This is a genomic window from Micromonospora sp. NPDC048871 (assembly GCF_043198155.1).
Classification (GTDB): Bacteria; Actinomycetota; Actinomycetes; order Mycobacteriales; family Micromonosporaceae; genus Micromonospora.
Map to the genome: position 1 here is coordinate 282,459 of NZ_JBICUM010000006.1, position 57,671 is coordinate 340,129.

Sequence of the window (57,671 nt, forward strand, 5' to 3'; positions counted from 1 at the left end):
CTCAACCTCTACCGCTCACTGAGGTAAGGAAGGGCACCCTGTTAACGCCTCGGGTAGAGGAGGGGCCCCCTTTTAACGCTCGCCCAGAGTTCTGTCGGTACGCCGGCTGTGGCGGCGCTGCGCCGGTACGGGGTGCGCGGCACGGGTTGCCGCATGTCGCCATCTCTGGGTCCCGTGAGCTGTCGCCGGCATGCGGCGTCTCGGGGCATTCGGGCTGGTCGGGGGGTTGCGGCTACTCGGGTTTCCAGGCTCGGGGAGGGGCGGGTGGCGACCACCCTGCCCCTCCTGTCCCTATCGAGCTGAACCGTTCACGCCGTCACCTCGGCGGGACCGTCACCGTTCCCCGGCTCGTCCGCCGTGAGCCGTTTCCGCCTCCAGCTCGATAGGCACACTTCCCACTACCTCCACCCCCAGGCCGCGAAGAGACGCGCGCGCAGAACCGGATCGACATCGGCAAGCCGCCGGCCCGGTCCCATAAACGCTCGCCGTCACGGGGCGGATCGGTGTGCGACCGCGGGCGGCCACTCGCCACGCAGCAATTCCATGAGTTCATCGGTAGACATGTGCTCGGTCTGCTTGGCACGGATACGTCTTGAGGCGAGGTGTCCGGCCCCAGCCGGTCCACCCTCGAGAGCCGCTCTGGGTCATCGGGCGACGTGGAGGGTGGCCGCGAGGCGGGTCAGGGCAGCGGGTGCGGCGGTGGACCGGGCCACGGCGGCCACCAGCTCCCGGGCAGCCGGGCGGTCGCGCACCTCACTGCGCGCGGTGCGTTCCGCCTCCAGCAGCGCCCGGCCGGCCCGGGACATCTCGCCGGCCGAGGCGGACGCGCGGGCCACGTCGAGCAGGTACGCGGCCCGGTGCTCGGGCGGTAGCCACCGCCAGCCTGGGCTGGCAAGCAGTCGTTCGTGGCGTACCGTCGCCACTGGCAGGTCTCCCCGCGCGGCCGCGACGAGCACGCGGGCCGCCTGCACCGCCGCCGGGCCGAAACCCTCACCGCCGAAGCTCCCCTGATCCGCGAGCGCCACGGCCTGGTCGACCAGCCCTCGGGCACTGCGATCGTCGGCCCGATCGGCGGCGGCCAGCGCGGCCTGAAGCAGCAGCGTCCCGCGCAGCGACCCGAAGCGGGCAGCCGGGTCGAGGGGGCCGAGGCGGTGGGCGGCCACGACGGCGGCCCGCAACGCGGCCCCGTTACGGTCACAGCAGCGCAGTGCCTGACACAGCGGTACGGTGGCGACGGCGCTCACCTGCGGATCCTCAGTGGCTGGCATGCTCGACGCGCTGACGAGAGGCCGTTGCCATGCCCAGACAACCCGTGTACGAACAGATCATCGCCGACGTGATCGCATCGATTCAGTCCGGCGCACTGAAGCCTGGCGAGAAGTTGCCCTCCATCGTGCAACTCTGCGAGCAGTACCAGGCCAGCCCGACGCCGATCAGGTTCGCGTTACGGATCCTCGACGAGCGGGGCTGGATCGAGGTGCACCAGGGCAAGGGTTCGTTCGTGGCTAACGAGCCGCCCGCCTGACAAGGACAGTCCAGCCGCCGACGGCATGCCTCAGCCCACGGCCGATTATTGGCGCACCGCGCCAAAAAGTGTTTCACTTGCCGCATGGCCTCGGAGAACCCGCCCACCCCGCGCCGACGTGGCCGACCCACCGTGCTCGATCCCGAGGCGGTCGGCACCGCGGCCCTGCGGCTCTGGGCGGAGCGCGGCTACGGCGCCACCGGCTGGGAGGACATCTCGGCGGCCACCGGGATCAGCGCCCGCACCCTGATGCGGTACTTCCCCTCCAAGGCCGCCCTCGCCTGGGTGGGGGTGCCCGCCGCAACCCGGCGGCTGACCGAGACGTTCCGCACGCTGCCCCTTGACGTCCCGCTGTCGGACGCCCTGCGCGCCGCCGTGGTCGCCTCCGTCTCCGACGACGCGCTCGTGCTCAGCGCGGGCGGGTACTGGATGCGGGTCGTCGCTGAGGAACCCGAGCTGGCGGGAGCCTCCGCGCGCGCCTACGCGCCCTGGACCGAGGCCCTGGCCCGGGAGATCGCCCGGCGTCGACCGGGAGCGCCGAGGGCGATCTACCACGCCGTCGCCACCGCGTACCGCGAGGCGGCCCAGGCCGCGCTGTACGACTGGGCCCGCAGCCCCGACGGCTCGCCCGCCCACGCCGTCGACGCCCTGCTGCGTCGGCTGGACATCCGCATCACCACACCCGAGGAAGCCCCGTGACCACCACCCGCCCGATCCCCGACCCGCTCGCCCCCGCCGTCCTCGGTCCGGTGCGCCTGCGCAACCGGGTCATCAAGTCCGCCACCTTCGAGGGGGCGACCCCGGACGCCCTGGTCACCGACCGCCTGATCGAGTACCACACCGCCGTGGGTCGCGGCGGCGTCGGCATGACGACTGTCGCCTACCTCGCCGTCGCGCCCGAGGGGCGCACCGAACGGGGCCAGGTCTACTGGCGGCCCGAGGCGTTGCCCGGGCTGCGGCGGCTGACCGAGGCGGTGCACGCCACCGGCGCCAAGGTCAGCGCCCAGATCGGGCACGCCGGTCCGGTGGCCAACCCCCGCTCGAACGGGCTGCCCTCGCTCGCGGCGTCGGCGCGGTTCAACCCCCTGGGGATGGGCTTCGACCGCGCCGCGAGCCACGACGACATCCACCGCATCGTGGCCGCCCACGGCAGCGCCGCCGCGGCGGCGCGCGAGGTGGGCTTCGACGCCGTCGAGGTGCACCTGGGCCACACCTACCTCGCCGGATCGTTCCTTTCGCCGAAGCTCAACCGACGCCGGGACGAGTTCGGCGGTGCGCTGGCCAACCGCGCCGAGTTCCCGCGCCGGATCCTGGCCGCCGTCAAGGAGGCCGTCGGCGACGACATGGCCGTCATCGCCAAGATGAACATGCGCGACGGCGTGCCCGGCGGTTTCGACCTCGACGAGTCGATCCCGTTCGCCCGAATGTTGCAGGCCGACGGACACCTGGACGCCCTGGAGCTCACCGGTGGGTCCTCGCTGCTCAACCCGATGTACCTGTTCCGGGGCGACATCCCGCTCGCGGCGATGGCCGCGCCCCAGCCGCCGCTGCTGCGGCTCGGGATGAAGATGTTCGGCCGGTTCCTGTTCCGCGACTACCCCTACCAGCCGCTCTACTTCCGCGACCTCGCGCTCCAGTTCCGCCGCGAGCTGTCCATGCCGCTGATTCTGCTCGGCGGCGTCACCGACCTCGACGGGATGCGTACGGCCATGAGCGACGGCTTCGAGTACGTCGCGATGGCCCGCGCCCTGCTCAGGGAGCCGGACCTGATCAACAAGATCCGCCGCGACGCCGCCACCCGGTCGCGCTGCACCCACTGCAACCTCTGCGCCGCCAGCATCTTCACCGGCACCCACTGCCCCCTGGACGCCGAGGGGACGACGGCGCTCGTCGCCGCCGGTACCCGGCCCGTCGTCGCCCCGTAGTAAGGAGTTCCCCGATGTCCGTACCCCGGCAGCCCCGGCCCACCTCGGTCGACCTCGTCGTGATCGGCTCCGGCACCGGCCTCGCCGCCGCGCTCAGCGCCCACGAGGCCGGCCTCTCCGTGGTCGTCGTGGAGAAGTCGCGCTGGGTCGGCGGCTCCACGGCGCGCTCCGGCGGCGCCTTCTGGATCCCGGCCAATCCCGTGCTGGCCGCCGAGGGCTCCGGGGACACGCCCGAGCGCGGCGCGGCGTACCTGGAGGCCGTCGTGGACGGCTCCGCGCCCGAACAGCGCTGGCGCAGCTTCCTCGAGCACGGCACCGCCACGGTCGAGATGCTCACCCGGACCACCCCGATGCGCTTCCTCTGGGCGCGCGGCTACTCCGACTACCACCCGGAGCTGCCCGGCGGCACCGCCGTCGGCCGTAGCTGCGAGTGCCGTCCGCTCGACCTGAAGCTCCTCGGTGCCGACCGGGCGCGGCTGCGTCCCGCCGTCCTCTCCGCGCCCGTGCCCATGCCGGTCACCGGCGCGGACTACAAGTGGCTCAACCTGATGGCGAAGACCCCGGTTCGCGCGCTGCCCCGCATCGTGACCCGCCTCGCCCAGGGCCTCGGCGGCCTCGCGGTCGGGCGGGAATACGCCGCCGGCGGCCAGGCCATCGCCGCCGGCCTCTTCGCCGGCGTCCGCCGCGCCGGCATCCCGGTCTGGACCGAGACGGCGCTGGAGCGGCTCCTGGTCGAGGGGGACCGGGTCGTCGGCGCCGAGCTGCGCCACGGGGAGACGACCTTCGCCGTACGGGCCGAGCGGGGTGTCGTGCTCGCCACCGGCGGCTTCGACCACGACCTGCCGCTGCGGCACGCCCACCACCACCGCGACCTGGGCGGCTGGAGCCTCGGCGCGGACAGCAACACCGGCGACGGGATCCGCGCCGCCCAGGAGGCGGGCGCCGGCACCGACCTGATGGAGCAGGCGTGGTGGTTCCCCGCCGTCGCCCCGGTCGGCGACGCCGCGCCGTCGGTGCTCCTCGCCGAGCGTTCCCTGCCCGGGTCGCTCATGGTGGACGGCACGGGCCGCCGGTTCGTCAACGAGTCCTGCGACTACATGACGTTCGGGCAGCGGGTGCTCGGCCTCGCCCGCGAAGGCGGGGCACTGCCGACCATGTGGCTGGTCTTCGACAAGCGGTACCGCAACAGCTACGTCTTCGCCGGCACGCAGTTCCCCCGCGCCCCGCTGCCGAAGTCCTGGTACGCGGCGGGCATCGCGCACCGCGCGGGCACCCCGGGTGACCTCGCCCGGTCGATGGGCGTGGACGCCGACGCGCTGAACGCCACCCTGGCGCGGTTCAACCGGTTCGCCGCCGCCGGGGTCGACGACGACTTCGCGCGCGGCGCCAGCGCGTACGACCGCTACTACGGCGACCCCACGGTGACGCCGAACCCGAACCTGCGGCCCCTGGCCGGCACCCTGTACGCCGTCCGGGTCGTCCTGTCCGATCTCGGCACCTGCGGCGGGATCCGGGCCGACGGCCTCGGCCGGGCGCTGTCCGACGCGGGGACCCCGGTCCCCGGGCTGTACGCCATCGGCAACGCCGCCGCCAACGCCTTCGGCCGCACCTACCCGGGGGCCGGGGCGACCATCGGCCAGGGCCTGGTCTACGGCTACATCGTCGGGCGGCACGCGGCGGGCAAGCTCCCCGCCGCCGACCAGGCCCGGGCCGCCTGATGGCGGAATAGGCACGGCTTTTGTCGGGATCGTCGCACCCGGGGTCGCCCGGCGTGCCAGCATCCGGCAAGGGGCCGGCCGTCGGCGTAGCGGAGAGGAACCGACATGGGTACGTACGTGGTGACCGGCGCGGCCTCGGGCATGGGCCGGGCGTCCGCCGAGCGGCTGCGGCGCGACGGGCACACCGTCGTCGGCGTGGACCTGCGGGACGTGGAGGTGATCGCCGACCTCTCCACGCCGACCGGGCGCGCGAACGCGGCCACCGAGGTGCTGGAGCGCGCCGGAGGGCGGCTCGACGGGGCGGTCTGCGCTGCCGGGCTCGGCGGCATCCCCGGCCGGGACCGGATCGTGCAGCAGGTCAACTTCTTCGGCGTGGTGGAGCTGCTCGAGGCGTGGCGACCGACCCTGGCCGCCGCCGGCAACAGCAAGGTCGTGGTGTTCGGCTCGAACTCCGTCACGCTCACCCCGATGGTGCCGGAGCGCGCCGTGCGGGCCCTGCTCGACCGCGACGCCGCCCGGGCGCTGCGCGTGGTGGGACGCTTCGGCAAGCGCTCGGCGCCGTTCGCGTACGCGAGTTCGAAGCTGGCGGTGACCCGGTGGGCGCGCCGCGCCGCGATCTCGCCGGAGTGGGCCGGTGCCGGCATCCGGGTGAACGTCCTGGCCCCCGGCATCATCTCCACTCCGCTGTTGGAGGAGCAGATGGCCCGGGGCGAGAAGGAGGCGGTCGAAGGGCTGCCGGTGCCGATCGGCGGGCGCGGCAACCCGGCGGACGTCGGCGAGTGGGTGGCGTTCATGCTCTCGCCGGCCGCCGACTTTCTCTGCGGTTCGGTGATCTTCTTGGACGGCGGCTCGGACGCCTACTTCCGCACCGACGACTGGCCGGTCTCGACCGGCCCGGTCGGGGTGCTGCGCTACCTGCGGCGCGCCAAGGCGTGGCGGGCGCGGCGCTGACCGGCGCGGCGGAAGCAGTGCGCAACCGAGCGCGAAAGGATCTCGCGCAGTAGGTTGACAGGGTGACTGGACGGTTCCCGATCGAAGACGTCTCCCCCGTCGTCTCCTGCGGGCGTTATCCGGCCCGCGCCGTGGTCGGTGAACTCGTGCCGGTGTCGGCGACCGCGTACCGGGAGGGGCATGATGCCCTCGGCTGCAACGTGGTCTGGCTGGGCCCGGACGGGCAGGCGCAGCCGTTCACCCGGATGCGGCCCGGTGCGCCCGGTCAGGACCGTTGGCACGCCACCATCACCCCGGACGCGGTCGGGGAGTGGGTCTTCACCGTGGAGGCGTTCAGCGACCCGTACCTGACCTGGCACAACGCGGTGACCAAGAAGATCGCCGCCGGTCAGGGCGCGGAAGACCTGGCCAACGACCTGGCCGAGGGGGTACGCGTGCTGGGTGCCGCAGCGGTGCCCAAGGCCGAGCAGGCCCGACTCGAACGGGCCGTGGCCGCGCTGCGCGACACCGATCTGCCGCTGAAGGACCGGGTCGGCCCGGCCCTCGACCTGGCCGAACTGCTCTGGGCGCACCCGGTGCGGGAGCTGGTCACCACCGGCGAGGCGTACCGCATCTGGGTGGACCGGGAGCGGGCCCTGTACTCCGCCTGGTACGAGTTCTTCCCCCGCTCGGAGGGGGCGGTCCTGGCCACGGCCGAGACGCCGGCCCGTTCCGGGACCTTCGCCACCGCCACCGAGCGGCTGCCCGGGGTGGCCGCGATGGGCTTCGACGTGCTGTACCTGCCGCCGATCCACCCGATCGGCCGGGTCAACCGCAAGGGCCCGAACAACAGCCTGGTCGCCGGGCCGGAGGATGTGGGTTCGCCGTGGGCCATCGGGGCCGCCGAGGGCGGCCACGACGCCATCCACCCCGACCTGGGTACCCCGCAGGACTTCCGCGACTTCGTGGCCGCCGCCGCCGAACACGGCCTGGAGGTGGCGATGGACCTGGCGTTGCAGTGCGCGCCGGACCACCCCTGGGTGACCGAGCACCCGGAATGGTTCACCACCCGCGCCGACGGCAGCATCGCGTACGCGGAGAACCCGCCGAAGAAGTACCAGGACATCTACCCGCTGAACTTCGACAACGATCCCGAGGGCATCCGGGCGGAGATCCTGCGGGTGGTGCGGCACTGGGTCGGCGAGGGGGTGAAGATCTTCCGGGTGGACAACCCGCACACCAAGCCGGTCGACTTCTGGCACTGGCTGATCTGGGAGGTCAAGCGGACCGACCCGGAGGTGCTCTTCCTGGCCGAGGCGTTCACCCGACCGGCGATGATGCACGGGCTGGCCAAGGTCGGCTTCACCCAGTCGTACACGTACTTCACCTGGCGGACCTCGCCCGCCGACATGCGGGAGTACTGCGCGGAGCTGGTGGCGGCGGCCGATTACATGCGGCCGAACTTCTGGCCGAACACCCCGGACATCCTGCCCGAGAGCCTCCAGCACGGCGGGCCCCCGATGTTCAAGATCCGGGCGGTGCTGGCCGCCCTGCTCTCCCCCTCCTGGGGCATGTACGCCGGCTTCGAGCTGTTCGAGCATGTCGCCCGCCCCGGCGCCGAGGAGTACCTGGACAACGAGAAGTACGAGCTGCGCCCCCGGGACTGGGCGCAGGCCCAGGCGCAGGGACGCTCCCTGGCCCCGTTCATCGCCACCCTGAACCGGGTCCGCCGGGAGAACCCGGCCCTGCACCGACTGCGCAACCTGGTCTTCCACGACATCGACAACCCGGCGTTGCTGTGCTGGTCCAAACGCGACCCGAGCACCGGCAACACCGTGCTGGTGGTCTGCTCCTTCGACTCGCACACCGTGCAGTGGGGCAACACCACCCTGGACATGCCGGCCCTGGGCCTGGACTGGCACGACCGGTTCATGGTGCACGACGAGCTGACCGGGGCCCACTACGACTGGGGGCAGCGCAACGCGGTCCGGCTGGATCCGTACCTGCAACCCGCCCATGTGTTCACCCTGCGCCCTACCGACGCCGCCGCGCCCTCCCCGGCTCCGGCGGCCACCGCCACCCCCGCGCCGATCACCACCACCGTGCCCGCCACTGCCGCCGGTCTGAGTGGCGGCACCGCCTCCGCGACGAAGGACGACGCCCGATGGACCAGCTGATCTCCGGGGAGACCCACGACCCGCACGCCGTGCTCGGGGCACACCCGGGCGACGGTCGTACGGTGATCCGCACCCTGCGGCGGGGCGCAACCGAGCTGTGCCTGCTGGTGGGTGAGCAGCGGTACCCGATGACCCGGGTACACGAGGCCGGGGTCTTCGAGGCGACCATGCCCGGCGAGGTGCTCGACTACCGCATCGAGTGGGACGGGCAGCCGCACGACGACCCGTACCGCCACCTGCCGACCCTGGGTGAGCTGGACCTGCACCTGATCGGCGAGGGGCGACACGAGCGGCTCTGGGAGGCCCTCGGCGCCCGCGTCCTCGACGGCGGGGTGGCCTTCGCGGTCTGGGCCCCCAACGCCCGGGGGGTGCGGGTGGTCGGCGACTTCACCGGCTGGGCACCCGACGACGGATGGCCGATGCGGTCCCTGGGCTCCGCCGGGGTATGGGAGATCTTCGTACCCGGGGTGCAGGTGGGGGCCCGGTACAAGTACCGGATCCTCGGCGCCGACGGTCACTGGCGGGACAAGGCCGACCCCCTGGCCGGGTACGCCGAGGTGCCGCCGGCCACCGCCTCGGTGGTGCACCGTTCGACGTACGAGTGGGGCGACGCGGACTGGCTGGCGCGGCGGGCGACCCGCCAGCCCCACCAGGAACCGATGAGCGTGTACGAGGTGCACCTCGGCTCCTGGCGTCCCGGCCTCGGCTACCGGGAACTGGCCGAGCAGTTGGCCGGGTACGTGACGGAGTTGGGCTTCACCCATGTGGAGTTCCTGCCGGTGATGGAGCATCCCTTCGGCGGCTCCTGGGGCTACCAGGTCACCGGATACTTCGCCCCGACCTCCCGCTTCGGTGACCCGGACGACTTCCGTCACCTGGTGGACCGGCTGCACGCCGCCGGCATCGGGGTGATCCTGGACTGGGTGCCGGCCCACTTCCCCAAGGACGAGTGGGCCCTGGCCCGCTTCGACGGCACCCCCCTGTACGAGCACCCCGACCCGCGCCGGGGGGAGCACCCGGACTGGGGCACCTACGTCTTCGACTTCGGCCGCCGGGAGGTGCGCAACTTCCTGGTCGCCAACGCCCTCTACTGGCTGGAGGAGTTCCACATCGACGGGCTGCGGGTGGACGCGGTCGCCTCGATGCTCTACCTGGACTACTCCCGCCCCGACGGACAGTGGGTGCCCAACCAGTACGGCGGCCGGGAGAACCTGGAGGCCATCGCCTTCATGCAGGAGACCAACGCGACCGTCTACAAGCACCACCCCGGGGTGGTGATGATCGCCGAGGAGTCCACCGCCTGGCCCGGGGTGACCCGACCGACCAGTGAGGGCGGGCTGGGTTTCGGGTTCAAATGGAACATGGGCTGGATGCACGACACCCTGCTCTACACCTCCAAGGACCCGATCTACCGGCAGCATCACCACCATCAGCTCACCTTCTCCCTGGCGTACGCCTGGAGCGAGAACTACGTGCTGCCGATCAGCCACGACGAGGTGGTGCACGGCAAGGGTTCCCTGCTGAGCAAGATGCCCGGCGACCAGTGGCAACGACTGGCCAACGTCCGGGTGCTGCTGGCCTACATGTGGGCGCACCCGGGCAAGCAACTGCTGTTCATGGGCTGCGAGCTGGCCGACGACCGGGAGTGGAGCGAGGAACGCGGCCTCGACTGGTACCTGCTGCACGACCCGGCCCGGGCCGGGGTGCAACGCCTGGTCGGCGACCTCAACCGGGTCTACCGGGACACCCCCGCCCTGTGGGCGCAGGACACCTCCCCCGCCGGTTTCCGCTGGCTGGCCGGGGACGACGTCGCCAACAACACCATCTCGTTCGTCCGGATCGCCCCCGACGGCGTCACCCTGGTCTGTGTGGCCAACTTCTCCGCCCTGCCCCTGGAGGACTACCGCATCGGCCTGCCGGCCGCCGGGGCCTGGGCCGAGGTGCTCAACACGGATGCCCACCACTACGGCGGCTCCGGGGTGGGCAACCTCGGCACCGTGCACGCCGAGCCGGTCCCCTGGCACGGCCAACCCGCCTCGGTGGCGCTGCGCGTCCCCCCGCTCGGCGCCCTCTGGCTCCGCCCCGCCTGAACCACCGCTGCCCTTTGCTCTGCGTCAACTGACGCACTGGTTTTCGTTCACCGGGCGTAGGGCTGACTCAGACCAGGCCGGCGCCGCGGAGCAGGGTCCACAGGCCGGCGCCGTCGGGGGCGGAGAGCCACTTCTGTCCCACCGGTCCCTCGGTCGGGCGGTCGTGCGGGACGGGCAGGCTACCGGCGAGCACCGCCTGGGCGGGTGAGAGGCGGCGGATCGCGACGCCGGCCACGTTGTCCGGGTGGGCGGCGGCGAACTCCCGGTAGATCTCCTGGTCGTGCTGGCCGTCGTCGCCGACGAGCAGCCAGCGTACGTCCGGGAACTCCTTGGCCAGCCGGGCCAGGGTGGCCCGCTTGTGCTCCCGCCCGCTGCGGAACCAGCGGTCCTGGGTGGGTCCCCAGTCGGTGAGCAGCAGCGGACCCGCCGGGTAGAGGTGCCGGGACAGGAAGCGGGTCAGGGTCGGTGCGACATTCCAGGCACCGGTGGACAGGTAGAAGACCGGGGCTCCGGGGTGGGCGGTGACCAGCCGCTCGTACAGCACGGCCATGCCGGGCACGGCGGCCCGGGCGTGCTCGTCGAGGACGAAGGTGTTCCAGGCGGCGAGCAGCGGGCGGGGTAGCGCGGTCACCATCACGGTGTCGTCGATGTCGGAGAGGACGCCGAAGCGCACCTCCGGATCCAGGATCCGCACCGGCGCCTCGACCGGTTCGGCGTCCGGCATGCTGATCCGCACCGAGCCCCAACCGGGAGGCAGATCCGCCTCGACCGTGGTGTCGATGAACCCGCTGCGATCGGCCCGGGCCTCGTGCACCACCCCACCGGTCTCGATGGTCACCGTGACGTGCTTGGCCGGCAGGGTGGTGAAGCTGCGCCAGCCGCGGACCTTCTCCAGCCGCCCCCGTTGGCGGGTGTCCGGCCGTCCCAGCAGCACCCGGCACATCACCCGCGCCCAACCGGGGGCCCCGTACCCGGTGTAGGCGATGATGTTGGTCCGCCAGCCGGTCCGCCGCAGTCGGCGTTCGACCAGTGCGTGCACGGCGTCCTCGATCCGCGCGGCCCGGTGCAGGCTGGGTATGGCCAACTGGCCAGCGGGTGTGGGTGGCACGTCTGCAACCCTGCCACACCCCGCCGACCTCGGCCACGCGAGACCGGGGCTTCTTGATCGTCTGCAGGGTGCATTCCCCCAAGCCGCGACGGCAGGTGACACATCAGCAGATCCCCGGCAAATACCCGCGAATGCGCCGTTACCGTGAAACACTCCCGTCGGAACGGCGACGGGGGCGAGGTCGTGCCACGACCAGGGTCGGAAGCACAGCGAGGACGGAGCCGGTGGCTGCCACGGCTGGATCGTCCGGCCCTGGTCGCACTGATCCTCGGCGTGCTCGGGGTCGGCTACCGGTTGTACCTGGTGCTGAACACCGTGCCGGTGTCCAACAGCGACGAGGCCACCTTCGGGTTGGCCGCCCTGCACATCGCGCAGGGCCGGGAACATCCGGTCTTCCTGTACGGCCAGCGGTACATGGGCATGTTGCAGTCCTACCTGGCCGCTCCCCTGCTCGCGGTGACCGGGCCGAGTTGGCCGGCGCTGCGGCTGCCGGTGCTCGCGCTCTACGCCCTGTTCCTCTGGCTGATCCACCGGCTGACCCGAAGGATCGGCTCACCCTGGTTCGCCACCACCGTCGTCGGGCTGCTGGCGCTGGGCTCCGAGCGGGTCATCCGCGACCAGGTGACGACGGTCGGCGGCCGTCCGGAGGTCAAGGTCGCCGTGCTGGCGATGCTGCTGATCGTGATGGGGTTGGCCCGGGGCACGGTACGGCACCGCTGGTGGGCCGTCGGCGGCTTCGGGTTGCTCGCCGGGCTGGCCCTCTGGTCGGACTGGCTGATCGTGCCGTACCTGGCGGTGGCCGGGTTGGCGCTGCTCTGGGTGCTGCGCCGGGAACTTTTCGGGTGGGCCGGTCTGCTGCTGGTCCTAGGGTTCGGTGTGGGGATCGCCCCGATGATCCGCGACAACCTGGTGGCCCCACCCGGGCAGGACTCCCTGTCCGTGCTGGGTCGGATCAGCGGCACCCAGGGGCCTGCCCCGTCGTGGGGGCAGCGGCTCGACGGCGGGCTGCTGGAGGGGGTTCCGCAGGCCACCGGGCTGTGTCCGCTGACCGGCTGCGCCCGCTGGCAGGAGTGGTTCGGCCTGCTCTACCCGGTGTTGCTGGTCGTCGGGGTGGTGCTGGCCGGGTTCGCGTACCGGCGGATGACCGGACCGGGTGAGCGGGTGGTCGCGGTGGTGCGTCTGGCACTGCTCGTCGGCGCCGCGCTGACCCTGCTGGCGTACGTGCGAAGTTCCCTCGCCGCCACCGAACCCCTGGGCAACGCCCGCTACCTGTCGGTGCTGCAACTGTCCCTGCCGGCGGTGCTCTGGCCGCTGTGGGTGGCGGCGGTGGCCTGCTGGCGGGGCACGGTCGGCGCGGCGGGGCGGCTGGTCGGCGCGGCGGCCACCGCCGCCCTGGCCGCCCTGACGGCGACCGCCCTGGTGGTCACGGTGTTGTTCGCCACTGCCGGTGCGGAGCCGGGCCGGGTGCAGGAACGGCAGTCCCGCCAACTCGCGGAACTGGTCCGGGCCGCCGGGCTGCGCGAGGTGTACGGCGAGTACTGGACCTGCAACCGGCTGGTGTTCAACACCGGTGAGCAGGTGGTCTGCGGGGTGCTCGACAGCGACCTGCGGCCCGGGCAGAACCGCTACCCGGCGTACTGGTGGCGGCTGGCCCGGGCGGCACGGCCCGGATACGTGTTCGAGGCCGGTGGACCGGCGGACCTCCGACTGCGGGAACTGCTCGGCGACCGGGCGGACACCGACCTGCTGGCCGAGGTCGGCGGCTTCCGGGTCTACCACCCGCCCACGCCGCTGCGACCGTGGCGGTGAGGGGGGTCGTACGCTGGCCGGACCCCGGCGCGGATGGCCCGGTCCGGGAGGTCGAGGAGTCTGTCGATGCTCATCCTGCTGCCGCCCTCGGAGGGCAAGGCCGAGGTCGGCGCCGGTCGCCGTCTGGACCTGGCCCGGCTCTCGCTGCCGGAGCTGAACCCCGTCCGTGAGCAGGTGCTGGCCGCGCTACTGAGGCTCAGCGAGGGGCCCGCCGAGGCGGCGCTGACCGCCCTGGGACTCGGTGCCGGCCAGCACGGTGAGCTGGGCCGCAACGCCCGTCTGGAGCGGGCGGCGACCGCACCGGCGGGTCGGATCTACACCGGGGTGCTCTACGAGGCACTGGACCTGGCCACCCTGCCACCGGCGGCGCACCGGGCAGCGGCCCGGCAGGTGCTGATCAGCTCCGGCCTGTGGGGGGCGGTACGGATCGGCGACCGGATTCCGCCGTACCGCTGCCCGATCGGGGCCCGGCTGCCCGGGGTCGGTGCCCTGCCGGCGCTCTGGCGACCGGTGCTGGGGCCGGCGTTGACCTCGGCCGCGGGTACCGGGCCGGTGCTGGACCTGCGTTCGGGTGCCTACGCCGCCGCCTGGACCCCCCGGGGCGCGCTGGCCGAGCGGACCCTCACCGTACGGGTGCTGCACGAGCGGGAGGTCGACGGCGTACCGGTGCGCTCGGTGGTGAGTCACTTCAACAAGGCCACCAAGGGTCGGTTGGTGCGGGACCTGCTGCTGCACGGGGTCCGTCCACGGAGCATCGATGCCCTGGTGGGGGCGCTGCGGGAGCTGAAGTACACCGTCTGCGAGCAGCCCTCGGCAGCGGGACGGCCACGTCAGGTGGACGTGGTGGTTTCCGAGCTGTGAACAGCCGCAAGATTTCCTCAAGGCTCGACCTGATCGGTACCACCACGCGGCGTCTCGGGTCACTGTAACTACACCCGACACCACGAGGAGGCCCTCCGGGTGGTTGCCGAACCGATTCTGCTCGACCGACACCGCACCCCGTCGACCCTGCCGCCCCTGGACTGGACGACCCTGGCCGACGCCTTCGAGGCGGCCTGTCTGCTGCGCTGTATGCCGCCCCCGGCCACATCCGGTCACCGTTACCCCGGACAACAGCCCAGCCTGCCCACGGCCATCGAGTTCAACCGGGAAGAGGCGGCCCGCCGCACCCGCCAACTGCTGGACCGGTTGGGAATACCGGTACGGCACGAGTTGGCCGTGGGTGGCCTGCGCCGCCGCTACGAACTGCACCGGCTGCACGTGTCCCACGAAGACCGGCCGGAGTACGCGGCACTGATGGAGAACGGCTGGCGTCGGGGCCGACGGGAACTGCTCGGGGGTCCGGTGCCCGGTGCCTCGACGGCTCGCCGGCAGTGGCGCACCCGGTTGGCCTCCGCTGCCTGGCGGGCCGCTCTGCTGGCCGGTGGACGGCACGTACGGCGACACATCCTCGGGGTACGGATCACCGACCGGGAACTCGCCGCCGTCCTGGTCCGCGGCGCCGCCCTGCTCGACGTACCGGCGCTGCTGCGCGCGGGCACCGGCTGTTACCTCGTCAGTGTCGCCCACGGCCCGGACCGGGATCGCATCCTGCACCATGCCGGCGAGGAGGTGGCCCACCGACCGGTCGCCTGAGTGAACCACCCCGGTCAGGACAAAACTGCACCGCGGTCGGGACAGACTCCGCCATCCTGGGGTTGCGCCGCAGGGGTCCGGCGGCGCACAGTGCTGCCCGTGACCAGTTCCCGGTATGCTGCCCGAGACCGGCGGCCCGTCGCCAGTGCGGCCATCCTGGTGGCCGTGCTGCTGGTCCTGCCTGGTCTCAGTGCCTGCCGGGACGAGCCCGAGGACCCGGTACGCATTCGGATCGCCACCGGCAGCCCGACGGCCGTCTACCACGCCATCGGCACCTCCCTGGCCGCCATCCTCAACCGGGAACTGCCCAACGTACGCGCTGAGGTACTGATCACAGCCGCCTCGGTGGAGAACGTCCGGCTACTCAAGGCAGGCGAGGCCGAACTCGGGTTCACCCAGGCCGACGTGCTGCCGGCCTATCCGGGACCGGATCCACCCGTGGTGGCGGTGGCCCGGGTCTACGACGACCTGTTGCACCTGGTCACCACCGCGGACAGCCCAGTCCGAAAGCTGACCGACCTGGCGGGTCGGCGGGTGTCCATCGGCGCGGCCGGTTCCGGAACGGAGATCACGGTCAACCGGCTGCTCACCGTGGCCGGGCTGGACGACGTCGAGCTGCACCGGGTGCAGCTCGGTCTGGACGACTCCGTCACCGCGCTGCGCAGGGGTGAGATCGACGCCTTCTTCTTCTCCGGCGGTCTGCCGGTGCGGGCGGTGGCCCAACTGGTCCAGGACACCCCCACCCGCATCGTCGATCTGGGCGAGTGGACCGTGCCGCTGCGCCGGGGCAACCGGGAGGTGTACGTGCCCCGGGACATTCCCCGGTCGGTGTACGGCATCGACCCGGTCACCGCCGTGGCCAACCCCAACTATCTGCTGGTCCGAGCCGACCTGCCGGAAGACCTGGTGCGCCAGGTGACCCGGCTGCTGATGGAACGACGGGCCGAGTTGGCCGCCGCCCATCCGGCGGCCGGACGGATCAGCCCCCGTTCGGCGATCGCCACCCCGCCGCTGCCGCTGCATCCGGGGGCGGCCGCGTACTACCGCGACAGCAAGCCCTGACCCGGGCGGCTCAGCCGGGGCTGGCGGCCGGTTCCAGCGCGACGGGTGGCTCGTCCAGGGCGGGCGGCTCCTCCGGGGCGGGGAACCACAGGGCGGCGACCAGTCCACGGGGCGAGTTCGGCTGCATGGTGAGGCGGCCGTCGGAGGCGTCCACCAGCACGGCCGCGATGGTCAGCCCCAGCCCGGCGCCGTCGACGTTCTGCACCTCCGGGGCCCGCCAGAAGCGTTCCGTGGCCTGGCCCAGCTGACTGCGGGTCATGCCGGGGCCGGTGTCGCGTACCTCCAGGGCACAGCCGCCGTCGCGGGCCGTGACGGTCACGGTCACCTCGCCGCCCGCGCCGCTGAACTTGACCGCGTTGTCGATCAGAGCGTCCAGCGCCTGGTCGATCGCGGTCGGTACGGTCCGGGCGTGAACCGGGTCGGGGTTGGCGGTCAGTCGCAGGGTGACCGACCGGTACCGGGCCAGGGGCTCCCACGCCGCCACCCGGGACTCCGCCACCGCGACCGCGTCGACGGTCACCCGCTGGTTCTCCTGGCGCTCGGCCCGGGCCAGGGTGAGCAGGCCGTCCAGCAGCAGGGCCAGCCGGTCGGTCTCCTCCAGGGCCAGCTGGTGTTCGGCGCGGCCCTGCTCGTCGACCAGGCTGGGCCCGAGTTCCTCCACCCGCAGCCGCAGGGCGGTCAACGGGTTGCGCAGTTGGTGGCTGGCGTGGGCGACGAAGGCCCGCTGCCGGTCCATCACGTCGGAGACCACGTCGGCCATGTGGTTGAAGCTCGCCGCCAGGCGGCGCAGTTCCGGCGGACCGAGCCGGTGCTGCACCCGGGCTCCCCGGTCCCCCTCGGCGATCTCGTGGGTGACCGCGTCCAGTTCGGTGATCGGGCGCAGCACCCAACCGGCCAGCCCGAAGGCGGTCAGCACGCAGGCCAGCACGGCGATCAGCCCGGTGCCGGCCAGCAACAACCACCAGGTCGTCACCGTACGACGGACCCCGTCGGCCGGACTGGCGGTGACCACCGCTCCGAGGACCTCACCCCCGTCGTTGATCGGCACCGCCACCACGATCGGCTCGTCCACCCAGGGCCACACCGAGTCCGGTCTGCTGGTCTGCTGGCCGGACAGGGCGACATCCAGGGCCTGGCGGGTGCCCAGGGTCCACTGCCAACCGGGCGACGGGATCACCGCGGCCCCGTCCCGGTCGACCACGGCCGCGTTGATGGTGTACAGCTCCTCGTAGCTGGCCAGTTCGCTGGCGAGCGGGCCGGTCGTGCCGTCGCGCAGGGCCGGGCCGGCCAGCGAGGCGAACCGGGTGGCGTCGGCCAGCCGGTCGGCCCGCAGCCGGTCGGTCTCCCGGGTGGCCAGGGTCGCCGCCAGTGGCGTACCCAAAGCCACCAGCACCAGCACCATCAGCAGCAGATAGCTGATCACCAGGCGGCGTCGCACACCCGGCCCCTCACTCGGCCCGCAGCCGGTATCCGACGCCGCGCACGGTCTCCACCAGGCGGGGGTCGCCGAGCTTGTTGCGCAGCGACCCGACATGCACCTCGACGGTGTGCCGATCGGCGAAGGTGGTCCCCCAGGCGTCGAGCAGGATCCGGTCCCGGGGTACCGCCACCCCGGGCTGGCGGGCCAACGAGAGCAGGACGTCGAACTCCTTGCGGGTCAGCGACACCGGCCGGTCGGCCACCGTGACCGTGCGGGCCGCCGCGTCGACCCGGACCGTGCCGACCTCGATCAGGGTGCGCTGCGGTGGGGTGTGCGAGGCCCGGCGCAGCACCGCCTCGATCCGGGCCTGCAGCTCCACCATGGAGAAGGGCTTGACGACATAGTCGTCGGCACCGATGCGCAGGCCGAGCACCCGGTCGCGTTCCTCGCCCCGGGCGGTCACCGCGATGATGCCCAGTTGGCTGCTGCGTCGGCGCAGCTCCCGGCACAGGTCGGTGCCGTCCCCGTCGGGCAGGGTCAGGTCGAGCAGCACCAGGTCGCACGGGGCGGCGCAGAGGGCGGCGGCCACGGTGGCGGCGTGCTCCACCTCGTAGCCGCGCCGGTTCAGCGCCGATGACAGCGCACCGGCCACCCGGCGGTCGTCCTCGACCAGCAGGATCCGCACACCCGGCCTCCCATCAGGTCTGTTGCGCTGCCGCACTGGTTGGGTTGATGGTGGCAGAAGACCGGCCGGGGTGACAGGCCCGGGGGAAGGTTTTGACCTTGCTCAGAGGCCGAAGACCTCATCGGAGGTGGAGTCCCGCACCCCGTCCACGAAACCCTTGAAGGCGGGGTCGTCGTGGCTGGCCGGTACGGTGCTGACGACCTCGCCGGTGGCCTCGGTGACCGCGTCGATCAACGGCGGAAAGTCGATCTCGGCGTCGGCCAGGGTGTCGTCGTCGGCCTCACCGAGATTGATCACCTGCTGGACGTCCTCGGCCGGGGTGGCCGGGTCCTCGGCCCAGTCGGCTCCACGGCGGTAGCACTCGTCGTAGAGCGCGCGTTGGCTGTCCGTCCAGTCCTCGTGGTAGCTGTCCATGCCCACCTCCCGTGTACTACGGCCCTGCCCTGTGAGCATGCCCGCCCCGGCGGCGGACCGGGCCGGTACCGCTCAAGCCGCCGGCCCCGGCCGCGCGAATTCCGACCGGGCCGTCGCCGTCGAGGGCCCGGTCGACCCGGTCACCCTCGGACCATGCAGGTGACCGCGTTGGGGTGTACGGGGGGTTCGGCGGGCCGCTCGGCGGCCAGGGTGTAGCCGGCCCGCTCGGCCGTACGCAGGGCGAACCGGTTCTGGCTGTAGAAGCAGATCGTGCCCACCTCCAGCCGATCCAGCGCGGCGATCACCTCGTCCCGCTCCGGCCGCTCCGCCCTGGGACCCCCGTTGGCGAACTGGGTCAGCAGCAGCCGGTCCTGGGAGAACTGTGAGTTGAGGTCGTACTCGACCAGGAAGAAGTCGCGGGGCAGCACCACCCGGGGCCGGGCGGACATCACCGGGATGGTCCGCATGATGCTCGCCGGGGCGAGCACCAGACCCGGCGGGCGGTCCAGGTCGATGATGAACTGCGCGATGGCCTGCCGCTGCGGCCGGATCTTCCAGGTCGGCTCGGCGTGCACCAGCACCCCGCTGCGCTCGTCCCACATCGGCACGGCGTAGACGGCGAAGGAGGTGATCATCGCGGCGGCCAGCACCACCCCGACCAGGGCCCGCACCACCCGCAGCCGGGTGGGCAGCCAGACGGTGCAGAGCAACCCGATCAGCGCCGGCACGGCCAGCAGCCAGGGGACCCGCCAGAGCACCACCGAGATGCCGGTGACCGCGCTGAGCCACTCCAACACCCCCGGAACCAGCAGTACGCTCAGCGTCAGGGCGCCCCCGGCCGCGAGCAGGGCCGGGGTACGGCGGCGGGCCAGCAAGGCACCACACCACAACGCCAGTCCGCCGATCACCCCCACGATGCCGATCTCGAAGGTCCGCCGGTAAGTGTGCGCGGCGTCGTAGAAGTTGACGTCAGCTGCCGCCTCGTTGGCCGAGGTGCCGAGGACCAGCTGGGTGATCACCACCGCCCCGACCGGGTACGCCAGCGCGGCCACCCCGGCCACCAGGGCGGACTTCCAGCGCCCGACCAGCAGCATCATCAGGGCCGCCCCGCCGACCAGCATCGGCAGGATGATCGCCGCCGTGGTGGTGAGTCCGATCGCGGTGATCGACAAGGCGACGATGAGCAGCAGCCCACGCTTGGACCGGTCGTCGAACCAGCGGGTCAGGTACAGCCACATCAACGGCACGACCGCGGAGACGAACATCCCCTTGCCCTGGTAGAGGCGGGGCAGGTGGAAGGTGCCCAGCGCCGCGTCCGGGCCGCAGACCAGGGCCAGGAAGGCCACGGCCACGGTGAAGGCGAGCACCGGACGGCGCGGGGCCCACCGCTGCACCAGCCGCCACAGGGCCAGCACCGCGAGCACGGCCAGGACGGGCAGCAGCAGATACCAGGTGGCCGAGGCGGCCGGGATGCCGAAGAACCGGGCGAGGGCCCCGGCGAAGACCTCGATGCTCGCGACCGGGGGCTGGGAGGCCATCGCCGGGAGGACGTTCTCGCTGAACAGGAAGTCGTTGAGGGGGACGTTGTCGCGCTCGGCCACCCACACCGAGCGGCCCACGTAGTAGATGTCGTCCGGGGTGCTGCGGGCCAGGTAGAGCGAGGCCACCGCGGCCACCCCGGCGATCAGCAGGGCGTACGCCGACTGCCAGGCCGTCGTGGCGGGGGCCTCCGACCGGCTGGGCGGGGTGGCTCGCCAGGTCCGCCAGGTCAGCAGCACCGCACCGATCGCGGCCACCAGCCCGGCGGAGCCCGGCACCCACCAGGAGATGCCCGCACCGGCCGGCGTACCGGCCAGCCCGGCCGTGATCGCCGCGCCGGTGCCGACCAACAGGGTCAGCGCCGTCCACCACCGCTGGGCCACGCTCATCGACCCGGCCCGGTCGGCGACCGGCTCGGTCTGGTCGGCGGGCTCTGCCGGTTCCTCCGGGGCTGCCTGGTCCGCTGGATCGGCGGGCTCTACCGGTTCCTCCGGGGCTGCCTGGTCCGGCGGGTCGGCGGGGGCCTGGGGGGCGGCCGAGTTTTGGGCCGTGCGGCGGCGTCGCCACCGGAGGGCCAGCCGGAGGAGTACGGCGAGCACCGCCAGCGCCGATCCGGCGATCAGCCAGATCCGCAGCGTCAGCGAGGGGGCCAGCCCCAACGGCAGGGCGGCGTGGTAGAGCAGGGTCCAGAGCGCGAACGCCAGCACGGCGCAGTCGGTGAGCAGTGCGGGGATCGCGGCGATGCCGTCCCGGACCCCACCCAGCACGGCCCGGATCGGGCTGCGCCGGACCTCGGCGGGTGCGGCCGACTCGTCGGCCGCTGCCGGTCGGGATGCGGCGACGGTGTGGGCGGTCAGCGACACGAGGGTCCTTGTCGTCGTACGGGCAGGTGCGGCTGCGCCGGAGGTTCGCCGGGCGGCGGCGCGGGCGAACCCCACCGAGAGTAGTACCGGTGCGGAGAAACCCGGTCATGCCGGGCCGTGGGGGTGGACGCAGCCAGCCTTACCCCGGACCCGGCCGGCTCAACCCGAGGTCGGCGCCGGGCGCTGGCGGGGCAGAAGGTCCCCGGCGCCCAGGGCCCGCGCCACCGAATCCACGAGGGTCTCCAGGTAGCTGTCGGTGAAGGGGGTACGGGCGATGGCCAGCCGCCAGTACAGCGGCCCCACGATCAGGTCGACCGCCGCGTCGGGGTCGGTCGTGGCCGGCAACTCTCCCCGGTCCACCGCACGAGTGATCAGCCCGCCGACGATCTCCTGCTGCCGGGACCGCAGCATCTGCTGGAAGGTCTCGTCGATGGTGGGGTTCCGCGCGGCCTCGGCGAGCAGGTCCGGGATGATCTGCGCGGCCAGCGGGTGGGCCAGGGCGTGCGCCACCACCTGGAACAGCAGAGCCAGATCGCTGCGGAGCGCGCCGGTGTCCAGGGCGGGCAACCGGGCGCCGGCGGCGGCGGTGACCACCTCCAGGACCAGATCGAGCTTGGAGTTCCACCGGCGATAGATCGCCGTCTTGCTGACTCCGGCCCGGCGGGCCACCGCCTCGATGGAGAGCCGGCCGTAGCCGACCGCGGCGAGTTCCTGCATCAGGGCCCGGCGGATGGCCGTGGTGATCTCCCCACGGAGCACCGCCGCACCGGCCGGCGCACGCCTCTTCCCGGTCGTCACCTGGGACTCTTCTCGGCTGTCACGCAGGACAATGTACCGCAACGACGGTACGGTTGCGTCCCGACGGTTCTCGGACTACTGTCCACGCAGCGGCGAGGCGACGCTCCGAGCACGAACACGCTAGATTCCATCGTCGCGAACGCACCCGCCGGCTCGACAAGATCGGAGCGCCCATCCCCATGGCCAACAGCACGCTGGCCGACCCCGACTCCGGCCTGCCTCCGGCCCAGCTGGCCGCCCGGTACGGGCTGCGCATGGCCGGTCAACGCCCCTCCCTGGGCAGCTACACCCGGCAGCTCTGGCGCTACCGGCACTTCATCACCGCGTACGCCAACGCGAAGCTGACGGCCTCGTTCAGCAACGCCCGCCTGGGGCAGCTCTGGCAGGTACTCACCCCGCTGACCAACGCGGCGGTCTACTACCTGATCTTCGGTCTGATCCTCCAGCAGAGCCGGGGGATGGACAACTTCATCGCCTACCTGACCGCCGGGCTGTTCATCTTCAACTTCACCCAGACCAGCGTGCAGCAGGGCACCCAGGCGATCAGCGGCAACCTGGGGTTGATCCGGGCCCTGCACTTCCCCCGGGCCAGCCTGCCGCTGGCCATCACCATCACCCAGTTCCAGCAGCTGCTCGGCTCGATGGTGGTGCTGATCGCCATCGTGCTGATCACCGGCGAGCCGATCACCCTGATGTGGCTGATGCTGGTGCCGGCGGTGCTGCTCCAGACGGTGTTCAACGCCGGGCTGACCATGACGGTGGCCCGACTGGGCGCCAAGGCCACCGACCTCAAGCAGGTGATGCCCTTCATCCTGCGGACCTGGATGTACGGCTCCGGGGTGCTCTACAGCGTCCAACTGTTCGCCGAGAACCTGCCGGGCTGGGCCACCGCCATCGTGCAGTTCAACCCGATGCTGGTCTACATCGAGCTGGCCCGGGTGGCGCTGCTGGAGAACACTCCCCTGCTCAACGACTCCCTGCCGCTGACCTGGCTGGTCGCGATCGGCTGGTCGGTGCTGGTCGGCCTGGGGGGCTACCTTTACTTCTGGCGCGGCGAACAGGAGTACGGCCGTGGTTGATCACCTGGCGATGTCCAACGACGTGACGGTCACCCTGCCCCGGATCCAGGAACGGATCCCGACCGTGGTGGTCGACGACGCGCATGTCGTCTACCGGGTGCACAAGGGCGCCGCCGGCAGCCACAGCCCGGTGGCCGCGCTGCGGCGGCTGGTCACCCGTACGACGACACCGAACGTGCGCCAGGTGCACGCGGTGCGGGGGGTCACCTTCACCGCGTACCGGGGCGAGGCCATCGGGTTGATCGGCACCAACGGCTCCGGCAAGTCGACCCTGTTGCGGGCCATCGCCGGGTTGCTGCCGGTGGAGCGTGGGGCGGTCTACACCGAGGGCCAGCCCTCCCTGCTCGGGGTGAACGCCGCCCTGCTCAACGACCTGTCCGGAGAGCGCAACGTCACACTGGGCTGCCTGGCCATGGGCATGTCCCCGGCCGACGTGCAGCGCCAACTGCCGGAGATCATCGAGTTCTCCGGGATCAACCAGCGGGGGGACTTCGCCTCCCTGCCGATGCGTACCTACTCCTCCGGCATGTCGGCCCGGCTGCGGTTCTCCATCGCCGCGGCCAAGCAGCACGACGTGCTGTTGATCGACGAGGCCCTGGCCACCGGTGACAAGCGGTTCCGCAAGCGCAGCGAGGCCCGGGTACGCCAGTTGCGGGAGAACGCCGGTACGGTCTTCCTGGTCAGCCACCAGCTCTCCTCGGTACGCGACACGTGTGAACGGACAATCTGGCTGGAGTCCGGATTAATCCGGATGGATGGCCCCACCGCCGAGGTATTGAAGGCGTACGAGGCATTCACCAACGGGAAGTAGAGTTTTCGGCGGATGTCCGGCATCGTCCGGGCGACAACGCCACACCCAGGGTGATCCGCACCCGCGTTATCGTTCATCCGTCGCCGTGTCGACGAGACATTCCAGCCATGCACGACATCGCAGCCATGCACCGAGAGCGAGGACCGGCAATGACGCAGGACCAGACCACCGATTCGGGCACCACGCCGCAGCACGCGGCACCGTGGCGACCCTCACGGACGGTGGCCGTGGTGCTGGCCGGCGGTACCGGTACCCGGCTCGGCCTCGGCATCCCCAAGCAGCTGCTCAAGATCGCCGGTAAGCCGATCATCGAGCACACCCTGGCCGTCTTCGAGGCCGCACCGGAGATCGACGAGATCATCGTGCTGATGGCCAGCGGTCACGTCGCCGAGGCCCAGCAGATCGTGAACAAGGCCGGCTTCCGCAAGGTCACCAAGGTCATCGAGGGTGGGGACACCCGCAACGCCACCACCCGCATCGCCCTGGACGCGGTGGGCGAGCAGGACTGCAACATCCTCTTCCACGACGCGGTACGGCCCCTGCTCAGCGGCCGGATCGTGCGGGAGTGCGTGAACGCCCTCTGGACCTACTCGGCGGTCGACGTGGCCATCCCCTCGGCCGACACGATCATCCAGGTCGACGAGAACGAGTGCATCACCGACATCCCGGTGCGATCCACCCTGCGCCGGGGGCAGACCCCGCAGGCCTTCCGCTCCAGCACCATCCGGGAGGCGTACCGGCTGGCCGCCGGGGACCCGAACTTCGCCGCCACGGACGACTGCGGTGTGGTGCTGCGTTACCTGCCCGAGGTGCCGATCAAGGTGATCGACGGCTCGGACGAGAACATCAAGGTCACCCACCCGGTCGACGTGCACCTGGCGGACAAGCTCTTCCAGCTGGCCGCCGCCAAGGTGCCCCGCCTGGCCGACCAGCGCGCCTACGGCGACGAGGTCTCCGGCCGGACGATCGTCGTCTTCGGCGGCAGCTACGGCATCGGCCACGACCTGACCGAGCTGGCCCGGCGCTACGGCGCTCAGGTCTTCCCGTTCAGCCGTTCCAGCACCGGCACCCATGTCGAGCGCCCGGCCGACGTCGAGGCCGCACTGCGGACCGCCTTCGAGGCCACCGGCCGCATCGACCACGTCGTGGTCACCGCCGGCATCCTGGAGAAGGGCGCCCTGGCCGAGATGGACCAAGAGACCATCGACCGGGTGCTCCAGGTCAACTTCGTCGGCCCGGTCACGGTGGCCCGCCAGGCGCTGCCCTACCTTCAGCACACCAAGGGCCAGCTGCTGCTGTACACCTCCAGCTCCTACACCCGTGGCCGGGCGGACTACGCCCTCTACTCGGCGACCAAGGCGGCCCTGGTCAACCTCACCCAGGCCCTGTCGGACGAGTGGGCCGAGCTGGGCGTACGGGTCAACGTGATCAACCCGGAGCGGACGGCCACCCCGATGCGGACCAAGGCCTTCGGCGCCGAGCCCGAGCACACCCTGCTCGCGGCCGAGACCGTCGCCCAGGCCTCCCTGGACGTGTTGATCTCGGATCTGACCGGCCAGGTGATCGATGTGCGCCGCCCGCCGGGCGAGGCCTCGGGTGCCGTGGTGCCGGCCCAGGGCAGCCGCCAGAACAGCAGCGCCCCGGTCTCCTGACCGACCCACGACGACCCGGAAGGCAACACCGAGATGCGTGGTGACCTGGTCAGGAAGCTGGCCGCCCGGGGGCTGGCCACCGGGACGGCAGTCCTGGCGTTCATCGTGGTCGCGCTCACCGGCGCGACCACCTGGGGGCTCGGGCTCTCGCTGCTCGCCCTCGCCGCCACGGTCTGGGAACGTCGGGTCCGCCCCGGAGCCGACGGGGTGGCGGAGACCACTCTGATCGCGGCCGGGGTGCTGGTCGGCTACTCCCGGCAGCTCGACTCCGGTTTCGATGTGGCCCTGACCGGCACGGCCGTGATCCTGCTGGGGCTGATGGTGCTAGCCGGCCCGCTGCGCGAGGCGGGCAACCTGGAGCTGCTCGCGGCCAACCTTCCGGTACGCACCTGGGTACCCCGGATCACCGCCCGCCTGGGTGACATCGTGGCAGGCCTGCTGGCGGTGTTGGCCCTGGCCGCGATGGCGGGACTGCCCGCCACGGTGGCCCTGGCGGCCAGCCTGCTGGCCGGTGCCGCCGTGGGGGCGGTCGCCGGCAAGCTGGTCATGCGGCGACTGCGGCCCGGTGCCGGTGGCTCCCCGGTCACCCGGGAGCTGCGCCGGCGCCAGCCGGAGTTCCTGCTGTACTTCTCCGCTCCCCCCGGCTCGGAGTACCAGGTCACCATGTGGCTGCCGTACCTGGAGCGGATCGGTCGGCCCTTCGTGGTGATGTTGCGGGAGCCGGAGGCGTTGCCGGTCATCGCGGCGAAGACCACCGCCCCGGTGCTCTACTGCCCGACCCTGCGCAGCATGGACGAGGTGCTGGTGCCGAGCCTGCGGGTGGCCTTCTACGTCAACCACGGCGCCAAGAACAGCCACTGCCTGCGCTTCACCCAGCTGACCCATGTGCAGTTGCACCACGGCGACAGCGACAAGGCCTCCAGCGCCAACCCGGTGTCGGCGATCTTCGACCGGATCTTCGTAGCGGGCGAGGCCGCCATCGACCGGTACGCCCGGGCCGGGGTGGACATTCCGGCCGAAAAGTTCGTGGTTGTCGGCCGCCCCCAGGTCGAGGCCATCGAGGTGCGTACCGGCCCGGTCCGCCGCTTGCCGAACCCCACCGTGCTCTACACCCCCACCTGGACCGGGCACCACGCCGACGCCGACTACTGTTCGCTGCCGTTCGCCGAGACCCTGCTGACCCGGCTGCTCGACCGGGGGGCCACGGTGATCGTGCGACCCCACCCGTACACCGCCCACAACCCGGCCTCGGCCCGCCAGTTGGGGCGGCTGCACGACCTGCTGGCCGCCGACCGGACCCGCACCGGCCGCCCGCACCTGTTCGGTGCCGCCGCCGGGGCGTTGACCCTGGCCGAGTCGGTGAACCGCGCGGACGCCCTGATCTCCGACGTCTCTGGGGTGGTGTCCGACTGGCTGCACTCCGGCAAGCCGTACGCGGTCACCGACACCGGGGTCGACGGCGACCGGTTCCTCGAACGGTTCCCACTGGCCGCCGCCGGCTACGTACTGCGTCGGGACCTGACCGAGGTGGACGAGGTGCTGACCCGGCTGCTGGACACCGACCCCCTGGCCGAGGCCCGGTGGGCCACCCGCCGCCGATACCTCGGGGACTTCCCGACCGAGACGTACGCCGAGGGGTTCCTGACCGCCGCCCGGCGCGAGCTGGACCCGCACTGGGCCGCCCCGGCGCCCCGGTCCGCCAGCGACGCCCCGCTCTCCCCCGCCACCTGAGCGACCCCGCCACCTGAGCGACCCCGCCGCCGGGCATCGGCCCGACGGCGGTCGACTCATGGACACAGTGGACTCTGCCCGAGGGTCGCTCGCGGCCCTGTGCTCCAATCAGGGTCATGATTCTCCAGCGCGTCGTCGCCGTCGTTCTGCTGTTCTACTGCTTCGTGGGGATGGTCCTCTCGCGTGTCTACCCGTTCATGGACGACTGGTCCGAACTGGCGGAGACGGCGATCGCGATCAGCAGCGCAGTGGCAGGAGTGCTCGGGGTGGTCCTGTGGTTACGCAAGTCCCCTGAGCAGGCTTCCCCTGAGCAGGCCGGCGACGGCGAACGCCCCTGACCGCGACCGGTCAGCGTACGGCGTCGAGCAGCGCCAGTACGGCCGCCGGATCCTCGACATGGGCGTTGTGGCCGAGGCCGGGCAGGGTCACCACCGGAACCCCGTACTGCTTGAGCTGTGCCTCGGAAACCATCGGATCGTGCTCGCCCCGGGCCAGCAGCACCGGCGCCTCGATCCCGGCCAGCAGGGTGGTCAGGTCGGGCTCACCGACGCCGAAGGCGGCCGGATCCATCGCCAGCCGCCACCGGCCGTCCACCTGCCGCAGCCCGGCCGCCACCGCGGGATCATCCGGGCTCAGCAGGTCGGCCAGGCCGGCGACCCGCAGGTATCGTCGGGCCGCCTCGTCGCGGCTGTCGAACCAGGTGACCGGGCGGGCCGCGAGATCACCGGCGTGGGCCAGTTCCGCCGGGGACCAGACCGCCTTGATGCCGAGCCCGACCACCGCCTCGACCGTGAACGCCCGATTCGCGGCGGCCAACGCCAGACCGACCACCCCGCCGAGGGAGTGGCCCAGCACGATCACCCGATCGCCGGGGTGCAGGCCGGCGGCGACCTGGTCGGCCAGCCCGGCGAAGGAGTACCCCGCCAGCGGCGGCGACCCGCCGTGACCGGCCAGATCCGGCGCCATCCACCGGCCGGGCCAGCGCTCGCTCAGCAGCGGGGCCGAGGGTAGCCACACAGCACCGCTGGCACCCATTCCGTGCAGCAGCAACAGCATCGGCGAACCGTCCCGCCCGCCCGACTCGATGATCATGTCGGGCAGTCTGCCACCGCCCGCACCGGCTCGGCGAGAGCCACGACCGGGATACGACACCGGGCGCCGACCCCACAGGGGTCGGCGCCCGGTACGAAACAGGTCGATCAGGAGGAGTAGCCGCGGGTGGCGGCCCAGTTGGCCAGATCGATCGTGCTCAGCCAGTACGAGTAGTACGAGGGGTCGGCCGAGTCGGCGATCTTGACCATCCGGCCCTCGTCCTCGTAGCCGACCACGGCGACGTAGTGGCCACCCGGGAAGGAGTGCCAGCCCCCGGCGGTGTCCGTGACGCTGCCGGCGACGTTCACCACGACCCCCCGGCCGTCGGAGATGGCCGTGACGACATCGGCCTGAAGCTGATCCATCTGGGCCGGGGTGGCCGCGCCACCGGGAATCATCGTGGTCCGGTACGGGCTGCCCTTGACCATGGCGTTGAGGACCCGGGTGGTGTCCCGGGCCGAGTTGGTGCCCGAGTAGGTGGTGCCGAGCGCAGCGCCCAGGGTCTCCTGGTCCCGGTCGATGCCGGCGGCGCTGAGCGCGTTACGCACCGCTGCCGGGCCGCAGTACCACCCGTTGATCTGGGCCTGGTAGTCGTACGACAGCACCTTCTTCGCCGGGGCCTTCGGCGCGGCCTCCTCGCCGGCCAGGTCCGGGTCCGCCGAGGCGGCCTCCGGCGAGGCGGCGGCGCTGGACGGCGCGCTGCCGGGCTCCGCGCTCGGCGCGGCACTGCTCGGGGCGGCGCTGCTGGGGGCGGTGGCTACCCGGGCCAGGCCACGGGAGGCGGCCGGCTCCTCGCGCAACTCGGCCACCACGGCGGTGGTCTGCGTCTCGGCCGGGTCGTCGATCTGGGTGACCACGGCGCCGGCACCGGCGGCCAGGGCCAACGCCAGCGCCGAGGTGGCCACAAGCTGGTAGGGGCGTTCGGTGGCCAGCCGACGCAGCTGACGCTTGAGGGTGTGCTTCACGAATCCTCCACGGGCTCAGGGGTGGTGTGGCACAGCGGCTCCGGCCATCCGGTGGACACCCGGAGGCGGAGTACGGGGCGGTGCCGTTTCACGGGATGCGCCCGGGGATCGGGCGACTGCGGTGGGCCTGGGTCAGCGCGCGGACAGCGGACCGGCGAGCGCAGGCACCACGGGGCCGTGGAGGCGCAGGAATATCGGGGGGCGCTGATTGTGCTGCACGAGGAAAGGAGCTCCTTCCGACACCGCCGACCGGGTTAGCTGACGGATTCGGGCGGGAAGATCGCCCTACCGCGGGCCGTGGCTCGCGGATTCACCCCAGTGGTGCAGTGGGTCCCCGGTTCGTGAGATCACGATTGAGCGGGTCGGCGCGGCGTCGCCACTTGCGAACGGTGACCGCACCGGACGGGCCGACATTACTGTGCGTTACAGCTCCTGCCAAGGCCGCCCTGAGCTGCCTAAACCTTCTCGCAGCCTAAATTTTTCGGGTACCGGGGAACTGTCGTCGCTCAATGGGACTCCGGGTCAGGAGGGCACCGCCGGTCGACAACAGGACCCGAGGTTGGCAAAGCCCCGGAAATTACGCCCGGCATTCGATGTCTGCCCTCCGATGACCGATTCGGCGATGACTGTGACCGGGGTCACCGAATAAATGGGAAAAAGAGCCTCCGACTCAACCGGCCCGGGCCACCCGCCAGCGCGCCACGGCTCCCTGAGGGCCGAGGACGACCCGGGGTGAGGTCGGCAGCGGGTACGCCCGCGTCCGCTGCGCTGCGGCGTACGCCTCGGTCGACAGCGCCCGAGCCGCGTCGACGGCCAGTTCCGCGGCCCGCCAGGCCTCGCGCTCCTGCTGCCGAGCCGCCTGATAAGCCGCCTGACGCCCGTCGCGTACCACCCGGGCCAGGAAGATCTCCTGCTCGGCGGGGTGACGTCGGGGATCCCAACCGGCCCGGTGCGCCAGGGCGTCGGTGAGCTGCCGGGCCGACAGATCACCCCGCCAGTACGCCGTCATCGCGGCGTGGCGCAGCCAGCGTTCCCTGGCGGCGTACTCGGTGGGGGTGTGGGGCGTACCGGGGGTGGGCAGCGCGCCGGCGGCGGCCAGTCGTCGGGCGGCGGTCTCCGCCTCGTCGTACGCGGCCCAGGCCCGGTCGAGTTCCGTCTGGGCACGCTGCCACGCCTCCCGGCGGCGGGCGGCGTTCTGGGCGGCCCCCGCCGCGGCCACGGCCACCTCGCCGGCATAGCGCCGCAGGTCCACGGCGGCGGGATCCTCCTCGGAGGGGGCCGGGTCCCGGTCGGTCGAGGGGGCCGGTTCGGGTCGGGCCACCAGCACGGTGAGCACACCCAACGCGAGCACCAGCAGCACCGACCAGATGGCGGCGGCTCGGGGGACGTCGATCAGGAACTGGTAGAGAAGGGTCTGCTCCATGTCGGCACCTCGGGGAAGCTGATGTGGCGGTCTCGGCGGCGGGACCGGATCAGGCCAGCGGGTACACCCCGCGAACCCGTCCGCGAAAGGTCCTTGATCACTGCGACCCGTCGCGGACCTCCGGCCGGTACGGTCGGCGGCAGGGCCGACCCGGAGGCCCGGGCCGTCAAGGTCACTCCGGAGCCCCGGGCGATCTCCGGAGCACTACCGGCCCAGGCGGGCCAGGTCCGGGTGACCAGGGCGGTAAGGGCGCACGATCAGCGACGAGGTGGTGCGCGAGCGCAGCCCGGACCCGGGGTGACCACCGCTGGCGGCTGACCGTGGGCGGCCCTGATGATCGGGGCGGCTTCCGGCGGCAGCGGCAACGGCGACACCGGCGTCGTCGCGGGGCCCGCCTCCGGGCGGTCGTCGCCCCCGGGCCCCCACATCTCGACCGGCAGGGCGACAGCGGCGCACCCACCGGCGACCGAGGAGGCCGGGGCACCCTCGAAGGACCAGGTGGGGCCGGCCATGGTGGGCTGCCCGGCCGGACCGAGGTCCTCGATCGCCCCGGGGTGGGCGGGCATGGCCCAGACCCCGATGGTGAAGGCGGCGGCGACCGCGAACCCGGTCAGCAGTCGTACCACCCGGCGCGCAAACCACCACAGGGGACGGGTGGGAAGGACCGGGAGCACGGTGTCACGCTACCGCCGGCATCCGCAGCCCGCACCGCCGCCCGGCGTGTCGCCGCAAGGAACCTGATTCGGGTTGCCGGCCTGGTCGGCGGGCCAGGACCCTACCGTCCAGCATGGAGGTCGGCCGATGTCTCGGTGCCGGACGCAGTCTCGGCACGGGGGCCGGGCACCGCACCGGGCGTGGCCCCCGAGGCGGGCTTGGTGCCAGAGGCGGGCGCAGGCTCGGTGTCGGGCGTGGGGTCGGTGTCGGGCGTGGGGTCGGTGGCGCTGGGGCGGGCCGTGCGGCGGGGAGGCGCCAGGCGGCGCATCATCGGCTGTTCGACGAAGCGGTGTACCAGGGCGGCGAGGCCCAGGGTCAGCAGCAGGAAGCCGATCACCGCGGCCGGGCCCCACCAGCCGGGCAGACCGGTTCCCCAGTCTCCGGTGACCCGGAGAATCGTCATGATCACGAAGACGTGCACCAGGTAGAAGGCGAAGGACACCTCCCCCAGCCAGACCATCGGGCGCGAGCGCAGGGGCGAGCGCAGGCCCCGCACATCGGCGTCCGCCGCGGCGGCGATGAGCACCACGTACGCCGACGACAGCAGCGCCGCCCAGAACTCGGCCGGAATCCACTGCGCGGCGACCACCCAGGTGACCACGAAGATGAGGCTCGCCAGGGGCAGGCCGGGACCCCGCCAGCGGCCCCGCAGCATGAGCTCGGCTGCGGCCACCCCCATCCAGAACTCCAGCGAGCGGACCAGCGGGAACACCTGGGTGAACCACCACCGACTTTGCTCCGGCACCAGGGTCTGCGCGGGCCACAGCGCCAGGATCAGCAGCGGTACGGCGATCACCACCGCCCACAGCAGCCAGGGGCGGGCCCGCCGCACCAGGGGCAGGGCCAGCGGCAGGCACAGATAGAAGAAGAGTTCGCAGGACAGTGACCAACTGACGTTGTTGACGCTGTAGAAGAAGCCGGGGCGGGGATCCCAGGCCTGGAGCAGGAACAGGTTCTCCAGGGCCGCGACCGGGTTGATCGGATCGGCGAACCAGAGGGCCGCCGCCATGGCCAGCACCCAGAGCAGTACGTGGTTCGGATAGATCTTGGCGAACCGACGTCGCCAGAACCCCCGTCGCGAGTCTCCCGGCCGGGCCGACCAGACCAGCACGAATCCGCTGAGGATGAAGAAGAACTGCACCCCGGACAGGCCCAGGGTGAAGATCTTGCCGACGACCGCCTGGTAGTCCGGCTCCGCGATGATCCGCATGGTGCCGGCGTGGAAGCCGAAGACCAGCAGCGCGGCCACCCACCGCAGCCCGGTCAGCGAGGGTAGTCGGCTAGCCTGGCCCCGGCCGGATGCGATGCCGGCCGCCACCGGTGCGCTGGTCATGCCGGCACCTGAGACGTCGACGGCCTCGGAGGCACGCGCCCCTCCTCCCAACGGGCCACCTGCCCGATCCGATCGGCTACCAGCGGCCACCCGTTCGGCGCCGCCCGTCGTGGCACCCTACCCAATCAGAGATCGACCCACTTCTGGGGACCGGGCGGCACCGCGATCACCAGGCAGGCAAGGGCACCGGCCGGTGCAGGAACACCCTTCTGACCTCCAGAACCGCGCACGATCGCCCATGCTAGAAACGTCCAGGGTTTTCGCCCCCGTCAGCACTTCGACGCGAAGGGCCAATCATGACCCAGTCCCCGACCGAACCGCGTTCCCGCTGGTCACCCTGGTCCCTGCACGGCGACGGCCGCACCGTACGCCCCGGGGACGTGGTGCACCCCGACGAACGGCTCTCCTGGCCCCGCACCCTGGGCATCGGGGTGCAGCATGTGGTGGCGATGTTCGGGGCCACCTTCACGGTGCCCCTGATCACCGGCTTCCCGCCGGCCACCACCCTCTTCTTCTCCGGGCTGGGCACCCTGCTCTTCCTGCTGATCACCGGCAACCGGCTGCCGTCGTACCTCGGCTCGTCGTTCGCCTTCATCGCCCCGGTGCTGGCGGCCAAGGCCGGCGGCGACATCGGCCCGGCCCTCGGCGGCATCGTCGTGGTCGGGGCAGCGATCGCCCTGGTCGGCATGGTGGTGCAGTTCGCCGGAGCGGGCTGGATCAACCGGCTGATGCCGCCGCTGGTCACCGGCGCCATCGTGATGCTGATCGGGTTGAACCTGGCCCCGGTGGCCTGGGACGGCGGCGGGAACGGCGGGGTCAAGGCCCAACCCCTGGTCGCGGTGGTCACCCTGGCCGCGATCCTGATCTTCACGGTGCTGTTCCGGGGCTTCCTGGGCCGGCTGTCCATCCTGCTCGGGGTGCTCGTCGGCTGGGTGCTCGCCGCGCTGACCGGCGGACTGGACCCGGCCACGGTCACCGGGCTACGGGAGGCCGCCTGGGTCGGGCTGCCGGAGTTCCACGCGCCCAGCTTCAGCCTGCGCGCCGTGGTGCTCGTCATCCCGGTGGTCCTGGTGCTGATCGCGGAGAACGCCGGCCACGTCAAGGCCGTAGCCGCCACGACCGGCCGGAACATGGACCGGGACATGGGCAAGGCCTTCATGGGGGACGGCGTGGCCACCATGCTCGCCGGCTCCGGCGGCGGCTCCGGCACCACCACGTACGCCGAGAACATCGGGGTGATGGCGGCGACCCGGGTCTACTCGACCGCCGCGTACTGGGTCGCCGGGCTGGCCGCAGTGCTGCTCGGGCTCAGCCCGAAGGTCGGCGCGTTGATCCTCACCGTGCCGGCCGGGGTGCTCGGCGGCGCCACCACCGCCCTCTACGGGCTGATCGCCATCCTCGGTGCCCGGATCTGGCTGGACAACCGGGTCGACTTCCAGGACCCGATCAACCTGCTCACCGCCGCCGTCGCCGTGATCATCGGGGCCGCCGACTACACCCTCACCGTCGGCGACCTCTCCTTCCACGGCATCGCCCTGGGCTCCGCCGCCGCCCTGATCATCTACCACGGCATGCGCCTGATCGCCCGGCTGCGCAACACCACCCCGACCTCCCGCCAGGGCCCCGAACCGGAACTCTGAGCAGCTCCGCCGCCGCTCGGCTGGCCGGCGGCATCTAGGCCGGACCGTGTGTCGAAGTCCCCGGCCGGGACCGGGGACTTCGACATCTCCTTGATCAGAACTGCGAAAAGAACCGCCAGACCTCACCCTTGGTCCAGGTCCTGGCGCCGCTGTCGCCGCCACCGTCCACGGGACCGGGGGTGTGACCACCGTCGAACGCACCCCACTGCACCGGGCCGGACCGGCAACTCCGCCTACTGGCGATCGATCTGATGACCGATCACGGTGGGGCCGAGCATGACGGCGAAACCGGAGCCGTCCCGACGGGGATCGGCGGCCGGAAGTTCGACCGGTTCGCCATTGGCCGTCGAGCCCACCGGGCGAGGGCCGATCCAGCCGACGACCACGTCGGTCTCCCCCTTGAGGAAGCGCTGGGCGCGCACCCCGCCGGTCGCCCGCCCCTTCGCCGGGTACGCCGCGAACGGCGTCACCTTGACAGTGGCACCGGTGGAGGTCACCACCATCGGCTCACCGTGCTGCGGATCGTCCGTACGCACCGCACCGAAGTACACCACCTGCGACCCGGCCGACAGGGCGATGCCGGCCATGCCGCCACCCTTGAGCCCCTGCGGACGAACCGTGCCGGCGGGGAAACGCAACAGCGACGCCGCGCTGGTCAGGAAGGCGAGGGACTCCGTACCGTCGACCAGCCAGGTCGCCCCGACCACCTCGTCGCCGTCGCGCAGCCCGATCACCTCGAACTCGTCGGAACGGACCGGCCAGTCCGGGGCGCAGACCTTGACCACCCCCTGACGGGTACCCAACGCCAGACCCGGAGAGCCCTCGGCGGTGCCGCCCAGGGGCGCCAGACCCACCACGGTCTCCCCCGGCTCCAACGGCACCAACTCGGCCGCGGACATCCCGCCGCGCAGCGACACCGTGCCGGACTGCTCCGGCAACACCGGCAGGGGCAGCACATCCACCTTGAAGGCCCTACCCGCACTGGTCACCAGCAGCACCCGACCCCGGGCGGTGGAGTGCACCATGGCGCGTACCGCGTCGTGCTTGACCCGGCCGTGCCGGCGCCGCCCCTCGGCGGCCTCCTCCGACTCGGCCGCGGTACGGGCCACCAGCCCGGTGGCCGACAGGATCACCTGGCAGGGGTCGTCGGCCACCTCCAGCGGCCCGGCCGGGGCGGAGGCGGCGAGCACCTCCTTGAGATCACCGTCGACGAGGGTGGTACGACGCGGGGCGGCGAACTGCTTGACCACTGCGGCCAACTCGTCGGAGACGACCTTCTTCAGCACCTTCTCGTCGTCCAGGATGGTGGACAGCTCGGCGATCTCGGCGCGCAGCTTCTCCTGCTCGGCCTCCAACTCCAGCCGGTCGTACTTGGTCAGCCGACGCAGCGGGGTGTCCAGGATGTAGCCGGCCTGGATCTCGGAGAGCTTGAACCGGCGCATCAGGCCGTCCTTGGCGTCCTGGGCGTCCTCGCTGGCCCGGATCAGCTTGACCACCTTGTCGATGTCGAGCAGGGCGATCAGCAGACCGTCGACGAGGTGCAGCCGCTCCTCGCGCTTACGCCTGCGGTACGCGCTGCGCCGGGTCACCACCTCGTACCGGTGCGCCAGGAACACCTCCAGCAGCGCCTTCAACCCCAGAGTGCGCGGCTGCCCGTCGACCAGCACCAGGTTGTTCACCCCGAAGGACTGCTCCAGGGGGGTTAGGCGGTACAGGTCGGCCAGCAAGGCCTGGGGGTTGACCCCCACCTTGCACTCGATGACCAGGCGGGTGCCGTTCTCCCGGTCGGTGAGGTCCTTGACGTCGGCGATCCCGGTCAGCCGCTTGGTCTTGGTGACCTCGTTGGTGATGGCCGCGATGACCTTCTCCGCACCCACCCCGTACGGCAACTCGACCACCGTGATGGCCTGCCGACCCCGGCTGCCCTCCAACGGGCCGACCTCCACCTTGCCGCGCATCCGCACCACGCCCCGGCCGGTCTCGTACGCCCGGCGCACCTCGTCCAGGCCGAGCAGCAGCCCACCGGTGGGCAGGTCCGGACCGAGCACGAACTCCATCAGCTTGTCCAGGGTGGCGTCGGGGTGCCGGATCAGCCAGCGGGCCGCCGAGACGACCTCCCCCAGGTTGTGCGGGATCATGTTGGTGGCCATCCCGACCGCGATCCCGGAGGTGCCGTTGACCAGCAGGTTCGGGAAGGCGGCCGGCAGCACGGTGGGCTGGGTCAGCGACCCGTCGTAGTTGGGTTCGACGTCGACGGTCTCCTCACCCAACTCGCCGACGAGCAGCATCGCCTCCCGCGACATCCGAGCTTCGGTGTAACGCGCGGCGGCCGGTCCATCGTCAGGAGAGCCGAAGTTGCCGTGCCCGTCGATGAGCGGGACGTTGAGCGAGAAGTCCTGGGCCATCCGGACCATGGCGTCGTAGATCGCGGTGTCGCCGTGCGGGTGGTAGCGCCCCATCACGTCACCGACCACCCGGGCCGACTTGACGTGCGCCCGGTCGGGCCGGAAACCCGACTCGTACATGGCGTACAGGATGCGCCGGTGCACCGGCTTGAGGCCGTCGCGGGCGTCCGGCAGGGCCCGGGAGTGGATGACCGAGAAGGCGTACTCCAGGTAGGAGTCGGACACCTCGGTGACCAGCGGGTTGTCGAAGACCCGCGCGCCGGCCTGGTCGAACGCGGAGTGGTCGACCTTCGTTTCCTTGCGGCGTGCCATGGTTCAGCTTTCCTTCCGAAGAACCCGTTGGTCAGGCGTCGATGGCGTCGCGGTCGACCCGGTCGGCGGAGTCGATAAGCCAGTTGCGGCGCGGCTCGACCTTCTCCCCCATCAGCAGTTCGAGGATCCGCTCGGCGGCGTCGACATCCTCCAGGGTGATCCGGCGCACCGACCGGGTGGCCGGGTTCATCGTGGTGTCCCACAACTCGTCGGCGTCCATCTCACCGAGACCCTTGAACCGGGGAATGGGGGTGACGATCTGCTTGCCGGCCTTCTCCAGCTTGCGGACGGTCGCCTCCATCTCCGCCTGGGTGTAGGTGAAGATGGTCTCCGGGTTACGCCCCTTGGTGGTGATCTTGTGCAGCGGCGGCATCGCGGCGTAGAGCCGACCCGCCTCGATCAACGGCCGCATGTACCGGGCGAACAGGGTGATCAGCAGGGTCCGGATGTGGGCGCCGTCGACGTCCGCGTCGGCCATGATGAGCACCCGGCCGTACCGCATCGAGGACAGATCGAAGGTACGCCCGGAGCCCGCCCCGAGCACCTGCACGATGGCGGCGCACTCGGCATTGTCCAGCACCTGCTGGAGGTTGGCCTTCTGCACGTTGAGGATCTTGCCGCGGATCGGCAGAAGCGCCTGATATTCGGCGGTACGGGCGACCCGAGCGCTGTTGTGCACGAAGACGCCCGCCTCCAACGCGAAGTTGTGGTAACCCTCGACCGTCAGGTCATACACGTCCGCCGTCTCATCGAGCGGTTCGACGGACACCACCTGGTGATTGACCAGAGCAGCAGCCTCACGAAGGCGGGCATAGTCACCGTCGTAGAGCTTGAGGAGCCGGTCGAAGCGCAGCCCGGTACGGGCCGAACGCAGGCGCTCAGCCTCGTACGCCGCCGCGAGGTCACCGTCTTCCAAGGCGAGCATCGGCGCGAGTCGGCGCAGCGCGGCAAGCCGGCGCCCGTCCTGCTGGCGACCTACCCGTTCGCCACGCGGCACGGTCGCCACGTACCGGGCTCGTCCAGCCTGCACCTTGGCGAGGTGGTCGTTGTTCGGATCGGTCAGCCGCTGCTTCATCCGGCGCGAGTGATGCTCGCCGAACTCCGGATTGTCCGCGTGCCAAGCCAAAACCGCGTTGCGCTGCCGGGTCCTTTCCGCAGGGTCCGAGAACTGCTCGATCGTCTTCTGCGACCGCCAGGCACGCAGTTCGGAGTCCTGCCACTGCCGCACGGACCGCTCCCGCCATTGCTCACGCCGGGCCGGGTCGGCGAAGTACCGCCTGACCCGCTCCGCAGCCGTCGCCCGGTGCTCCGGATCCGACCAGTAACCAGCCTGCCGCTGGCGCATCCGGTCTGCGTAGGCACGCCGTTGGTCGTCACTGAGCGCGGCGTACCAATCCTGGAATCCCTGCTCGAACTTTGCCCGGAAGGCGGGTGACTCGTTGAGCGCGAAGAGCCGTGCCAGGCATGCTTCACGGAAATCAGGGTCCCGCCACTGAGCCGTCAGCATCGCCGACTTGAACTCACGACCACCGTTCGCGAACCACTCACGCCACCCGGCGTGGACATGTTCGCCCATCATCGAGGCGTGCAGCGCCGAGTGGTCGGCCCAGGTCATGCGCTGAATGTTGCGCGGGTCGTTGTTGCGCTTGTCGATGTCGATATGGTGACGCACGTTGCCGTTGGCCGCGCTGTCCCGGCCGTGCCTGAGATTCCAGGCGTCGGCGAGGTAGTGGGTATAGACCCACTCATCCCTGTCATTCATCCAGACCCGCTCGTATCCCTGTAGCTTCTGCCCAGCGGCCTTGCTGGACAGGCTGCGGTAGAGCGGCATGAGGGAATCGCCGGGCGTGAGGGCGTCGGCACGGCGGTAGGAGCCGTCGCGTAGGCGGAAAAGGTGATCCGGGGTGCATCTGACCGACTCGCCGTTGTCGAGGGTCACCCTCACCAGCGGCGCGGCCCGCTTAGTCAGGCGCGGTTCGACCAGTGGCGCGACGACCACCCGACCCGCCTTGTTGGTGGTGTAGCCGAAGTGGGTGACGCCCCGCTGCCAGTCCTCGGCAAGATCCGCGAACGAGCGGCTGATGCCTGAGGCCAGCGCAACCATGGTGTCGCCGGTAAAGCAACCGAGCGCGCTGTCTCCCTCGACGATGAACAGCTCGCTGCGGTCCACGCCGGTCGCGCGGCAGTCGACCAGTTTGGCCGGCATGGCCGCGCCTTCCAGGGCGGTCTTGCGGCGGGCGGCGTCCTTCTGCTGCTTCTGGGTCAGGCGTACCCGGGCGGCGTCGACGATCTTCTGCAGGACGGTGCGCGCCTCGGTCTTGGTCTTGCGGTCCTCCAGCCAGGACTTCAGGTGCTGCTCGACCAGCCCCTGCACCACCTTGGTGACCCCGGCGGTGGAGAGCTCGTCCTTGGTCTGGGAAGTGAACTGCGGCTCGGGCACCCGTACGTGCACCACCGCGGTCATGCCCTCCAGCACGTCGTCCAGGGTGGGGGCGTCCTCCTTGGCCTTGAGCAGGCCACGGGTGTTGCGTACGGCGTCGGCGAGGGTACGCGCCAGGGCCCGTTCGAAGCCCTTGCGGTGGGTGCCGCCGTGCGCGTTGCGGATGGTGTTGGTGAAGCACTCGACCGTGCGCTCGTAGCCGGTGCCCCAGCGGAAGGCCACCTCGATCTCGGCGCGTCGCTGCACGTTGGACTGCATCACGCCGTTGGCGTCGGCGGCGTTCTCCCGGTAGGTGCCCTCGCCGGTGACCAGCAGGGTGCCGGAGACCGGCCGGTCTCCGGCCGGGGCGAGGAAGTCCACCATGTCGGTGAGCCCGTTGGGATAGTGGAACTGCTCCTCGGTCGGCTCCTGGGCGGTGCGGTCGCGCAGGGTGTAGCTGACCCCGGGGACCAGGAAGGCGGTGTGCCGCAGCTTGGCGCGTACCGCGTCGTGGTCGAGGGTGGCGCCGGTCTCGAAGTAGCGGGGGTCGTACCAGTAGCGGATCGAGGTGCCGGTGCGCTGGCCGCGCTTCATCGCCCCGGCGACCTGGAGGCCGGGGCCGGGGGTGAAGGGCGCCTCCGGGCCGTCGCCCTCGAAGATGCCGGGCACCCCGTGCCGGAACGACATGGTGTGCACCTTGCCGCCGCGCCGGACGGTGACGTCGAAGCGGCGGGACAGGGCGTTGACCGCCGAGGCGCCTACCCCGTGCAGACCCCCGGAGGTCTTGTAGCCGGAGCCGCCGAACTTGCCGCCGGCGTGCAGCCGGGTGAGCACCAGCTCCACCCCGGAGATGCCGGAGCGGGCGTGCACGTCCGTGGGGATGCCCCGCCCGTCGTCGTCCACCTGCACCGAACCGTCGGGGTGCAGGGTGACCTCGATCTTCGTGGCGTGGCCGGCGACGCCTTCGTCGGTGGAGTTGTCCAGGATCTCGTTGACGAGGTGACCCACGCCACGACTGTCGGTGGAGCCGATGTACATGCCGGGCCGCTTGCGAACGGCGTCCAGCCCCTCAAGATGGGTGAGGTCATCGGCCCCGTACAGGGTCTCAGGCTCTGCGGTCAACTCCGTCGTACTCCCCGGTCTCGGCGATGTGCTGCCCCACACCGTCGGTGGTCGGCCCAGCGTGGGACGGCCGCAGCGAGCGTAGCCGTACGCCCCGACACCTGACGCGGACACCCGTGCGGCACGCCGCACACGGCCTCTGCTGGTGGCACCTGCCGCGGTCAACGCCCCGTCGCCCGGCCTTATGCCCGGGCCGGATGCGGCACGGGCGGAGTTAACTCCCCCCTGACCCACATGTCACATGCGTTTCCCGTTGTTGACGCACGTCACACCTGCGTGATTCCATCACGAGAAGAGGATCTTTCATATTTCCATGAATGGATGGGAAACCATGCCCAGGTTGCGTCGTACCGCCGCCGCGATGGCCCTGGCCGTCGTCGCGGCAACCCTCTCCACGACTCTCACCGGCGCCGCCCCTGCGGCCGCGGCGGCACCCACCGCCGCGGTCGCCCTCGGCGACAGCTTCATCAGCGGCGAAGGCGCCGGGGGGTACCAGCCGGTGGTCGACTCGACCGGGGTCGCCCGCGGCTTCCCGGGCTGGACCGCGCCGAACAGCAACGCCTTCTTCTGCCACCGGTCCGGAAATGCCTCGCTGCACCAGGCGTCACTGCCCGGCATCCAGGACCGGTTCAATCTGGCCTGCTCCGGAGGCCAGCCGCGCGACATCGCCGCCGCCTCGTCGGCGCGGACCGGCGGTCGACAGGTGGCCGCCCAGCTCGACCAGCTCCGCACGGTCGCCCGGACCCACGACATCGACCTGGTCCTGATCGGTCTGGGCTCCAACAACAGCTCGTTCACCTTCGGCGGGGTGGCGGAGAAGTGCGCCAACCGGTTCATCGCCGACGCCTGGACCGGCTGGTGGGAGTTCTGGGCGTACCTGGGCGGCCCGGTGGAGCAGAAGCCCTGCACGGACGCGGACCTGGCCACCGCCGCGCAGATCAGCGCCGCGACCGCCGAGACCACCGCGGCGGTACGCCAGATCCTGACCACCTTGCGCGAGGTGGACGCCGACGGTCAGCACCGGGTGGTGTTGCAGGACTACACGAACCCGCTGCCGCTGGACCTGGCCTCGCCGTACCACTCCGAGGACAGCCGGGACGACACCCGGGACAAGTTCCGCGCCCTCGGAGCGGAGCGGTACGCCGCCGGCTGCCCGATCCACCGGGCCAGCCTGGCCCCCGGCCACCGGTTCTCCCAGGGTCTCGGCACCATCGTCCGCTCCACCCGGGACACCCTGGCCGCCGAGTTCCCCAGCACCGACCTGGTCTATCTGAACGTCCAGCGGGCCTTCGACGGCGCCCGGCTCTGCGAGACCTCGAACAGCCCGACCGGCACGCTGGCCACCCCGATCCGGCTGATGGACAACCCGCCCAACGGCACCTTCGTCACCAGCCTCTCCGGCAAGGACAAGATCGCCATCCAGCGGATCGCGAACACCTGCGCTACCTACTTCCAGACCTGCCAGGAGTCGTGGCACCCGAACGCCGCCGGGCATCAGGTGCTCGGCCAGTGCCTGGCCGGGGCGGCCACCACCATGGCCCGCTCGGTGGCCTGCGTACGCGCCTCGAACGGCACGATCAGCGTGTCATGACTCGCCGGTAACCTGATCGGGTGACCGAGACCGTGGAGTACGTGCAGGAATTCGTCCAGGTCGACGGCGCCCGCCTGGGCATCCAGGTCTATCCGGAGCCCACCGGCCCGGCGGAGGCACCGGTGGTACTGGTCGTGCCGGCCATGGGGGTGCGGGCCCGGTACTACCGGCCCTTCGCCACCGCCCTGCGGGCCGCCGGACTGCGGGTGGTCGTGGCCGACCTGCGGGGCACCGGCGAGAGCACCCCCAGAGCCAGCCGGGCCTGTCGGTACGGCTACCCGGAGCTGGCCGCCGACATCGGTGCGGTACGCGCCGCCCTCAAGGTTCGGTTCGACGGTCGGCGCACCCTGCTGCTGGGGCACTCCCTCGGTGGGCAGGCCGCCGTGCTGCACCTGGCCCTGCACGGCGAGCAGGAGGTCGACGGGTTGGTGCTGACGGCCGTGGGGATCCCGTACTGGCGGGACTTCACCGGCCCACGGCGCTACGGGGTGCTGCCGTACACCCAGGGCATCGCCGCCACGGCCCGGCTGCTCGGGGTCTGGCCGGGCTGGGGGTTCGGTGGCCGGCAGGCCCGCGGGGTGATCCGCGACTGGGCCTACACCGCCCGCACCGGTCGCTTCCCCGACCTGGAGGGGGTGGACACCGAGGCGGCCGTGCGGCAGATCCGTACCCCGGTGCTGGCCGTCAGCTTCGCGCACGACCAGTACACCCCGCATGCCACCCTGGACCGGCTCTGCGCCAAGCTCCCCGAAGCTGCTGTGGCACGCGTGCGGTATCCCGACCCGCAGGGGGTCCGGCTGGACCACTTCACCTGGGTACGCCACGCCGCCGAGCCCTTGGCCGCCCGGGTGGCCGACTTCGCCGCCACTCTGCCGGCCCGCTGACCCCTCCCACCCCCACCCGGTGATTAGGCCCTGCCAGGGCGGGTAAGCCGCAGCGCTCGAAAACGGCTTGAGGGGGACAAACATGTCGGACACACACACCGCTCTTCGATCCATGCACGACCTGGGCCTGGCGGCCTGGTTCGGTGGCTCCCTGATGGGAGCCTTCGGCGTCAACGGCGCTGCGGCCCAGGTCGGCGACTCGACCCAGCGGCTGCCGGTGGCTTCGGCCGGGTGGTCCCGGTGGACCCCGGTCAACGCCGCCGCCATCGGCGCCCACCTGGCCGGGGCGGTAGGTGAACTGGTCACCGAGAGCCCTCGGATGGCCGCCCAGCGGGGTGTCGGGCGGGTGAGCACCCTGAAGACCGCCCTGACCCTCAGCGCCCTGGCGGTGACCGGGTACAGCCGGATGCTCGGCAACCGCCTGGCCCGGGCGGGCGGGCCCAGCGTGGCCGGGGTGACCGAGCCGAACCAGCAGACCCCGCAGAACGTGGCCGCCTGTCAGCGGCAGCTCAAGCTGCTCCAGTGGACCATTCCGGCGCTCACCGGCGCGCTGATCGTGGTCACCGCGTACATGGGTGAGCAGCAGAAACCCGGGCAGGTCCTGCGCGGGGTGCTCGGCCGGGCCAACGGCCTGATGCAGTCGCCGAAGGCGATGGCCAAGGGCGGCGGGCTGATGCAGATGTCCAAGGCGATGAGCCACAACGGCCACTGAGTGGCCGCCGGCCCGGCGGTGAACGGCGACGTGCGGGCCACCGGGCCCGAGGGCGGCGCCCGGATCGCCGCGGCCGAGGGAGGGAGCCGGTCATGACGGACAGGCACAGGCAGGACCGGGGGCCCGAGGGGGTCGAGCCCTGGGGGACCACGGGCGGCTTCGACGCCGACCCCCCGTGGGGTCTCGGCGAGGACTCGCCGGGGGACGAGGGCAGCGAGGAGACCGCTGTGCCGGAGGGCCGGCGTGGGCAACGGCGAGCAGGCGAGACACCGAGTGGACGGCCGAGCGCCGGCCGGCACGGGTTCGGGTCGGTGGAGCCGACCCGGACGCCGGCCGCCGGGCCGGGGGCGCCCCCCGATCCGGCGCCGTCACGCCGCTCGTTTCCCGACGAGGTCGTCGGCGAGGACCTGCCGGACAACGCGCTGGAGGAAGCGACCGGTACGCGACCGGAGGGGGTGTCCTGGCGCCGCTGAGCACCTGGGCACCCGGCTCAGCGCGACGACCGTTCGGCTCCGGCTGCTACCCGCCCCGCGGCGAGCAGACCGGCCAGCCGCTCGGCGTCGCGCTGGGCCTGCCCGGCGCAGCAGTTGTTGAACAGCACATGCAGTTCGTCGGCCTGCCCGGCGAGTTCGGTCAGCAACTCCGACCAGATGCGCAGTTCCCGGTCCGCGTAGGCGTACCGGAAGCGCTCCTCCTTGTCGCCGCCGGCCCAGGCGGTGCTGTGCCCGTGCATCCGTACCATCGCCAGGTCGGCGGTGGCGATCAGGATCGGTGGCACGGACTCGGGGTGGCCCTGCGGCATGTCCACGGCGCAGTTGGTCAGCCCGTGCTCGCGGAGGAAGGCCAGGGTCTCCAGCGCCGCGGTGCCGTCGAACCAGGAGCCGTGTCGCAACTCGACGGCCACCCGCCAGGGTCGGCAGCGTTCGGCCAGTTCGGCGATCCGGTGCCGGGCCGCCTCGCTGCGGGCCAGCCACGGCGGGAACTGCAACAGCACCGCGCCGAGCCGGTCGGCCGCCGCGATCGGCTCCAGCGCCGCCCGGAACCGGCGCCACAACTCGTCGTACGCCGCCGGTGGCAGATCCCGGCGGCGGATCCGGGCCGGGCCGCCGCTGGGGCGCAGGTCGGCGGGGAGGGTGGCGACCGGGGTCGGATGACCGGTGAAGAGGCGGTACGCCTTGACGTTGAAGGTGAAGTCGTCCCCGGTGGCCGCTACCCAGCCCTGGGTGGTCTCCGGCGTCGGCACGGCGTAGTACGAGGTGTCCACCTCGACCAGGGGGAACTTGCCGGCGTAGTAGTCGAGCCGACCGGCCGGGGTGTTCGCCGCCCGTGGGTACCAGCCGGACCGTACCAGGGTCTGATCGGCCCATGAGGACGTGCCCACCTTGATGACACTCATGTAATTCAGTGCACCGCTACCCGGTGCGATCGGCAACCGCTGGGTTTGAATCGATCCTCACCGGGCAGCCGAGGCGTTGGCTACAGCGGACAAGGAGGCAAGGATGCGTGCGCTACGGCTGCCTGCATGGAAGACGGACCCGGAACTGGTCGAGGTGGATGAGCCGACACCCGGCCCCGGTCAGGTGGTGGTGAAGATCGGCGCTGCCGGTGCCTGCCACTCCGACCTGCACCTGATGCACGACTTCGAGGCGGGCAGTCTGCCCTGGAACCCGCCGTTCACCCTGGGGCACGAGAACGCCGGTTGGGTGCACGCCCTCGGTTCCGGGGTGACCTCACTGGAGTTGGGCCAACCGGTCGCCGTGTACGGGCCGTGGGGTTGTGGGGTCTGCCCCCGCTGCCGGCTCGGCGCCGAGAACTACTGCGAGAATCCGGCCGCCGCGCCGATTCCCGGCGGTGGGGGCGGTCTCGGTCTGGACGGCGGGATGGCCGACTACGAGCTGGTGCCGGACGCCCGGCTGGTGGTGCCGCTGCCCGACGGGCTGGACCCGGTGCAGGCGGCACCGCTGACCGACGCGGGGCTTACCCCGTACCACGCGATCCGCCGGTCCTGGTCGAAGCTGCCGCCCGGCAGCACCGCCGTGGTGATCGGCGTGGGTGGGCTGGGGCATGTGGGGGTGCAGATCCTCAAGGCCACCACCGCGGCCCGGATCATCGCGGTGGACACCCGGGACGAGGCGTTGCGGCTGGCCGAGGAGTGTGGTGCCGACCTGACGCTGCGTTCGGGTGAGCGGACCGTCGAGGAGATCCGTTCGGCCACCGGGGGCCGGGGTGCGGACGTCGTGCTGGACTTCGTCGGCGCGGACCCCACCCTGAAGATGGGGGCCGCCGCCGCGCGTACGGTGGGGGACCTGACCATCGTCGGCATCGGCGGCGGGACCCTGCCGGTGAGCTTCTTCTCCGTGCCGTACGAGGTCAGCATCCAGACCACCTACTGGGGCAGCCGACCGGAGCTGGTCGAGGTGCTGGATCTGGGTGCCCGTGGGCTGCTGCGGCCGAAGACGACCACCTTCAAACTGGATCAGGCGATGACCGCGTACCGGCAGATGCAGGACGGCACCCTGGAGGGCCGGGCCGTGATCGTGCCGTGACCACCGACGCGGCGGCCCCTAGAGTGATCATGTGGTCGCCGCGTTGGAGCTCTATCTGGACACCGTCGCCACCCGCCGCATCCGGGTCCTCTGGGACGCTCTGGAGGCCGAGGGCGTGCAGAGCCTGCGTTCGCTGCTGGAGCAGCGGCACCGGCCGCACGTGTCGCTGGCGGTGGCACCGCGTTTCGACCCGCAGCGGGTGGCGGCGGCGTTGGAGGGTACGACCGTGGCCGCGCCCCTGCGGCTGTCCTTCCAGTACGTCGGCCAGTTCGTCGGCCGGGTGCTCTGGCTGGGCCTGGCGCCCACCGTGGAGCTGCTGGAGCACCATCGGCGGGTGCACGACCGGCTGACCGCCGCCGGCATCCCCCTGACCGAGCACTACCGCCCGGGCAACTGGATCCCGCACTGCACCCTGTCCATGCGGGTACCGAACACCCTGTTGACCCCGGCCATCCGCCGCTGCCTGGAGATCCTCCCCCTGGAAGCCACCATCACCAGCGCCGCCCTGACCGACCACGCCCGCAACATCTCCCACCCCCTCCCCTAACATCCCCCGCCCTCTCCCCCCGCCCCTCCCCCCTCCCCCCGCCTCCTCCCCGTCGATCTTGCACTTTCTGCCCCCGCATACCGCATATAGCGGACGAATCAGCGACCAAAAGTGCAAGATCGCCGGGGATGGAAGGGGTGGGGAGGGCGGAAGGGATCAGGAGGTGGGGTCGGGGTGGCCGTGGCGCCAGTAGCCCATAAAGGCGACGGCGCGGCGGTCCAGGGCGCAGTCGGTGACCAGGTGGCGGCGCAGGGTGCGGATGACGCCTGCCTCCCCGGCCAGCCAGGCGTAGCAGGGGGCCGTCGGCGGGACCTCGGGTATGTCCCAGAGGATCGCCTCCACCTCCGTCTCCTCCATCGAAGGGCCGGGGCCGGCGGGCGGCGCGACGGCCAGCAGGTCCCGGGCGGCCTCGGCTACCGCGCCGATCAGCCGGGCTCCGTAGGGGCCGCCCTCGCGGGGCAGCCAGGTCACCTCTACCCCGGGGGGCGTGTCCAGCGGCAGGACGTCCGCCGCGTGGGGGACCTCCAGCAGCACCCGGCCCCGGGCGTCCAGGGGCAGCCGCTCGCAGATGCCGCTGATCGCCGGGACGGCGGTCTCGTCCCCGGCCAGCAGCAGGCACCCGGTCGACGGCGGGCGGAACTCGCGTCCACCGTGGTCGCCCGCGTAGCCGGCGTCCGGGCCGGCGATGGCGATCTCATCGCCGGGGCGGACCTGCTGGGCCCAGCGGCTGGCCGGGCCACCGTCACCGTGCAGCACCAGGTCGACATCGAGTTCGTGCAGGTGCTGCCGGACCGCCCGAACGGTGTAGGTGCGGATCGGGTTGCGTAGGTGCTCCGGCAGGGCCCGCCACTGGGCGTACCAGTCGGGGCCCTGCGGCAGGTCGACCGTCCGCTGGCCGGGCAGCGGCAGGGCCAGCTTGATCCGCTGGTCGTAACCGTTGTCGGCGAAGCGGTCCAGGTCCGGGCCGGTGAAGGTGACCCGGACGAAGGAGGGGCTGAGCCGGCGTACCGCGCGGATCTCGACGGAGAACAACCGCCACGGCGCGACGGGCAGGGTGTTGGTCATGCTGCCTTCCTTGGTACGGGCCACGGGAGGGGTCATCGGGACTGCGCGGCCGAGGCGCGCGAGCGCCACAGCAACCAGACGAAGTACGGGGTGCCGATCAGGGCGGTGACCAGCCCGGCCGGGATCTGGGCCGGGGCGATCACCGTGCGGCCCAGGGTGTCGGCGAGGCTGACCAGGGCGGCACCCAGCAGGGCGGCGACCGGGAGTACCCGGCTGTGTCGGCCGCCGACCAGGGCGCGGGCGGCGTGCGGGGCGACCAGACCGACGAAGCCGATCACCCCGACGGCGGAGACCGCGGTGGAGGTGAGCAGCGCCGCCGCGGCCAGGGCCACCAGCCGGGTGCGTTCCAGCCGGACTCCGAGCACCCGGGGGGTGTCGTCGTCCAAGGCCATCAGGTCCAGTTCGCGGCGGGCGGCCAGCACGGCCGGGGTGAGCACCAGCAGGGCGATCGCCACCGGCAGCACCTGGGTGGCGGTGCGGCCGTAGGTGGAGCCGGACATCCAGGTCAGGGCCTTGCCGGTGTTCCAGGGGTCGTGGGCGACGATCAGGAAGGTGATCAGCGCCATGCCGCCCTGCCAGGCCCCGAACCCGATCAGGACCAGCCGGTCGGAGCTGAGTCCACCTCGCCAGGCCACCCCGTAGACCAGGGCGAAGGCGAGCATCGCGCCGAGCCCGGCCATCCCGGAGACGGCCCAGACACTGGCCAGCGGCACGAAGGTGATCAGCGATACGGCGCCCAGTCCGGCTCCGGCGGTGATGCCGAGGATGCCGGGCTCGGCCAGCGGGTTGCGGCAGACCCCCTGCACGGTGGTGCCGGCCACCGCCAGGGCCGCGCCGGCCAGCAGGGCGGCGGCGACTCGGGGCCATCGTTGGTCCAGCACGAAGGTGTACGCCGGGCCGGTGCTGCCGTTGACCCAGTTGACCAGGTCACCGAGGAGCACCCAGGTGTCCCCGGCCAGCATCCCGACCAGCACCGCCACGGTGACCACGACGGCCGTCACCCCGACGACGGTGCGGTGGAAGGCGGCCGAGCGTACGGCGGCGTGACCCCCCGGGGGTCGGCGGGTGGGTCCGGCGTCGCGGTGCCGCCGGGCCAGCCAGATCAGCACGGCCGCACCGAGCAGGGTGGTGACCACCCCGGTGGGGATGTCGACCCCGGCCTGGGCGCCCATGATCGCCCGGAGCAGCACGTCCGAGCCGAGCACGATGATCACCCCGGCCAGGCCGGAGAGGGGCAGCAGCACCCGGTGGCGGTGCACTCCGGGCACCAGGGGTCCGAGCAGCCGGACGATCACCGGCGCGCAGAGGCCGACGAACCCGACCGGCCCGGTGAGGGTGACCGCCGCGGCGGAGAGCAGGACGGCCAGCACGGTGACGATCAGCCGGGTACGCCGTACGTCGAGGCCGAGCACGGTGGCGGTGTCGTCGCCGAGGGCCAGGATGTCCAGGCGGTTACCGAGCAGCATCAGCGCCACGATGGACAGGCCGATGACCGGGGCGAGTTGGGTCAGGGCGTTCAGGTCGCTCTGCACCAGGGATCCGTTGCCCCAGGCGAACAGGCCGATGGTGGCCTGTTCGAAGAGCAGGAGCAGCAGCATGCTCACCGAGCTGAGGGCCAGCCCGGTGGCCGAACCGGCCAGGATCAGCCGGGTGGTGCCGGCCTGTCCGCCGGAGGACATCGCCAGCACCAGTCCGGCCGCTGCCAGGCCGCCGCAGAAGGCCAGTCCACCGGCCGGCAGGGCGGGCAAGGCGATGCCGAAGGCGGCTACCGACACGATGGCCAGGTGGGCACCGGCGTTGACGGCCAGGGTGTCCGGCGAGGCCAGCGGGTTGCGGGCGATGGACTGCAGGGCCGCACCGGCGAAGCCGAGGGCGATACCGATGGCCAGCCCGGCCAGCAACCGGGGCACCCGGGAGGCGACGAGCACCCGAACGGTCTCGTCCTCGCCACCGGTGAGCAGTCGCAGCAGGTCCAGGGCGCCCACGGTGGAGGTGCCCTGGGTGAGGTGCACGACGGCGACCACCAGGGTCAGCGCGGTGGCCGCGATGAAGGCCCCGACGACGCGGGTACCGGACAGGCGTCCGGCCGGAGCCGGCCCGAGGGCCGGCTCCGAACGCGGAGGCGCGGACAGCTCGGTCACACCGCGTAGGTGTTGACGAACTGGTCGATGTACTGCTTGGCGGAGAGCGGCCCGCCGAAGGTCCAGATGCCGTCCGGCATCCGGTGCAGGTTGCCCTGCTGGACGAAGGGCAGCGACTTCCAGATGGCGTTGTCGGCCAGGCCCTCGGCGAAGACGTCCGTACCGTCCGAGGCGTTGTAGAAGAAGTGCAGGTCCGGGCTCTTGAGTCCGGTCAGGCCCTCGACGTCGGTCTGGCCCAGGCCCCACACCTCGTCGACCTTGCCGGTCCAGGCGTTGGTGAGGCCGAGCTGGATGCCGAGCTGGGAGACGAAGGCACCCTGGCCGAACATCCGGATGCTGACGGTGCTGCCTTCCTTCCAGCCGTCGGCGATGGCGAACGGCTTCCCTGCGGCACCGGCCTCGGCGATCTTCTTCTTGCCGTCGGCCAGGGCGGCGTCGAAGTCGGCGAGCAGCTTCTCCGCCTCGGCGGTCTTGCCGACCGCCTTGGCGATCATGTTGAGGTCGGCACGCATCCGGCCCACGTTGTCGGTGGCGTCGCTGCTCTTGGTCACCAGCACGGGGACGTACTTCTCCAGCTGGTCCAGCAGGGCGGCGCCGCGACCGTCCGAGACGACCACGAGATCGGGGGCGAGGGCGACGATCGAGTCGACACTGGGCTCGCCCCGGGTGCCGACATCCTTGACCTCGGGGTCCAGCTTCGCGGCGGTCACCCAGGTGGCGTACCCCTTGGGGTCGGCGACCCCGACCGGCATGACGCCGAGGCTGACCAGCATCTCGACCTCGCCCCACTCCAGGCCGACGACCTTGGTGGCGGGGCGCTCGAGCTTGATCTCCTTACCCCGGCTGTCGGTCACGGTGACCGGTCCGCCGGTGGCGGAGGCGGAGGGGGCGGGTTCGGCGGTGTTCTCGGTGGTGCCGCAGGCGGCCAGCAGCAGCGCGGTAGCGGCGGCGGCGACCAGGGCGGTGACACGGGTACGGGACATGACGTTCTTTCTCTTTGCTGGACCGGTCCGGGTTCAGACCGGGATACGGGTCAGGTGCCGCCCCACTGGGCGGGTGGTCACCAGACCGGTGAGTGGATCGGTGCTGACCTCGATGCGGATGCCGTAGGTCTCGGTCAGGTCCGTCTCGGTGAAGACCTGCTCCGGGGTACCGGCGGCGCGGATGCGGCCGTTGTGCAGCAGGACCACCTCGTCGGCCACCGCGGCGGCCTGGTTGAGGTCGTGCAGCACCACCCCGACCGCGACGTGGTGCTCGTCGGCCAGCTCGCGCATCAGGTCGAGGATCTCGACCTGATAGCGCAGGTCGAGGAAGGTGGTCGGCTCGTCGAGCAGCAGTACCTCGGTGTCCTGGGCCAGGCAGGTGGCCAGCCAGACCCGCTGGAGTTCGCCGCCGGAGAGTTCGTCCACGGGCCGGTCGGCCATCGCGGCCACCCCGGTGACCGCCATCGCGCGGGCGATCGCGGCCGGGCCCTCGGGGTCCTCGTTGCGCCAGCGGCCCCGGTAGGGATGGCGGCCGTAGCCGACCACGTCCCGGACGGTGACCCCGTTGGGTACCGGTCGACTCTGCGCCAGCAGGGTGACCCGGCGGGCGAATTCCTTGGCCGGCAGGCTGGCCGCGGCGACACCGTCGGCGCAGAACACCGCCCCGGTGTCGATCGGGTGCAGCCGGGCCAGCGCCCGCAGCAGGGTGGATTTGCCACTGCCGTTCGGCCCGACCAGGGCGGTCACCCTCCCGGCAGGCAGGGCGATCGAGGCGCCGTGGACCACTGCCTTACGGTGGTAACCCAGGCAGAGGTCGACGCCACGAAGGCGCTGCTCAGCGTCGTTCGACGCCAGTACGCTCGACATGCGCTTAGGTTAACCTAACCTAACTTCGAGTCAAGATGTGGGTCCTCCTCACCTCCGCCCGCCCCCGACCGGGCAGCCCCCGCCTCGATGCCACCCCCACCCGCGAACCGGCTCGCGGAGAACACGAGAAGGTGTCGGGGTGGGGGACGACAGACCGGTGCGAGCGGCGGTAGCGTTGCGCGTCATCGCCGCCGGGTCGCCGGTGCGCCGACCCGCGTTCGTACGGAGGATGAGGCATGTCCATCGGCGAGGAGCCGTACGCAGTCCGCGACGACCTGGCCTCCCGGCCGACCTTCGAGGTGACCCTGCGCGGTTACGAGAGAAAGCAGGTCGACCGCTATGTGGAGCAGTTGGACGGTCAACTCAGCACGGTCTCGGCCGAACGGGACCGGGCCCTGGGCCGGACCCGGGAGCTGACCGCCAAGCTCCAGGCCGCCCAGGCCGAGGTGGCCGAGCTGCGGCAACGACCGGCGCAACTGGACAAGGCGACCTTCCAGGATGTCGGCCCGATGGTCGGCCAGATCCTGGACCTGGCGGAGAAGCAGGCCGCGGCGATCATCGACACCCACACCCAGCGGGCCAACAAGCTCCAGGCGGAGGCGGAGAAGACCCTGGCCAACGCCCGGGAGCGCACCGCCAAGTCGCTGGCCGACCTCGAGGAGGAACTGGCCGCCCGCCGCGCCGAGCACGACAAGAAGTACGAGGAACTGCGGGCCACGGCCGAGGCCGAGTTGGCGGAGACCCGGGAGCGGGCCGACCGGCTGCGCGCCGAGGGTGAGGCCGCCCACGAGCGGGCCCAGCAGGAGGCCCAGCGCATCGGCGAGCAGTGCCGCCAACAGGTCGAGCAGGCCCGGGCGGCGGCGGAGGCGCTGACCTCCTCCGCGCGTACCCAGATCCACCAGGAGATCCAGGCGGCCCGGTCCAAGAGCCAGCAGGAACTGGCCCAGCGACGGACCGCCGTCGAGGAGGAGTTGGCCGAGCGGCGGGCCACGGCCGAGGAGGATCTGGCCGAGCAGCGGGCCGCGGCGGAACGCGAGTTGGCCGCCCAGCGCACCGCCGCCGAGCAGCGGGTCAGCTCGATGATCGCGGACGCCCAGCAGTACTCCGCGGAGATCCGCAAACGCGCCGACGAGCAGGCCGCCGAGGTACGCCGACACAGCGACGAGCAGGCCGCCGTCGCCGAGGAGCAACTGCACGCCGTCCAGTTGCAGATCGGCGAGCAGCAGGACGCCCTGGCCGGCGTACAGGAGGAGTTGGAGACCGCCCGGCGGCAGCTGGCGGAGATCCAGCGGGACCGGGAGGTCACCGACGCCGAGCTGTCCCGGATGCGCCAGCAGTTGGAGGAGACCGTCCGGGATCTGACGGCGGAGAGCCAGCGACTGGACGAGGTACGCCGGGCCGTCGAGGCGGCCGAGCGGCACGCCAAGGAGACCCGGGCCCGGGTGCAACGGGAGGCCAAGCGGGTCGCCGACCTGGCGGCTGCGGCCGTGATGGCCGCCGCGGCCGGGGGTGGCGAGACCGCCGAGTATCCGATGGTCGGGGCCCGCTCCGTGCAACGCCCGCCCACCCCGGCGGCAGAGGTCGAGCCGGTGAGCCAGGCTGCGAGTGCCGAGCGCGGTGGGTCGGAGGCGGCCGAGGGTGACGCCGCCGTCGAGGCCCCGACGGTCAGCCCCAAGGCACCGGCAGGCGGCGAACCGGCTGCCGAGGATCAGTCGTACCTCGGGCCGACCGTGACGCTTCCGCAGAACGCCCTGGCGCGGGCCGAGGCGGCGCTGGCGGCCGGTGGACCGCCCGGCATCAACTGGTTCGCCGGGCAGCCGGAGGGCCAGGACGAGGCCCCGACCGACCGGAAGCCGGAGCCCTCGACCCCCTGACCGGGGTGGCGCCCCGCGCACCACTGTGGAGCGCGGGGCGCTGAACGTGCTCGGCGCGTCGGGCGTCCGCAGGATGGTCGGCGACACCCGGCGGTGCCAGAATCGCCCCATGCGGCGTGCGCTCGTGGGCCGGGACGAGGTGTTCGACCAGGCCTGGCGCTCACTGGGCGGGGCCGGGCAGGTGCTGCTGGAGGGGCCGGCCGGGATCGGTAAGACGGCCCTGCTGCGGGCCCTGGTGGCCGAGGCCACCCAGGCGGGTTGGTGGGTGCTGTCCTGCGCGCCGACCGAATGCGAGGCCGACCTCCCCTTCGCCGCCCTGGCCGACCTGCTGCGTCCCCTGGCGGGCCTGGCGGCGGACCTGCCGCGCCCGCAGCGGGTAGCGGCCGAGACGGTGCTGGTCACCGGAGACAGCGACGAGACGATCGACGAACGGGTGATCGGGGCGGCCACCCGGTCGCTGTTGGAGGCGGCGCTCGCCTCGGGGCGGCCGGTGCTGCTGGCCGTGGACGACGCACCTTGGCTGGATCGGCCGAGTGAGCGTGCCCTGCGGTTCGCCCTGCGCCGGATAGGCCCCGGACTGGCCACACTGGTCAGCAGCCGCAGCGCCAGCGGGCCCACCGTGCCGGCCACCCCACTGGGGCTCGACGCGGGCGCCACCGCACCGACCCGGCTGGCGTTGACCCCGTTGGGTGTGCACGCGCTGCACCACGTCCTGCGAGAGCGGGTCGGTGCCGTCCTGGACCGTCCCCTGCTGGCCCGCATCGCCCGGGAGTCCAGCGGCAATCCGCTGGTGGCCATCGAGGTGGCCCGGGCGGTGCAGCGGCTGCCGAAGCCACCGGAGCCGGCCCAGGAGCTGCCGGTGGCCTCCTCCATCCACCAACTCCTGGCGGAGGTGCTGGCCGGGCTGCCGATCCGGTGCCGCGACGCTGTACGGCTGGCGGCACTGCTCGGGGTGCCCCTGCTGCGGGACCTGACGGCGGCCGGGGTCGGCCCGCGCGCCTTCGATCCCGCCGAGGAGGCCGGACTGCTGATGGTGACCCCGACCCGGGTGCAGTTCGCCCACCCGGTCTACGCGGCGGCGGTACGGGCCGGCATCCCGCCGGGGGTACGGCGAGGGCTGCACCGCAGGCTGGCCGAGGCGGTGGCGGACCCCGACGAACGGGTGCGTCAGCTGGCCGCCTGCACCACCACGGCCGATCCGGTGGTCGCCGACGCCCTGGCCGCTGCCGCCGTACGCCGACACACCCGGGGTGCACCGGAGGCGGCGGCGAACCTCTACGAGGCGGCCGCCCGACTAACCCCGGCCGAGGACCGCCCTACCCTGGGGCAGCGGCTGCTGGCGGCGGCCCGGTGCCGGTTCGACTGCGGCGATCACCCGGGCGCGCGGATGGCCGCCGAACAGGTGGCCGCCGGGTTCACCGGCCACCTGCGGGCCGAGGCGCTGCTGTTGCGCGCGGTGGTCGCCTGGAGCGCGGACGAGCCGGGCGGCACCGCCCTGGCGGCCGCCGGGCGGGCCCTGGCCGCCACCCAGCCCGGCTCTCCCCTGGCCGGGCGGATCCACGCCCACCTGGCCCTCTTCGTCGACCTGCCGGACCCGGCGCGGACTCACGCGGAGGCGGCCATCGCCCTGCTCACCGGCCCGGGTGGCGACCGGGAGCTGCTGGCCGCCGCCCTGCTGCACCTGTTCTTCAGCGAGGTACGCGCCGGCGAGCCACCCCGCACCGAACTGCTGGACCGGGCCCTGGGCATGGAGGGGGCCGAACCCTCCTGGCTGGCCGGTACGATCCCGGCGATCTGGTGGAAGGGGATCGACGAACCCGACCGGGCGCGTGAGCGGCTGACCCGGCTGCTGGACCGGGCGGCGGCCCGCGGCGACGAACCCTCCCAGTACGAACTGCTCAAGCATCTCGGTGAGACGGAGTTGCTGGCCGGGCGGTGGGCGCTGGCCGAGCGGCACATCGCAGCGGCCCGAGACCTCGGTGAGCTGCTCGGCACCGAGTTGACCGCGGAGATCTGGCTGACCGGCCTGCTGGACGCCCTGCGGGGACGGCTGGAGGCGGCGGGGCGGGTGGCCGAGGCGGGCCTGCGGCTGGGCGATGAACTCGACGACGACTGGTGCCGCCGCATCCACCTGCAACTGGCTGCCTTCGTCGCGCTCTGCGCCGGGCGGGTCGCCGAGGCGGCGGCCGGGTACGGTCGGCTGGCCGCCACGGTGGACCGGATGGGCCTTACCGAGCCCCTGGCGCAGCGCTTCGAACCGGACTGGATCGAGGCATGTGTGGCCGCCGGTGACCTGGCCACCGCCCGCGCCGCCCTGCACCGGCTGACCGAACGGCACCGCCGCCTGCCCCGGCCCTGGACCCTGCTGGGCCTGGCACGCAGTCGTGTCCTGCTGGACAGCGCCGCCGGTGGGGACCCCTCGGCCGCCCTGGACGACCTGGTCGCCGCCCGCGCCGCGGTGGCACCGGAGGTCCTGCCGCTGGACCGGGCCCGCTGCCTGCTGGTGGCCGGCATCGTGCACCGGCGACAGCGTCGCAAGCGCCCGGCCCGGGAGGCCCTGGCGGCGGCGGCGGGCGAGTTCGAGGCGCTGGGTGCGGCGGCCTTCGCCGCCCGGGCGCGGGCGGAGGCGGCCCGGTTGGGCGGCCGGCCTCCGGCACCCTCGGGGTTGACCGCCACGGAGGAACGGGTGGCCCGGCTGGCCGCCCTGGGACGGACCAGTCGGGCCATCGCCGACGAGTTGTTCGTCAGCCCCAAGACGGTGGAGACGAACCTCTCCCGGGTCTACCGCAAGCTGGGCATCTCCCGGCGGGCCGAACTCAACGCGGCGCTGGCCCGGGTCGACTTCCCCGGGGCGACGCTGGGCCACAAAGGCTAGGGAAACACCGGATTCCTTCGCCTGGTCACGGCCGTACCGTCAAGGTCACCCCGACCGTCAGTGGCGCTGGTGCCCAGCGCTGCCGGCCGGGCTGGAGAAGGAGAGCAGACAGGTGCGACGACTGATCCTGCCGGTGGTGCTCGCGGCGGCCCTGGCACTGACCGGCTGCGGCGACAGCCAGCCGACGACGCCCGCTGCCGGTCCGGACGCCGGCTCGGATGCCGACCTCGACCTGCCGGTCGACGGCGGCGGGTCCGTCCGCCCGGTCTGCCCCTTCACCGCCGAGCAGGTCGCCGAGATCGTCGGCCAGCAACTGGACGACAAGGGCAACTGCAGCTTCGGCGACGGGATCGCGCTGCTCACCGTGACCACGGCCTCCCGGGAGGCTGGGGAGATGACCTACGACTACCAGCGCCAGCAGGCCGACCAGACCTACCGGTCGGTGACCGACCTCGGTGTCGGGGACAAGGGCTACCTGGCGGTCAAGGACATCGAGGCGGAAGCGGTGGTGATCAACGGCGCGGGCAGTTTCACCGTGACATTGAGCAGCTTCGCGCGTCTCGGCGCCCAGCCGGACGGATACGCCCAGGTGATGCGCGAGCTGGTCGACGCCCTGCCGCGCTGAAACCCTCGACGAAGGAGACACCGTGCGCCACCTGACCACCGTCGCTCGACTCGCCGTGACGGCCACCGCCCTGGCCACCCTGGCCGCCTGTGGCGGAGCGGAGCCCGCGGCGGCGCCGCCGGCGCCGGCGCCGCCCTCGGAACCGGTGGCGCCGACCGAGGTCACCGAGGCACCCGAGCCGCCCGCGGCCACCCCGGTGGACGCCTGCGCCCTGGTCTCCAAGCAGGATGCCGAGAAGGTGGCCGGTACCCCCCTGGACGACCCGCTGCCCAGCGGGGAGAGCTGCTGGTTCACCGGGCCGGTCTCCGGGCCGGTGGCGCAGGTGGAGGTGCATGTCGGGGACGGGGCCAAGAAGATGCTGGACATCGACCGCGACCTCGATCATGAGTTCGAGACCCTGTCCGGCATCGGTGACGAGGCGTACCTGGAGGACTGGAACGTCTTCGTCAACGTCTCCGGAGTCTGGGTGGCCATCCGGCTGGTCCGCACGGATGAACCGGAGGAGTACAACAAGCGGCTGACCGAGCTGGCGCGGACGGTGGCCGGACGGCTCTGACCCCGACCC

At 72.1% G+C, this 57,671-nt stretch carries 46 protein-coding genes, 4 pseudogenes and 1 riboswitch (1 of these 51 only partly in view); of the genes and pseudogenes, 28 read left to right on the top strand and 22 right to left on the bottom strand.

What is annotated here, in order from left to right:
- Positions 1-27 carry the end of a glycogen synthase gene (gene glgA, locus ACGFIK_RS16745; protein WP_393340074.1) on the top strand. 1,170 nt of this gene lie to the left of the window's left edge, so only the last 27 of its 1,197 coding nucleotides appear in the window; its start codon lies beyond the left edge, outside the window; it ends in the stop codon at positions 25-27.
- Between the two features lie 617 nt (positions 28-644).
- On the opposite strand, the gene ACGFIK_RS16750 is transcribed toward glgA, so the two are convergent.
- Positions 645-1,244: a hypothetical protein gene (locus ACGFIK_RS16750; RefSeq protein ID WP_393340077.1), complete on the bottom strand. Its 600-nt coding sequence runs from the start codon at positions 1,242-1,244 to the stop codon at positions 645-647.
- Between the two features lie 53 nt (positions 1,245-1,297).
- Between ACGFIK_RS16750 and ACGFIK_RS16755 the strand changes: the two genes are divergently transcribed.
- From ACGFIK_RS16755 to glgB, 7 genes are all read left to right on the top strand, one after another.
- The gene (locus ACGFIK_RS16755; protein ID WP_366649771.1) at positions 1,298-1,525 is read left to right on the top strand and encodes a winged helix-turn-helix domain-containing protein; all 228 of its coding nucleotides are present in this window, start codon (positions 1,298-1,300) and stop codon (positions 1,523-1,525) included.
- A gap of 84 nt (positions 1,526-1,609) precedes the next feature.
- Positions 1,610-2,224, top strand: a complete 615-nt coding sequence (locus ACGFIK_RS16760) for a TetR family transcriptional regulator (protein ID WP_327026922.1) — start codon at positions 1,610-1,612, stop codon at positions 2,222-2,224.
- Positions 2,221-3,450 carry an NADH:flavin oxidoreductase gene (locus ACGFIK_RS16765; RefSeq protein WP_393340079.1) on the top strand — a complete coding sequence of 410 codons (1,230 nt, stop codon included), beginning with the start codon at positions 2,221-2,223 and terminating at the stop codon, positions 3,448-3,450. Before ACGFIK_RS16760 ends, ACGFIK_RS16765 begins: the two co-directional genes overlap by 4 nt.
- 14 nt (positions 3,451-3,464) lie before the next feature.
- Positions 3,465-5,168 carry a 3-ketosteroid-delta-1-dehydrogenase gene (locus tag ACGFIK_RS16770; protein WP_393340082.1) on the top strand — a complete coding sequence of 568 codons (1,704 nt, stop codon included), beginning with the start codon at positions 3,465-3,467 and terminating at the stop codon, positions 5,166-5,168.
- A gap of 105 nt (positions 5,169-5,273) precedes the next feature.
- Positions 5,274-6,119: an SDR family oxidoreductase gene (locus ACGFIK_RS16775; RefSeq protein WP_327026925.1), complete on the top strand. Its 846-nt coding sequence runs from the start codon at positions 5,274-5,276 to the stop codon at positions 6,117-6,119.
- Positions 6,120-6,181: 62 nt separating this feature from the next.
- Entirely contained in the window at positions 6,182-8,275 is a 2,094-nt protein-coding gene (locus ACGFIK_RS16780) for a maltotransferase domain-containing protein (protein ID WP_393340085.1), read from the top strand.
- On the top strand, positions 8,263-10,365 hold the full coding sequence (gene glgB, locus ACGFIK_RS16785) for a 1,4-alpha-glucan branching protein GlgB (protein ID WP_393340088.1): 2,103 nt from the start codon (positions 8,263-8,265) through the stop codon (positions 10,363-10,365). Before ACGFIK_RS16780 ends, glgB begins: the two co-directional genes overlap by 13 nt.
- Positions 10,366-10,432: 67 nt before the next feature.
- Here the strand turns inward: glgB and ACGFIK_RS16790 are convergent, their stop codons facing one another.
- The gene (locus ACGFIK_RS16790; RefSeq protein ID WP_327026928.1) at positions 10,433-11,473 is read right to left on the bottom strand and encodes a phosphatase domain-containing protein; all 1,041 of its coding nucleotides are present in this window, start codon (positions 11,471-11,473) and stop codon (positions 10,433-10,435) included.
- A gap of 183 nt (positions 11,474-11,656) precedes the next feature.
- Between ACGFIK_RS16790 and ACGFIK_RS16795 the strand changes: the two genes are divergently transcribed.
- The 4 genes from ACGFIK_RS16795 (at position 11,657) to ACGFIK_RS16810 (ending at position 15,979) form a co-directional block, all read left to right on the top strand.
- Positions 11,657-13,282, top strand: a complete 1,626-nt coding sequence (locus tag ACGFIK_RS16795; protein WP_393340091.1) for an ArnT family glycosyltransferase — start codon at positions 11,657-11,659, stop codon at positions 13,280-13,282.
- 66 nt (positions 13,283-13,348) lie between these two features.
- Positions 13,349-14,143, top strand: a complete 795-nt coding sequence (gene yaaA / locus ACGFIK_RS16800; RefSeq protein WP_393340093.1) for a peroxide stress protein YaaA — start codon at positions 13,349-13,351, stop codon at positions 14,141-14,143.
- 99 nt (positions 14,144-14,242) lie between these two features.
- Positions 14,243-14,917, top strand: coding sequence for a hypothetical protein (locus tag ACGFIK_RS16805; RefSeq protein WP_327026931.1), 675 nt, complete (start codon positions 14,243-14,245; stop codon positions 14,915-14,917).
- Between the two features lie 90 nt (positions 14,918-15,007).
- Positions 15,008-15,979, top strand: coding sequence for a TAXI family TRAP transporter solute-binding subunit (locus ACGFIK_RS16810; RefSeq protein ID WP_393340096.1), 972 nt, complete (start codon positions 15,008-15,010; stop codon positions 15,977-15,979).
- A gap of 10 nt (positions 15,980-15,989) precedes the next feature.
- Here the strand turns inward: ACGFIK_RS16810 and ACGFIK_RS16815 are convergent, their stop codons facing one another.
- From ACGFIK_RS16815 to ACGFIK_RS16835, 5 genes are all read right to left on the bottom strand, one after another.
- Positions 15,990-17,417 (bottom strand): sensor histidine kinase, encoded by a 1,428-nt coding sequence (locus ACGFIK_RS16815; protein ID WP_393340098.1) that lies wholly within the window; start codon positions 17,415-17,417, stop codon positions 15,990-15,992.
- Positions 17,418-17,427: 10 nt separating this feature from the next.
- A complete protein-coding gene (locus ACGFIK_RS16820) occupies positions 17,428-18,084 on the bottom strand; it encodes a response regulator transcription factor (RefSeq protein WP_327026934.1) in 657 nt (218 codons plus the stop codon).
- 102 nt (positions 18,085-18,186) lie between these two features.
- Positions 18,187-18,498 (bottom strand): hypothetical protein, encoded by a 312-nt coding sequence (locus tag ACGFIK_RS16825; RefSeq protein ID WP_327026935.1) that lies wholly within the window; start codon positions 18,496-18,498, stop codon positions 18,187-18,189.
- 140 nt (positions 18,499-18,638) lie between these two features.
- Positions 18,639-20,900 carry a DUF6077 domain-containing protein gene (locus tag ACGFIK_RS16830; RefSeq protein WP_393340100.1) on the bottom strand — a complete coding sequence of 754 codons (2,262 nt, stop codon included), beginning with the start codon at positions 20,898-20,900 and terminating at the stop codon, positions 18,639-18,641.
- Positions 20,901-21,059: 159 nt separating this feature from the next.
- Positions 21,060-21,659 carry a TetR/AcrR family transcriptional regulator gene (locus tag ACGFIK_RS16835; RefSeq protein WP_393340176.1) on the bottom strand — a complete coding sequence of 200 codons (600 nt, stop codon included), beginning with the start codon at positions 21,657-21,659 and terminating at the stop codon, positions 21,060-21,062.
- A 218-nt stretch (positions 21,660-21,877) separates the two neighbouring features.
- On the opposite strand from ACGFIK_RS16835, the gene ACGFIK_RS16840 reads away from it, so the two are divergent.
- The 5 genes from ACGFIK_RS16840 to ACGFIK_RS16860 all read left to right on the top strand — a co-directional run bounded on the left by ACGFIK_RS16840 (position 21,878) and on the right by ACGFIK_RS16860 (position 27,309).
- Positions 21,878-22,777, top strand: coding sequence for an ABC transporter permease (locus ACGFIK_RS16840; RefSeq protein ID WP_327026938.1), 900 nt, complete (start codon positions 21,878-21,880; stop codon positions 22,775-22,777).
- A gap of 10 nt (positions 22,778-22,787) precedes the next feature.
- Positions 22,788-23,588 carry an ABC transporter ATP-binding protein gene (locus ACGFIK_RS16845; protein ID WP_327027182.1) on the top strand — a complete coding sequence of 267 codons (801 nt, stop codon included), beginning with the start codon at positions 22,788-22,790 and terminating at the stop codon, positions 23,586-23,588.
- A 149-nt stretch (positions 23,589-23,737) separates the two neighbouring features.
- The gene (locus tag ACGFIK_RS16850) at positions 23,738-25,240 is read left to right on the top strand and encodes a bifunctional cytidylyltransferase/SDR family oxidoreductase (RefSeq protein ID WP_327026939.1); all 1,503 of its coding nucleotides are present in this window, start codon (positions 23,738-23,740) and stop codon (positions 25,238-25,240) included.
- Positions 25,241-25,273: 33 nt separating this feature from the next.
- Positions 25,274-26,971 carry a CDP-glycerol glycerophosphotransferase family protein gene (locus tag ACGFIK_RS16855; RefSeq protein WP_327026940.1) on the top strand — a complete coding sequence of 566 codons (1,698 nt, stop codon included), beginning with the start codon at positions 25,274-25,276 and terminating at the stop codon, positions 26,969-26,971.
- A 116-nt stretch (positions 26,972-27,087) separates the two neighbouring features.
- The gene (locus ACGFIK_RS16860) at positions 27,088-27,309 is read left to right on the top strand and encodes a hypothetical protein (RefSeq protein ID WP_327026941.1); all 222 of its coding nucleotides are present in this window, start codon (positions 27,088-27,090) and stop codon (positions 27,307-27,309) included.
- 10 nt (positions 27,310-27,319) lie between these two features.
- Here ACGFIK_RS16860 and ACGFIK_RS16865 read toward each other — a convergent pair whose 3' ends face one another.
- From ACGFIK_RS16865 to ACGFIK_RS16885, 5 genes are all read right to left on the bottom strand, one after another.
- Positions 27,320-28,063 (bottom strand): alpha/beta hydrolase, encoded by a 744-nt coding sequence (locus tag ACGFIK_RS16865; protein ID WP_327026942.1) that lies wholly within the window; start codon positions 28,061-28,063, stop codon positions 27,320-27,322.
- Positions 28,064-28,170: 107 nt separating this feature from the next.
- Positions 28,171-29,028, bottom strand: coding sequence for a C39 family peptidase (locus ACGFIK_RS16870; protein WP_327026943.1), 858 nt, complete (start codon positions 29,026-29,028; stop codon positions 28,171-28,173).
- 228 nt (positions 29,029-29,256) lie between these two features.
- A riboswitch (cyclic di-AMP (ydaO/yuaA leader) is annotated at positions 29,257-29,398 on the bottom strand.
- Between the two features lie 300 nt (positions 29,399-29,698).
- Entirely contained in the window at positions 29,699-30,451 is a 753-nt protein-coding gene (locus ACGFIK_RS16875; RefSeq protein ID WP_327026944.1) for a hypothetical protein, read from the bottom strand.
- 257 nt (positions 30,452-30,708) lie between these two features.
- A complete protein-coding gene (locus ACGFIK_RS16880; RefSeq protein ID WP_327026945.1) occupies positions 30,709-31,125 on the bottom strand; it encodes a hypothetical protein in 417 nt (138 codons plus the stop codon).
- Positions 31,126-31,226: 101 nt separating this feature from the next.
- Positions 31,227-32,498 carry an acyltransferase gene (locus ACGFIK_RS16885; protein ID WP_327026946.1) on the bottom strand — a complete coding sequence of 424 codons (1,272 nt, stop codon included), beginning with the start codon at positions 32,496-32,498 and terminating at the stop codon, positions 31,227-31,229.
- Positions 32,499-32,794: 296 nt separating this feature from the next.
- Between ACGFIK_RS16885 and ACGFIK_RS16890 the strand changes: the two genes are divergently transcribed.
- A complete protein-coding gene (locus ACGFIK_RS16890; RefSeq protein WP_327026947.1) occupies positions 32,795-34,138 on the top strand; it encodes a solute carrier family 23 protein in 1,344 nt (447 codons plus the stop codon).
- Positions 34,139-34,232: 94 nt separating this feature from the next.
- Here the strand turns inward: ACGFIK_RS16890 and ACGFIK_RS16895 are convergent.
- From ACGFIK_RS16895 to ACGFIK_RS16915, 5 genes and pseudogenes are all read right to left on the bottom strand, one after another.
- Positions 34,233-34,364, bottom strand: a pseudogene (locus tag ACGFIK_RS16895) (poly(3-hydroxybutyrate) depolymerase); the annotation flags it as partial.
- A gap of 7 nt (positions 34,365-34,371) precedes the next feature.
- Positions 34,372-36,855 carry a DNA topoisomerase IV subunit A gene (locus tag ACGFIK_RS16900; protein ID WP_327026948.1) on the bottom strand — a complete coding sequence of 828 codons (2,484 nt, stop codon included), beginning with the start codon at positions 36,853-36,855 and terminating at the stop codon, positions 34,372-34,374.
- 31 nt (positions 36,856-36,886) lie between these two features.
- Positions 36,887-37,525 (bottom strand): annotated as a pseudogene (locus ACGFIK_RS16905) (toprim domain-containing protein); the annotation flags it as partial.
- 6 nt (positions 37,526-37,531) lie between these two features.
- A pseudogene (locus ACGFIK_RS16910) lies at positions 37,532-39,004 on the bottom strand (DNA topoisomerase); the annotation flags it as partial.
- Positions 38,978-40,548: pseudogene (locus ACGFIK_RS16915) on the bottom strand (ATP-binding protein); the annotation flags it as partial. The pseudogenes ACGFIK_RS16910 and ACGFIK_RS16915, both read right to left, overlap by 27 nt.
- A 179-nt stretch (positions 40,549-40,727) precedes the next feature.
- Here ACGFIK_RS16915 and ACGFIK_RS16920 point away from each other — a divergent pair.
- The 4 genes from ACGFIK_RS16920 to ACGFIK_RS16935 all read left to right on the top strand — a co-directional run bounded on the left by ACGFIK_RS16920 (position 40,728) and on the right by ACGFIK_RS16935 (position 44,056).
- A complete protein-coding gene (locus tag ACGFIK_RS16920) occupies positions 40,728-41,987 on the top strand; it encodes a hypothetical protein (protein ID WP_327026949.1) in 1,260 nt (419 codons plus the stop codon).
- Positions 41,988-42,019: 32 nt separating this feature from the next.
- Positions 42,020-42,871, top strand: a complete 852-nt coding sequence (locus tag ACGFIK_RS16925) for an alpha/beta fold hydrolase (protein ID WP_327027183.1) — start codon at positions 42,020-42,022, stop codon at positions 42,869-42,871.
- Between the two features lie 82 nt (positions 42,872-42,953).
- Positions 42,954-43,583, top strand: coding sequence for a hypothetical protein (locus ACGFIK_RS16930; protein WP_327026950.1), 630 nt, complete (start codon positions 42,954-42,956; stop codon positions 43,581-43,583).
- A 92-nt stretch (positions 43,584-43,675) separates the two neighbouring features.
- Positions 43,676-44,056: a hypothetical protein gene (locus tag ACGFIK_RS16935; RefSeq protein ID WP_327026951.1), complete on the top strand. Its 381-nt coding sequence runs from the start codon at positions 43,676-43,678 to the stop codon at positions 44,054-44,056.
- 17 nt (positions 44,057-44,073) lie between these two features.
- Here the strand turns inward: ACGFIK_RS16935 and ACGFIK_RS16940 are convergent, their stop codons facing one another.
- Positions 44,074-44,979, bottom strand: coding sequence for a DUF72 domain-containing protein (locus tag ACGFIK_RS16940; RefSeq protein ID WP_327026952.1), 906 nt, complete (start codon positions 44,977-44,979; stop codon positions 44,074-44,076).
- Between the two features lie 103 nt (positions 44,980-45,082).
- On the opposite strand from ACGFIK_RS16940, the gene ACGFIK_RS16945 reads away from it, so the two are divergent.
- Together ACGFIK_RS16945 and ACGFIK_RS16950 are read left to right on the top strand one after the other, a co-directional pair.
- On the top strand, positions 45,083-46,129 hold the full coding sequence (locus tag ACGFIK_RS16945) for an NAD(P)-dependent alcohol dehydrogenase (RefSeq protein WP_327026953.1): 1,047 nt from the start codon (positions 45,083-45,085) through the stop codon (positions 46,127-46,129).
- Positions 46,130-46,160: 31 nt separating this feature from the next.
- Positions 46,161-46,676: a 2'-5' RNA ligase family protein gene (locus ACGFIK_RS16950; protein ID WP_327026954.1), complete on the top strand. Its 516-nt coding sequence runs from the start codon at positions 46,161-46,163 to the stop codon at positions 46,674-46,676.
- A gap of 156 nt (positions 46,677-46,832) precedes the next feature.
- On the opposite strand, the gene ACGFIK_RS16955 is transcribed toward ACGFIK_RS16950, so the two are convergent.
- The 4 genes from ACGFIK_RS16955 to ACGFIK_RS16970 are packed head-to-tail and all read right to left on the bottom strand — an operon-like array spanning position 46,833 to position 51,732.
- Positions 46,833-47,741 (bottom strand): siderophore-interacting protein, encoded by a 909-nt coding sequence (locus tag ACGFIK_RS16955; RefSeq protein ID WP_327027184.1) that lies wholly within the window; start codon positions 47,739-47,741, stop codon positions 46,833-46,835.
- A gap of 32 nt (positions 47,742-47,773) precedes the next feature.
- Positions 47,774-49,882 carry an iron ABC transporter permease gene (locus ACGFIK_RS16960; RefSeq protein WP_393340108.1) on the bottom strand — a complete coding sequence of 703 codons (2,109 nt, stop codon included), beginning with the start codon at positions 49,880-49,882 and terminating at the stop codon, positions 47,774-47,776.
- On the bottom strand, positions 49,879-50,865 hold the full coding sequence (locus ACGFIK_RS16965; RefSeq protein WP_393340111.1) for an ABC transporter substrate-binding protein: 987 nt from the start codon (positions 50,863-50,865) through the stop codon (positions 49,879-49,881). Before ACGFIK_RS16965 ends, ACGFIK_RS16960 begins: the two co-directional genes overlap by 4 nt.
- A gap of 33 nt (positions 50,866-50,898) precedes the next feature.
- Positions 50,899-51,732, bottom strand: coding sequence for an ABC transporter ATP-binding protein (locus ACGFIK_RS16970; RefSeq protein WP_327026957.1), 834 nt, complete (start codon positions 51,730-51,732; stop codon positions 50,899-50,901).
- Positions 51,733-51,968: 236 nt separating this feature from the next.
- Here ACGFIK_RS16970 and ACGFIK_RS16975 point away from each other — a divergent pair, with 236 nt between their 5' ends.
- The 4 genes from ACGFIK_RS16975 (at position 51,969) to ACGFIK_RS16990 (ending at position 57,662) form a co-directional block, all read left to right on the top strand.
- The gene (locus ACGFIK_RS16975; RefSeq protein ID WP_393340114.1) at positions 51,969-53,606 is read left to right on the top strand and encodes a hypothetical protein; all 1,638 of its coding nucleotides are present in this window, start codon (positions 51,969-51,971) and stop codon (positions 53,604-53,606) included.
- A 109-nt stretch (positions 53,607-53,715) separates the two neighbouring features.
- Entirely contained in the window at positions 53,716-56,481 is a 2,766-nt protein-coding gene (locus ACGFIK_RS16980) for an AAA family ATPase (protein WP_393340117.1), read from the top strand.
- 112 nt (positions 56,482-56,593) lie between these two features.
- Positions 56,594-57,106, top strand: coding sequence for a hypothetical protein (locus ACGFIK_RS16985; RefSeq protein WP_327026960.1), 513 nt, complete (start codon positions 56,594-56,596; stop codon positions 57,104-57,106).
- A gap of 22 nt (positions 57,107-57,128) precedes the next feature.
- Positions 57,129-57,662 carry a hypothetical protein gene (locus ACGFIK_RS16990; RefSeq protein WP_327026962.1) on the top strand — a complete coding sequence of 178 codons (534 nt, stop codon included), beginning with the start codon at positions 57,129-57,131 and terminating at the stop codon, positions 57,660-57,662.
- Positions 57,663-57,671: the final 9 nt, after the last annotated feature.

Bases quoted from the DNA above. Each gene is read 5' to 3' on its own strand.
- ACGFIK_RS16865 (WP_327026942.1), bottom strand. From the start codon at position 28,063: ATGATCATCGAGTCGGGCGGGCGGGACGGTTCGCCGATGCTGTTGCTG.
- ACGFIK_RS16755 (WP_366649771.1), top strand. From the start codon at position 1,298: ATGCCCAGACAACCCGTGTACGAACAGATCATCGCCGACGTGATCGCA.
- ACGFIK_RS16775 (WP_327026925.1), top strand. From the start codon at position 5,274: ATGGGTACGTACGTGGTGACCGGCGCGGCCTCGGGCATGGGCCGGGCG.
- ACGFIK_RS16845 (WP_327027182.1), top strand. From the start codon at position 22,788: ATGTCCAACGACGTGACGGTCACCCTGCCCCGGATCCAGGAACGGATC.
- ACGFIK_RS16855 (WP_327026940.1), top strand. From the start codon at position 25,274: ATGCGTGGTGACCTGGTCAGGAAGCTGGCCGCCCGGGGGCTGGCCACC.
- ACGFIK_RS16760 (WP_327026922.1), top strand. From the start codon at position 1,610: ATGGCCTCGGAGAACCCGCCCACCCCGCGCCGACGTGGCCGACCCACC.
- ACGFIK_RS16860 (WP_327026941.1), top strand. From the start codon at position 27,088: ATGATTCTCCAGCGCGTCGTCGCCGTCGTTCTGCTGTTCTACTGCTTC.
- ACGFIK_RS16850 (WP_327026939.1), top strand. From the start codon at position 23,738: ATGACGCAGGACCAGACCACCGATTCGGGCACCACGCCGCAGCACGCG.
- glgB (WP_393340088.1), top strand. From the start codon at position 8,263: ATGGACCAGCTGATCTCCGGGGAGACCCACGACCCGCACGCCGTGCTC.
- ACGFIK_RS16900 (WP_327026948.1), bottom strand. From the start codon at position 36,855: ATGGCACGCCGCAAGGAAACGAAGGTCGACCACTCCGCGTTCGACCAG.
- ACGFIK_RS16875 (WP_327026944.1), bottom strand. From the start codon at position 30,451: ATGGAGCAGACCCTTCTCTACCAGTTCCTGATCGACGTCCCCCGAGCC.
- ACGFIK_RS16945 (WP_327026953.1), top strand. From the start codon at position 45,083: ATGCGTGCGCTACGGCTGCCTGCATGGAAGACGGACCCGGAACTGGTC.
- yaaA (WP_393340093.1), top strand. From the start codon at position 13,349: ATGCTCATCCTGCTGCCGCCCTCGGAGGGCAAGGCCGAGGTCGGCGCC.
- ACGFIK_RS16930 (WP_327026950.1), top strand. From the start codon at position 42,954: ATGTCGGACACACACACCGCTCTTCGATCCATGCACGACCTGGGCCTG.
- ACGFIK_RS16975 (WP_393340114.1), top strand. From the start codon at position 51,969: ATGTCCATCGGCGAGGAGCCGTACGCAGTCCGCGACGACCTGGCCTCC.
- ACGFIK_RS16970 (WP_327026957.1), bottom strand. From the start codon at position 51,732: ATGTCGAGCGTACTGGCGTCGAACGACGCTGAGCAGCGCCTTCGTGGC.
- ACGFIK_RS16955 (WP_327027184.1), bottom strand. From the start codon at position 47,741: ATGACCAACACCCTGCCCGTCGCGCCGTGGCGGTTGTTCTCCGTCGAG.
- ACGFIK_RS16885 (WP_327026946.1), bottom strand. From the start codon at position 32,498: ATGACCAGCGCACCGGTGGCGGCCGGCATCGCATCCGGCCGGGGCCAG.
- ACGFIK_RS16770 (WP_393340082.1), top strand. From the start codon at position 3,465: ATGTCCGTACCCCGGCAGCCCCGGCCCACCTCGGTCGACCTCGTCGTG.
- ACGFIK_RS16825 (WP_327026935.1), bottom strand. From the start codon at position 18,498: ATGGACAGCTACCACGAGGACTGGACGGACAGCCAACGCGCGCTCTAC.
- ACGFIK_RS16935 (WP_327026951.1), top strand. From the start codon at position 43,676: ATGACGGACAGGCACAGGCAGGACCGGGGGCCCGAGGGGGTCGAGCCC.
- ACGFIK_RS16890 (WP_327026947.1), top strand. From the start codon at position 32,795: ATGACCCAGTCCCCGACCGAACCGCGTTCCCGCTGGTCACCCTGGTCC.
- ACGFIK_RS16840 (WP_327026938.1), top strand. From the start codon at position 21,878: ATGGCCAACAGCACGCTGGCCGACCCCGACTCCGGCCTGCCTCCGGCC.
- ACGFIK_RS16940 (WP_327026952.1), bottom strand. From the start codon at position 44,979: ATGAGTGTCATCAAGGTGGGCACGTCCTCATGGGCCGATCAGACCCTG.
- ACGFIK_RS16920 (WP_327026949.1), top strand. From the start codon at position 40,728: ATGCCCAGGTTGCGTCGTACCGCCGCCGCGATGGCCCTGGCCGTCGTC.
- ACGFIK_RS16980 (WP_393340117.1), top strand. From the start codon at position 53,716: ATGCGGCGTGCGCTCGTGGGCCGGGACGAGGTGTTCGACCAGGCCTGG.
- ACGFIK_RS16965 (WP_393340111.1), bottom strand. From the start codon at position 50,865: ATGTCCCGTACCCGTGTCACCGCCCTGGTCGCCGCCGCCGCTACCGCG.